Origin of the sequence: Nocardia sp. NPDC052254, from assembly GCF_040679495.1 — a bacterium.
In the GTDB taxonomy this organism is placed as follows: domain Bacteria; phylum Actinomycetota; class Actinomycetes; order Mycobacteriales; family Mycobacteriaceae; genus Nocardia.
In genome coordinates this window covers 87,163-135,313 of the sequence record NZ_JBFAUW010000013.1, presented here as the reverse complement: position 1 = coordinate 135,313, position 48,151 = coordinate 87,163, and the positions used below count along the sequence as shown (strand labels likewise).

The window sequence follows — 48,151 nt, the reverse complement described above, 5'->3', positions numbered from 1 at the left end:
GCCGCTGCGCAAGCGACGAAGGAGCAAGCAGCGGCACCCGAACGGCGAGACTCAGGGGCCGCCAACCCCGCCGGAGCGAAGCGAAGGCCAAAAATACAGCCAACACCTTTCCTGGCCAGTGCACCCCGGGCGTTCCTGGCCAGTGCACCCCCCGCCGTCCCCGGCAAGACACCAGCACACACCCCTCACACAGAGACAACTTCATCCACACATGCAGTACCCACCGCCTTTTCGGGGGTACTCACTGTTACCGGGCATAAGCTGCAAGAAGGTTGCTGCACCAAAGGTCTTTGCCGGCCGCAGCTCGAAAGGGAGTCCTGCTCATGGTCAACGTCACCGACGGTTTCGGATCGAGCATCCTGGGTTACCCGCGGATCGGTCCGCACCGGGAGCTCAAACGCGCACTGGAGTCCTATTGGCACGGCTCGATCTCGCGCGAGGACCTGCTCGCGGTCGGGCGCGATATTCAGGACACCCAGTTCTCCGAGCTGGCGGCGACCGGACTGACCCAGGTACCCGGTAACACCTTCTCCTTCTACGACCACATCCTCGACAACGCTTTGCTTTTCGGCGCGGTGCCGAAGCGGTTCGACCCCTATCGCGAGGATCTGCATCCGCTCGACTTCTATTTCCTGATGGCGCGCGGCCGGCCGGATCTGCCGCCGCTCGAGCTGGTTCGCCTGTTCGGCACCAATTACCACTACCGGCAGCCCGAACTCGACGCCGATACCGCATTCTCGCTGCATCCCGAGGCCCTGCTCGAGGAATTCGATCGGGCGATGGCGCGCGGAATCGAATTGCGGCCGGTGGTGCTGGGCCCGCTGTCGCTGCTGTTGTTGTCGAAGGCCGGCCAGGTACCGGGTGAAACCGAATTCGACAAACTCACGCTGCTCGACGAATTGCTGCCGGTCTACGAACAGCTGCTCGAGATTCTCGCCAAGCGCGGTTCCACCTGCGTGCAGTTCGACGAACCCTGCTTCACCAGCGAGCGCACCCCGGCGGAACTGGCCGCGTTCGAACGCGCCTATCAGCGGTTGTCGACCGCGGCGCTGCGTCCGCGCATCCTCGTCACCGGCCAGTACGGCGATTTCGGTGAGGCCGTGCGAATTCTGGCCGGTACGGCGGTGGAGGCGATCGGCCTGGATCTGGCCAGCTACCGGATCCGGCCCGAGGAACTGGCCGCGATTCCCGGCATCAGGCGCAAGCGGCTCTACGCGGGCGTGATCAGCGGTACCAACGTCTGGCGTGCGGATCGGCCGGTCACTCTCGACTACCTCAACGCGCTGTCGCAGGTGTGCCCGGACATGGTGGTCTCGACCGGCACGACATTGCTGCACGTGCCCTACGACCTGCTGGTCGAATACGATATCGATGGTCATGTCGCCGACCGCCTCGCGTTCGCGAAACAGAAGGTGCTCGAGGTGGTCTCGCTGGCCAAGGCGCTCACCGAGGCACATCGGGGCGGCGGTGACATCGCGGCGAAGTGGGCCAAGCGTCCCACCGCGGTGCATTTCAAACAGAAGCACGCGGTGCGGCAGCGGGTGTACGCCGTCACGCCGCGGATGCGCGAGCGTGAACCCTACGCCGTGCGTGCCCAGGCCCAGCGCGAACGCCTGAATCTGCCGCTGGTTCCGGCCACCACGCTGGGGTCCTTCCCGCAGACCGAGGCGGTGCGCCAGGCTCGCTACGAACTCGGTGAGGGCCGGCTGTCGTATGCGGAGTACCGCAAGCGCATCGAGGCCGAGATCGAATCCACCATCCGGATCCAGGAGGACATCGGCCTGGATGTGTTCGTGCACGGTGAGCACGAGCGCAACGACATGATCCAGTACTTCGCCGAACTGCTCGACGGCTTCGCCACCACGCATTTCGGCTGGGTGCAGGTCTACGGTTCGCGCTGTGTGCGGCCCCCGATCATCTACGGTGACGTCTCCCGGCCGAAGCCCATGTCGGTGGAGTGGACCACCTATGCCCAGTCGCTCACCGACAAACCGGTGAAAGGCATTGTGACCGGGCCCGTCACGATGGTCGCCCGGTCGTTCGTCCGGCAGGACCAGCCGTTGTACGAGACGGCCGACCAGGTGGCGCTGGCGATCCGCGACGAACTGGCCGATCTGGAGAAGGCCGGTGTGGCGATCATCCAGGTCGACGAGCCCGCGGTGCGGGAACTGCTGCCGCTGCGTCCGGACGGGCGCACCGAATATCTGCGCTGGGCGGTCAACGCGTTCCGGCTGGCGACGTCGGGGGTGCGGCCCGATACCCAGATCCACACCCACATCGCCTACTCGGGCCGCGCCGAAATCGTCCGCGCCATCGAGGAACTCGACGCCGACGTCACGGCGATCGTCGCCACTCGCTCGCTGGAATGGGTGCTCAACGCGCTGGCCGAGGATGTCGAGGAGGGGCACGGCCTGAGTCACGGGGTGGGTCCCGGTGTCTACGAGAGTCGTTCGGCGCGCATTCCCGATATCGACGAGATCGACGAATTGCTCACCGCCGCAGCCGAAGCCGTCACTCCACAGCGCTTGTGGGCGAATCCCGACGGTGGTCTGAAGACGCGGCACTATTGGCAGCTGGATCCGTCGTTGCGCAACATGGTTGCCGCTGCCCGTCGCGTCCGGCGCCGGGCCGCGCAATCCGGCTGACCGACCGGAGAAACACTCCGGATGAGGGGACGTACATCACGATGTACGTCCCCTCATCCGTCGCAACCACCGCATTGCTCTGCAATTCGACGGAATTGAAAGTTCAACTCGGATGTGAAATTCGAACGGCCACTGAATAGTGGTTGACAGGTATGTTGCCGTGCGGTCGAGGCCGGGGGCGCGGCCGTGACTCCGAGGGGGCGGCGAGGCGAATGGCGCCGAGAACATGCTGGTCGATCGGAGTGGATCGGCGGCGCGGGAGCGCGGCGAGGGTAGCCGGGGTGGCCGGACCTGTTAGCGGTGGGAATACTTACGCAACCTAACCACATACGATTTGACACCGGAGATCGAATGATCCGGCGGTTGCCGGGGCATTGTTGGCGAAGGTGAAAAATGCGTGAAAATTTCCGGGGGATTTCGACTGACGGGGTGTGGAATTCTGTTGCGGGAAGGCGGGCTTCGCTGATCGCCGCCGCTGCCTGTGCTGCCGTGGCGGTGGGGTTCGCGCCTGCCACGGCGGCGACCGGTGCGGCGGGGACGTGCACGGAGGTATCGGTACCCGTAGCGCTCGCGGAAGGTGAGGCGCCCGACAATACGGTCGCCGCCACCTGGTGCACACCGCGGAACGGGGGAACCGGCGAACAACAGGCCGACGTTCTGGTGGCGGGCGCGACCTACGGCCGCGAATACTGGGATTCGTCGTTCGAGCCGCAGACGTACTCCTACGTGGACGACACCTTGGCGGCCGGACGCGCGACCTTCAACTTCGATCGGCTCGGGACCGGGGCGAGCAGCCGTCCCGCCAGCGCGCGGGTGACGGTGGCCAATGACGCCTTCGTCCTGCACCAGTTGATCGATTGGGTGCACCGTCAGGGATACGCCCACATCAACGCGGTCGGGCATTCGCTGGGCTCGGTGACGCTGATCAACGAGGCATCGCGGTGGCACGATCTCGAGCGGGTCGTTCTCACCGGCGTCATCCACCTGCCCGGCGTCGGTCTCAGCTCCATCGCGTTCTTCGGCGGGCTGTACCCGGCGATGCTCGACCCCATGTGGGCGGGAAAGCTCGGTGACCCCGGGTATCTCACGACCATGCCCGGTAAGCGCGGGGCCGCCTTCTACGCGCCCGACACCTCGGATCCGGCCGTCATCGACCACGACGAACGCACCAAGACCCTGACCACCGTCGGTGAGGTGGGCGAGTCCGCGGCCTCGTTGCTGAGTCCGGTCACGGTGAATCCGAGCCGCGCGATCACCGCTCGCGTACTGGTCGCCATGGGCTCGGAAGACAACATCTTCTGCAATCTGCTCATCAGCTGCCGGGACGCGGAGACGATCCGGGCCAGTGAGGCTCCCTACTACAGCGGGGCAGCCGATTTCGACGCCCTGGTGGTGCCCGGCGCCGCTCACAACCTGACATTGCATCGGAGTGCGCCGCAGGCATTCCAGGCGATCGATCACTGGATCGGTACCGGAAACACCATCGGCTGAAGGTAGAAGCAAATGCAAGTCATCGAACGCGACGCCCTGGCCGAGATCACGTCCGTGGTGGTAGACGACGTCGTCCACGACATCGGGCTGCTCAAGGACTTTCACCGGCACCCCGTCCTGCAGGAATTCGTTCCGGAACTCGCCCGGCTGTCGCTGAGCTGGGTGCGCCTGCGGCCGGGCGAGGAATTGTCGGTGCACCAGCACCCGACCAAGAGCATGATCATCATCGCGGAGGGGACCGGGCGCACCCAGGGCGATGTCACCACCGATATCCGGGCCGGTGACATCGTGGTGGTTCCGCCGGGCGCACGCCACGGTTTCGTCGGCAGCGGGGCGGAGGGCTTCTGGGCCCTGTCGATCCAATTCGAAGGGGCCGGACTGTACGAGAACCCCGACGACGCCCGGGTGAACTTCGCCGGTGAACGACCGGAGCTGGCAGCCGTGCGCGCGGCGAACGAGCAGTACATGTGCGCGTACGAGAACAACACACTGGTCCGGATGATTCGTGAGATGGACGCGCAGCCGCCTGGCGTCCGGGAAAGCATGCTGGACCATCTGCAGCAGTGGTCGAATGCCTTCCAGCGGGTGATCGCGGCTCGGGTCGTCGGTGAATCCGACGGCCCGGCACGGGTTCTCGCCGATGAGCATCTGGCCGAAGAGATCGGCCACCACCGGCTGCTCGCCGATATCCGCGAGGATCGCGACGCACACTGGGATCCGGTGATCGCCGCCGTATCGTCCTGGTTCGTCGACCGGATGTCCACCGGGCCCAGTGTGGAGCGAACCGTGCTGGCACATCTGGTGCTCGAGGGCAGCGGGATGGTCTTCCATGCTGCCGGAGTCCACGCGTTCACCTCGAGCCGGTACTTCCAATTGCACGACGGCGCCGATGCCGAACATCTCGAAATGGGTTATCGGGCATTGGCCGAAGATCGGGATTGGTCGGTCGAGACGGTGCGATCCGCGCTGGGGCAGGGCTGGCAGATGATGGAACTGCTGTCGGATCGGATTGCCGATCGAGCGCAGAGCGCGGCGCCGGCCGGCCATGTGCGGTGAGGCTCCGGCGCCGGATTTCGCGGACCTGGAACGCCGGATCCTGACCGCGATATTCGAGCGCGACAAGGCCGGGATGGCCGAGTTGATGCATTCCGGCGGTTACGGTTTCGATGCCACCATGGGCTTGGTCGGTCAGCGCGCGCTGATCGACGGTATCGACGCGCTGGCCGACGGCGCCGGCTACGCCGCCGACGAGATCCGGGTGGTTCCCGCCGGAGCGGACGTGACCGCGCTGACCTACCGGTTGCGGCAGTGGGGTGAATTCGGCGGCACCCCACTGCCGCCGGTCGTGTTCTGCAGCAGTGTCTGGCGCCGGGATGCGGCCGGGTGGCAGGCCGTGTTCCACCACGAGACCCCCGCCGCTCCGGCCTGACCGAAGAAAGCCTTCGCAGATGCCAGATATCGCGAACCCGCTGCCGGCGCTCACCGCGTCACCGCCCGCCGGCAGCGCCGGGGATCCGTGGCGACAGGCGTGGTGCCGGCTCTACGACACCTCCACCGGCGTGGTGCCGTTGGGCCGGATCATGCACTGGCGCAGTGTGATCGCAGCGCTGGGCGTGGGCCCCGTACTCGGCGGCGACGCCGCCATGGTGACACGTGGATACTTCTACCAGCCGCACACCGCCTGCCCCGCTCCCGCCGAAGTGCGTTTCGATCGGTCTGTCGCGGAATCGGTGTCGGCGTCGTGGCTGATGTATCCGGTGGTCCGAGCGGGTGAGTCGGCCGTTCTCGCCGATGCCGGGTACGCCTCGCTGCCCTGGTTTCTCGAGGCCGAATTCGTCCGCTCCGACGATGTCGATCACGATCTGCGAGATCTGCTGGGCGGGACCAGGTTCCGGGAGTTACGCCGGTTGGGCCGGCGCGCGGACGAGCATTTCGCGTGGGAGGTCCGCGCGGGGACGGAGATCGACGCCGACGCCTTGGCGGACTTCGACCGGCTGCATCGGCTGAATCTGACGAAATATGGGCACGGGACCAACCATTTCGCCCTGCCGATTCTGCGAGATCTGACCGAATCCGTTGTGCGTGAGCACATCCGGCTCTTCCGCTATCGGCGTCCGGGTGGTGAATCGGTGCAGGCCGTGCTGGCGATGCACCGTCCCGAGTCGGCGACGCTGGATCTGCTGGTGCAGGGGATCGATCATGCGGTCGTGTCGTCGTCGCACAATCTGTACGCGGCGGCGATCCATCGCATCTACCGGTGGGGTGCCGAGCGGGGCGTCCGCCGATTCGGTCTCGGACGTGGCGCCGAACAGGCCAAGCTCGGATTGGGCGCCAACCGGTTTCATATCGTGGCCAACCATCTGATGCGGGTGGACGGCGGGTCCGAGGCGGCGCTGCCGCCGCTGCGCGAAGCCGCGTGCGCGGCCATCGGGCAATCGCTGAATATTGTGAAAGATGCTGTGATGCAAAGTAATCGATCGGCCTCGGTGCAGCTGCCGGATGGTGTGCGATGAGCGGGCTGACGACCCTCGGCGCGGTCGGTGCGGTCTGGCTCGACGGCGCCCTGGTCGAGCCCGGCGAGGCCACCTTGTCGGTGCTGAGCTTCGGCCTGCACAACGCGTTCTGCGTATTCGAGGGCATTCGGGTGCACAGTGGCCGGCCCTTCGCGGTGGCGATGCACGCGCAGCGACTGTGCGATTCGGCGCACGAGATCGGCATGTCGCTGCCCTGGACCGCACCGCAGATCGTGGCAGCCGTCGACACCGCCGTCGCCGCCGCCGGGTTCACGCAGGCCTATGTTCGCCCGGTGGCATGGCTCGGTGACGAGCGAATCGGCATCGATGGCTCGGGCACCACCGTTCATCTGGCGATCGGTGTCGTCCGCTGGCCCGAATCGCCGGCGTCCCGGCCGCCGCTCCGGCTCGGGCTGTCGCGCTGGACGCGGCCCGCGCCGACGATGGCGCCGGTCGGAGCGAAAACGTCCGCCAGCTATCTGGTGGGATCGCTGGCACTGTCGCAGGCGCGCGCGGACGGCTACGACGACGCGCTGCTGCTCGACCACCGCGGCTACCTCGCCGAAGCCACCGGGGCGAACATCTTCCTGGTGCGCGGGGGTGAGCTCGTCACTCCGATCGCCGATACCTTCCTGGACGGAATCACCCGCCGCACGGTGCTCCGGCTCGCCGCGGATGCCGGGCTGCCGGTCCGGGTCGAGCGGGTGACACTCGACGATCTCGCCGCCGCCGACGAGGTGTTCCTCACCGGAACGGCATCGGGCGTCGCGGCGGTCGGACATGCCGCCGGCACCGATTATCCGGCGGATCGGCCGGTGACCGAACTCCTGCGCGGGCGCTACCTGGACCTGGTCCATGCCCACCGCACCCGTACCGGCTCCGAGGAGGCGTCATGTACACGATCGGCATAGTCGGCACCGGGATCTCGGCATTGCACCTGGCGCTGATGCTCCAGCAGCACGGTGTGGCCACCACCGTCTACGCGGACAAGACACCGGAGCAACTGCGCGCGGGCCGATTGCCCAACAATGTGTGCCGGTTCGGCCGCACCCGTGAGCGTGAACGTGCACTGGGCGTCGACCACTGGCATTTCCCCGACTTCGAAATGGGCTGTGCCCACGTGCGGGTTCGCGACGATCCCGCGATCTCGTTCCGCGGGGACCTCACCAGGCCCGCCAGCTACGTCGACTTCCGTCTCTATCTCCCACGCCTGCTCGAGGACTACCGCCGCCGGGGCGGCACCGTGGTCGATGTCGCCGGTGCGGCCTCTGCCCTGGTACGTCACCAGCGCGACCACGACCTCATGGTGGTCGCCACCGGTGGCCGCGGCCTCGGTGAGATGTTCGCCCGCGTGCCGGACCGCTCCGCCGACCGTCCGCCCCGCTACCTGCTGGCCGGTCTGTTCCACGGTGTCGCGCACACCGATCCGATCGGCATGCACCTGGAGATCGTTCCGGGGGTGGGCGAAATCTTCCAGACCCCGGTGCATTCGCTCGTGGGACAGGTCGCGGGTATCACCTTCGAGGCGATACCCGGCGGTCCGTGGGCCGATCGCGTGCGCCGCAACTACTACGACGATCCGGACGCGTGCGCGGCGACCGTCCGAGATCTGGTGCACGGGACCGAGATCGCGGATCGCATCGACCCCGACGCGTTCGCGCTGACCAGACCGCTCGATCTGTTGCAGGGGTCGGTCGTCCCGACCGTGCGGGTGCCCTGGGCGCGCCTGGATTCGGGCCGTTTCGCGGTCGCGATCGGAGATGCCGCGGTGCTCAACGATCCCGTGACCGGTCAGGGCGGCAACCTGGCCTCGGCCGCGGCATGGGAACTCGGCCGCGCCATCGTCTCGGAATCGGTGTTCGACGAGCGGTTCTGCCGTGACTGGGCGGATCGGCTGTGGACCATGGCGCGCGATGTCACGGAATGGACCGGGTCCGCGCTCGGCCCGCCACCGCAGCAGGTGTTCGACGTGTTTCGCGCGGCTGCTCGCAACCAGGCGGTCGCCGACGCCTATCTCGACAATTTCGACGACCCGCGCGCGATGTGGTCGGCGATGGCCACGCCCGAACGCGCATCCGCCTTTCTGGCTCGTGCCGGCGGCGGGCTCGCCGCGTGTGTGCCCGATCGGGCGGTGGTCGATCGGGAACTCCGGCTGCTCGACGCTCTCCACCATCGTGACCCGAATGCCCTGTATCCGTTCGCCGCCCGCGATGGCATGCTGGTCGATCCGCACGGCAGCCACCGGCCCGAGGACTGGCAGCGAGCGGTCGCCGCGGTCGGCGGCGCCGGTCGGCCCACCGGGATGTCGGTGGTCGAATTGGCCGAATCCGCGCTGTTGGTGACCTACCGGCAGACGGGGATGCACTGCTCCACGGTCTGGCGGCGTGACACCGCAGGTACCTGGGCGGTCGCCGTCCATCATCGCTCGCCCACACCACAGGAGTCGTTGTGACAATTGATCCGGCAGCCCTGCGCGGTGCCGTCCTCGAGCCCGGTCAGGCCGAATACGATGCGGCGCGGCGGATATGGAAGGGGCTCGATCGCCGGCCGGCGCGCATCATCCGCTGTGCCGATACCGCTGATCTGCGTACCGCCGTCGAATACGCCGCACAGCAACAGCTTCCGCTCGCCCTCGTGGGGGCCGGCCACGATGTCGCCGCCCGCTCCATGCCCGATGGTGCGCTGGTGGCCTCGACCGCGCTGCTCGATCGAATCGAGATCGATGCCGACCGTCGCACCGCACGGGTGCAACCGGGCGTTCGCTGGGGCGAACTGGTCGCAGCGGCGGCGCCGTACGGGCTGGCCACGACCGGCGCCTCGGTCGCGACCGTGGGCGTCGCCGGATTCGCTCTGCATGGCGGGCTCGGCTGGCTCATGCGCAGTCTCGGCACCGCCTGTGACAACATCCTCGAACTCGACGTCGTCACCGCCGACGGGGTGTCGCGGCAGGTGAACGCGCACAGCGAGCCCGAACTCTTCTGGGCGATGCGGGGCGCCGGATCCAATTTCGGCGCCGTCACCTCGCTGACCTTGCGACTGCACCCGATCACCCGGGTGGTGGCGGGGATGCGGATGTATCCGGCGGCGCAGGCGCCGGCCCTGTTCGAGGCGTATCGCAGGATCACCGAACGAGCCGGCGACGACCTCGTCACGCACTTCTACTACAACGGCAGTCCCGACGGCGCGCACAGCACGGGGATCGGCCTGTGCTACAGCGGCGATCCGGCACTTCTCGGCGCCGTTCTCGCCCCGCTGGCGGAGCTCGGTGCGCCGACCCACGATTCCGTGCGGGAGATGGGAATCGACGAATTGCAGGCGGTACACGACGCCAGCACACCCCGCGGTGCGCGGTATCACCTGCGCGCACACTATCTCTCGGAGTTGAACGACGAGGTCCGTGCGACGATTCTCGACCGCTGCCGCACGGTCACCGCGCCGTTCACACAGGTGTTCGTGGAGCACATGGGCGGCGCCGTCGGCCGGGTACCGCTGGGCGAGACGGCATTCGGCGGTCGCCGTGCCGGATATTCGTTCCTCGTGATCAACGGCTGGGATCGTCCCGGCGAGGAGGCGGACCGGATCGCCTGGACCCGCGATTTCGGCGACGCGGTGCGACCACACGCCGCGCCCGGCGCCTATGTCAACTATCTCGACGACGACGAGGACCACCGGATCCCCGGCGCGTACGGCGACGCGTTCACCCGGTTGCGCGGAGTGAAACGCCGCTACGACCCGGACAACATGTTCCGTTTCAATCGCAATATCGCTCCGGAGGACGACAGTGCAGCTCGGTGACAAGGTCGCGATCGTCACGGGGGCCTCGCGTGGGATCGGCGCCGCGACGGCTGTCGAGCTGGCCGCCCGCGGCGCCACCGTGGTGCTCGACTACCAGAACGCGCAGCACCGCACCGAAGCCGAGGAGGTGGCGGCGCGGATCACCGGCACCGCTGGGCGAGTGCGACTGGTACAGGCCGATATCCGCGACGACGACGAGCGCCGGGCGATGATCGCCGGTGTGGCCGAACAGGAAGGCCGGCTCGACATCCTGGTCAACAATGCCGCGATCTACACCCCGCGGCGTACCGAGGACATCGACGCGGCCCATCTCACCGAACACCTGAACAACAACGTCACCGGCGGCGTCCTCACCACGGTCGCCGCGGCCGAACTGCTCTGCCGTGGCGGCCGCGTCATCTACATCTCGTCCGGACTCGCCCGGCGGATGGCCGCGACGAGTACCGCGTACGCGGCGTCGAAGGCCGCGATCGAGGCCGCGACCCGGTGCCAGGCGGCCGAATTCGGTGCACGCCGGATCACCGTCAATGCCGTGGCGCCCGGCATCGTCGACACCGCGCAGCTCGACGGCAGTCTGCCCGCAGGTCCGGGGCGGGATGCGCTGATCGCCGCGACCGCGCTCGGCCGGCTCGGGCAGCCCGCCGATATCGCACGGGTCGTCGCGTTTCTGGCCTCCGATGACGCCGGCTGGATCACCGGGCAGGTGCTCGATGTCGATGGCGGCCTGCAGTGAGTGATCGTCGGTAAGCTCTCCCACAGCTGGAATTTCGAGATCAGGAGAAACCGCCCATGGGAATGTTCGATCAGTTCAAGGATGTTGCCGGCAAGGCGGCCGATATGGCAGCCAAGAATGCCGACAAACTCGACCCGATGATCGACAAGGTCGGCGACCTGGTCGACAAGCAGACCGGCGGCAAGTTCGAGAAGCAGGTCGACGCCGCGCAGCAGGCCGCCAAGAAGGCGCTGCACGAGCAGAACGGCAAGTAGGCCGCCATGCGGAGGGCATGGTCGGCGCGCAGTTCGATGATGACCTCCGCATTCGCCGTGCGGTCGGCCGCCGCCGGTATCGGGGTCGCCCTGTGCGCGATGGCCTCGGTGGTGGTGCCCGGTACGGCCGCGGCGCAGGGCCCCGACTGCCCCGCCGCGGCGGTGTATCCCGTATTGCCCGGTTCGACACCCCTGGACTCCGCGGAGAACCTCGGGTATGACGCGGATGGCAACCTGTGGGTGTCGCGGGTGTTCCGAAATATGGTGCAGCGATACGACTCCGCGGGCCGGATCACCGCCGAGGTCGCGGTGGACGCGCCCGGCGCCGTCCGGGCGGGCCCCGACGGGCAGCTGTATGTCGTGTACGGCGATTCCGCGGCGGGCCTGCTGCCCGGTGCGCACGACAGCGGTGTGGTCCGCTTCGATCCGCGTGCCGATCATCCGGTTCCGCAGCGATTCGTCTCCGGCCTCGGAATGGCCAACGGCGCGGCCTTCGATTCCGCGGGCAATCTCCAGGTGGCCGATACCGCGCGCGGGGTGGTGCGGGTGCGGGCAGATGGATCGATCGATGCCGACTGGTCCGGCCACACCGCTCTGCCCGGTGTCAATGGCATTGTGGTACAAGGTGATTCGGTGTACACCACGCTGTTCGCGAGCGCGACCGGGCGGATCGTCCGCATCCCGATCGACGCACCGTCGGCACAGACGACGGTCGCCGCCGTGACCCTCGGCTCGGTCGGGGTCACGGCGCTTCCCGACGATCTCGCTGCCGGTTCCGACGGCATGCTCTACAACGCCACCACGACCGGCAAGCTGGTTCGCGTCGATCCCGCGGGGCGCGCGGGCCTCTGCACCGTCGCCGATCTCGGTGTTCCGGTCACCGCCGTCACCGCCGTTCCGGGTGACGATCGGAGTCTGCTGGTGAGTTCCGCCCTGGGTGGTGTGCTCCGAATCGTCTTGGCGCCGAGGTAACCTCCCCGTCGCGGGACGGTGGGCTCACAGCAGCGGCGCGATGGCGCGCAGGCCGTCGACGACCTTGTCCGCGGAAGGTGCGATCTTCGGATCCAGCAGCCATTGCACCAGCAAGCCGTCCAGGAGTGTCCAGAGCAGCGCGCCGATCTCGTCGTCGGCATCGGTGTCGTTGTCGGGCAGCAGCATTCGGGTGAGTGCCGCCTTGCCCTCGAGTTGCTTCTCCGAGATGTCCGCCTGCACATCGCCGGAATGCAAGGCCTGCGCCAGACTTTCGATATTGGCGGCCCACAGGGCGCGGTCGTCGGTGAAGGTCACGATCAGCCGCCGCAGGAATGTGATCAGCCGATCGGCGGGCTGTCGCTCGCTGCTGCTCTCGATCGCGTCCAGGATCTGCTGTACCGCGCCCGCGGTGGCCTCGATCATGGCCTGCTGCATCAGCGCGTCGCGCGTGCCGAAGTGGTAGTTGATCGCGGCGAGATTGCTGCCCGAGGCCGCGACGATATCGCGCACCGTGGTCCGGGCGTAGCCGCGTTCGGCCAGGCAGTGTGTGGCGGCGGTCAGGAGATCTTCACGTGTTCCCACGTCAGCAGGGTAGCAAGGGCGTGCTGACGCCTGTTTCAAACAAATGTTTGTGACAAATGTTTGAAACGCTTGTATGGTCTTCGGGGTGATCTCCTATTCGTCCGAGAGGTGCCACATGGTCACGCAACGTCCGATATCCCCCTTCGAATCCGGCTACTTCCGCGAACACGCGCACTTCGGCGCGGTCCCGGTGGGCGGTATGGCGCTGTTCATCGGATCGACCGTCGAGGGTGTGCTCGACGCCGATCTGGTGCGGCTCGTGCTCGCCGAACTCGCTGCCGAGAACCCACTGCTCAGCTGCCATCGAGTCGACGACGACGTCCCGATGCTGCGCCACGTCCCCGAATACCGCCCGGTCCTCACCGAAATCCGGGGCGGTGAGATCGAATATCTGGATTTCGTCAATCGGCCGCAGGACTGGGAGCAGGGTCTGTTCTCCGCGCGCTTGTTCACCGATGGCGCCGAGAGCCGGCTCATTCTGGTCATCCATCACGGAATCGCGGATGGCCGTTCGGCTTTCGCGCTGCTGGATCGGATGTGGCAGCGCTACAGCGCGCATGTGCGCGGTGCGCCGCTGCCGGTGGCCGCGAATGCCGAACTACCGCAGGCGATCGACGAGCGATACGCGGCGATCGTCTCCGATTCCGAGATCGCCGAACTGCTCGACGGAATGGGCGCCATCATGGGCGAGCCGCCCGCCCGGCTGCCCCGCGACGGCACCGCCGGATCGGATCGTGGACTGTTCGTCGCCGAGCGGATCGAACTGTCCGCCGAGCAGACGGCGGCTTTCACTGCGGCAGCGCGGAATTCGGGGGCGGGAGTGAACGGACTGCTGAGCGGATGTGCCGTGCTCGCCGTGCGCGCCGAGATCGGCGGTACCGCGGCGCTGCCCATGGTGTGCGGCTATGCCGCCGATCTGCGCGCGGGCCTGGAGCCGGTGCTGTCGGACGAGACGATGCTCAATTGCGCGTCGGGCTGGGGCACCCTGCTCGCGGTGGGCGAATCCGCCGATCCCGCCGACCTGGGCCGCGTCGTGCGCGAGGATGTGGGCGCGGCACTGCGCAGGCGCGACCCGGCTCGATTGGCCCTGGCCGGCAGGCATATTCGTGATGAGGCCACGGCCGCGATGCTCGCCGAGCAGCCGAGTATCGCGCTGTCGAACATCGGCCGGATACCCGAACATCCGATGCCGCCCGGTATCCGGCTGGTGCGCGACAACCTGCTGGCCATGGGGCCGGGCATGCCGCCCAAACTCACCGTTTTCACGCTGGGGGATCGGCTGACCGTTCAGGTGGAATACGACACCGCCGATCACAGCCGCACCCAGATGGGCCGGGTGCGGCGTGAGCTGTCGGAGCTGTTGCGCCGCAACGCATCCGGGCAGGAGCGGGCGGCCGGGAAATTCACATCGTGGCGGCGTCGATGACGAAGCGGTAGCGTACGTCGCTGGCGACGACACGCTCATAGGCCTCATCGATCCGGTCCGCGGAGATGACCTCGATTTCGGCACCGATACCGTGCTCGGCGCAGAAATTCAGCATTTCCTGCGTCTGCGGGATACCGCCGATATTGGAACCGGCCAGGGAACGCCGATTACCGGTGAGGGTGAACGGCCGCACCGCCAGCGCATTGTCCGGAAGGCCGAGGATCACCATGGTGCCGTCGAGTTTCAGCAGCCGCATATAGGTGTCGATGGGCAGATCCGCCGAGACGGTGTTGATGATCAGGTCGAATCGGTTACGCAGTTCCCGGAAGATCTGACGGTCGTCGGTGGCGTGGTAGTGATGGGCGCCGAAGCGGCGGCCATCCTCCTGCTTGCCGAGCGAGTGACTCAGCACCGTCACCTCGGCGCCCATCGCGGCGGCGATCTTCACCCCGACATGACCGAGACCACCCATCCCGATGATCGCCACCTGCTTACCGGGGCCCGCGTTCCAGTGCCGCAGGGGCGAGAACAGCGTGATTCCGGCGCACAGCAGCGGCGCGGCCTCGTCCAGCCCGATGCCCTCCGGAATGCCGACCACGAAGCCCTCGGTCACCACGATCCGCGTGGAGTATCCACCGAGGGTGTGACCGCCCGCCTGCAGTTCCTCGCCGACGGTGCCGTTGTAGGTCATGGTGGCGCCGCGGGTGCAGTACTGCTGCTCGCCGGCCAGACAGGGCTCGCACTCGCCACAGGAATCCACCATGCAGCCCACGCCGACGCGGTCACCGACCCGGTGCCGGGTCACCTCCGAGCCCACGGCGGCGACCAGGCCGGCTATCTCGTGGCCCGGCACGCACGGGTACCTGGTGCCGTGCCACTCGTTGCGGGCGGTGTGGATATCGGAGTGACAGATACCGGCGTACTTGATGTCGATCAGCACGTCGTGCGGGCCGAGCTCACGGCGTTCGATCGTGGTCTTGGCGAATCCGGCATCGGGCGCGGATACGGAATACGCGGCAGCTGTGGTCATGCGTCCATGCCTACCCCCGCATGAATCCGTGCGCAAACCAGCCGGTATGACTCGCCGACCGGATGTGCTCGGCGGCCTCCCGCCGATATCGGATGCTGATCCGGTGGCGATCCTGCTGGCGTTGGTGTCGATGTGCTCCACGCTGGTGGGCGGGCTGGTCGCCGCCCGGATGGGCGACCGCAAACGCCTCGTCCTCGGCCTGGCCGCGGGCATCATGCTCGGAGTCGTCGCCTTCGATCTGATCCCGGACGCGCTGGCCGAATCCGCCCGGGTCGTCGCCGGAGTCCCCGGTGTGCTGGTGGCCGCGGTGATCGGCTTCTTCACGATTCACATCATCGAACGCGAGATGGCCATCCACATCGGCCACGAACAGGATTTCGGCCGGCACACCCATGATTTCCAGGCGGTCGGCCTGGTGGCCACCGGAGGCCTGATCTTCCACAGCTTGCTGGACGGGCTCAGTATCGGTGTGGGTTTCCAGGCCGGCTCCGCGCTCGGTATCTCGGTGGCGATCGCGGTGATCTCGCATGATTTCGCCGACGGATTCAACGCATTCACCATCCCCACGCTGTACGGCAATGCCCGGCGGCGCGCGCTGACGCTGCTGGCCCTCGACGCGGTGGCACCGGTGGTGGGCGCGATCATCGGCACGGTGATCCGGGTGCCCCCGCATGCTGCCGGACTGTACCTGGGATACTTTGCGGGATTCCTGCTCTACCTGGCGACGAGCGACATTCTGCCCGAGGCGCATTCGGGAAAGCCGTCGCGCACGGTGCTGTTCTGCACGATCGCCGGGACGGCGGCGATGTTCGTGGTGGCGGCATTACAGGAGTGACTCCGGGCGCCGCGTGGATTTGGTACACATAAAAGCACAAACTCCGCCCGCCCTCCGGGCATGCACAATCGGGAGTGGCGATGGACAACCGGCAATCTTCGGGCCGAAATTCCCGCCCGGCCCGTGGCGGGTGGCCCTCCGTCGTCGTGTTCGTCCTGATCATGTCCCTGGTCGGGACGGTATTCCTGGGTTATCGGGGTGATCTGCCGCGCTGGGCCGTTCCATCCGGATATACCTCGTCGACCCTGTTCGGACCGCCGCTGGCGCCGCTGGACGTGGCCGCGGTGGCCGCAGCGGTGGAACCGGAACTGGTGAACATCAATGTCGCCACCCGGCCCAGCGGGATGGGTGCGGCCGGATCGGGCATCGTGCTCGGCGCCGATGGCGAGATCCTCACCAGTCACCACGTGGTGAAGGGCGCCGCGACGATCAGTGTCGGCGATCTCGGCAACGGCGCGCACTATCCGGCCACCGTGCTCGGCTACGACTCGGATGAGGACATCGCGCTGCTGTCGCTGACCGGTGCGGATGCGCTGCGGGTGGCCCGGATCGGGAGTTCGGCGGGTGTGCAGATCGGGGATCAGATCCTGGCCATCGGCAATGCGGGCGGTACCGGTTCACCGACCGCGACTCCGGGCACGGTCACCGCGCTGAATTCCTCCATCGTCGCGCGCGACGCCGCGGATCTGTCGCGCAAGGCGCTGATCGGCATGATCGAGGTGGCGGCACCGGTCGTCTCGGGACAATCCGGCGGAGCGCTGGTGGACCGGACGGGCGCGGTGATCGGCGTCGTCACCGCGGCATCCGGTGAACTCGCCCGTTCGGAGGGACATGCCAGCGGGTATGCGGTGCCGATCGACCGGGCGCTCGATGTCGTGCGGCAGATCCGCACGGGGATTCCCACCGATACCGTGCACATCGGCCCGACCGCGACCCTCGGCGTGCTGGCCTCCGATGCCAAACCCACCGGAGCCCGCGTCGATGTGGCCGTCTACGGTCTGCCAGCCTTCGCCGCCGGAGTGAATTCGGGTGAGGTGATCGTCGCGGTCGACGGACGGTCGGTCACCTCGGCGCAGACACTCGGGGCGGCGCTCAACGTGCGCCGCCCCGATGAGGTCGTCCACCTGGATCTGGTCGAGCCGGACGGTACCCGCCGCGGCCTCGCGGTGCCCCTGGTCGCCGGCCCGCCGAACTGAGCGGCGAGCCCGCGGCACCGATCAGACCAGCGACAGCCAGTAATCCTGGAATTTCAGGAACACCAGCAGCAGCACCACGGCGTAGAACACGACCACGAAGGTCCACCGCCACTGCGCGATGATTCCCATGATCCCGCGCGCCCCGCCCCACAGCTGATCGGTCACCACCGCCAGGCAGATCGGGGTGATCGTCCACACCACCATGCAGTACGGGCACAGCGCGCCGATGCGATACAGGCTCTGGAAGATCAGCCAGAAGATGAAGCCCATCCCCACGATCAGACCGGCCCACAGCCCGGTCCAGAACCAGCGTGGCAGTGCGACACCGGCGACGGCGAGCACGGCGATGGTGACCGCCACCGAGAAACCCGCGATGCCCATGATCGGATTCGGGAATCCGAAGACCGACGCCTGGTCGGAGGCCATCACCGAACCGCAGGACACGTACGGATTGATACTGCAGGCCGGTTTGTAGGACGGATCCTTCAGCAGTTTGAAATCGTCGATCGTCAGCGTGACCGCCGCCAGCCAGCCCAGCAGGGTTCCGACCAGCAGCAGCCACGCCGCGCGGGGTCTTGCCGTGATCACTTGGCCGCGGCCTCGATCGCGGCGCGCATGCCATCGGGCTGCATGAGAACCTGCGAGCTGGTGACCTGCTTGTCGTTCACGTAGACGGTCGGCGTGGACTTGATACCGCTGTTCAGCACGTCCTTGGTGGTCTTCTGGACGTAGGCGTCGTACTTGTCGGACGTGATGCACTCGGCCACGGCCGGATCGGTGTATCCCGCGGCCTGGGCGATCTGCACCAGTTTGTCGTCCGGCAGACCGCTACCACCCTCGGGCGGCTGCTGCTCGTACATGGTGGTCAGCCACGGCAGGAATTTGGTCGGATCCGCGGTCGCGGTGCAGTAGGCGGCATTGGCGCCGCGCGAGGAGTAGCGGGTACCACCCGACGACTGATCCAGGAACGCGATGATGTTGTAGCGCACACTCGCGGTTCCGGCGTTCACCGCATCCTCGATGGCCTTGCCATTGGCGCTCTCGAACATCTTGCAGGCCGGGCACTGCAGGTCGGCGACGACGCGGATGTCGGCCTTCGCGCCGGGCTTGCCGATCTTGATCTCACCCTTGTCGGTGATGGATCCGGTGACCGCGTCCGGGGAGGCGGGCTGCGCCGTGACCGACGGTGTCGGGCCTGCGACGTCGTTCTTGTGGGACTGCTTGACCGCGATGCTGATGCCGATGGCCGCGATCAACGCGATCAATACGACCGCGACGCCCACCTGGATCAGGATCGTGCGGGTGCGATCTCCGCCCCGCATCGCGTTCAGCGAGTTCTTCCCACGCGGATTCTTGCTCACCTCGGAGTTCACCACGCCTTTCCTGTGTGTCGTGTGGACGAGCGACGTCGACGCCGTCTGCGATGGTACGGGCCGCCGGTGGCGACGTCGCGGCGCCGCCGAGTCACAGTGGCCCGCCACACGGTGCCGGGTTCGGCACATTCGGTCCCACATGATTCCCGGTGAACCTGAGAGATCCCCGAGATTCGGCCGATCACTCCGTTTCGGAACCCAGGGGCCCGGCCGGTCAGCTCGCCGCGAGCCGTGCCTTTTCGGCCTCGATGTCGAAATGCGGTTTCGGCCAGTCCAGCTCCATGTTCCGCAATGCCTCGATGAGTAGTTCGGTGATGGCCAGCCGGGCGTACCACTTGCGATCGGCGGGAACGACGTACCAGGGCGCGTAGTCGGTATCGGTGCGATCCAGGACATCCTGATAGGCCTGCTGATATTGCGGCCACTGCGACCGATCGTCGATATCGCTCGGATCGTATTTCCAATATTTGTCGGGACGTTCGAGTCGCTGGGTGAGCCGGCGCTTCTGCTCGTCCAGCGAGACGAACATCGCGACCTTGACGATCGTGGTGCCGGCATCGGCGACTTCGCGTTCGAAATCGTTGATCTCGTCGTAGCGTCGCTCCCATACCGCCCGCTCCACCAGGTTGTGTACCCGGGCCACCAGGACGTCCTCGTAATGGGAGCGGTCGAAGACGCCGATCTGGCCGGCGCCGGGCAAGCGCCGATGGATCCGCCACAGGAAGTCGTGTGCGCGCTCCTCCTCGGTCGGTACGCCGAAGGCGGCATGTCGTACGCCCTGCGGGTCGACGGCCCCGATCACGTGGCGCACCACACCACCCTTGCCGGCGGTGTCCATGCCCTGCAGGACGAGCAGCAGATTCCGGCGATCGCCGGAGCGACCGCCCGCGAACAACATCTCCTGTAGCTCCGACAGCACCCGGCCGCGTTCGGCGAGCAGCTGTTCGCCGGTCTTCTTGTCCTCGGTGAACCCGGGGGTACCGCCCGGGTCGAAGGAATCGAGCCGCACGCCGCCGGCTCGCAGTATGGTGCCGGCCGATTCGGTCCACGGAGATTTCGCCATAACCGTCGAGTATGGTCGGCGGCCGGCCCGAGGTGGCCGACCGCGCAGCGTGTCAGGTGATTCCGGCCAGGCGGATGAGCTGGGTGGCGAATTCGGCATCGTCGACCGGGGTGAGAACCAGTTCGGCGGCGGTGGTGAGCAGGTATCGGCCGTCACCGCTGATGTCGAGCCAGGTGCGATGCCGGGTCGGCGGGGACATCGGATTGTCGGGTGCGACGGTGACGGTGATGAAGCCGCGCGAATCGACGGGTGCACGCAATTTCCGCCGGAACCGGGCCGCCGCCGGATCCTGCGGTGCGGTGATGTCGCCACCGGGCCGGGCATCGGCGCTGGTGTCCAGTACCGCCTGCTGCGGTTCCCGCATGGCCGGCGACTGCCCGGCCGGTGCCGACCCGATCGCCGCGACCAGCCGCTCCCCGAGGCCCCGGGCATGGCACACCAGAACGGTGACCGCTTCCGGGCGGGCGATCAGCACTGCGGCGTGCCGATGCACCACCGCCGCGAAGGCGAGAATCCGTTCCGCGTCCTCGGTGCCGGAGCGCTGTCCGGACACGGTGATGGTGGTGGCGTCCGGCCGGGTGCACAACACCAGCGCGGCCGTCAGATCGGGATCGGTATTGCGTGCGTAGCGGCTGCGTAAACCCAGTGCGGCATATTCGGATTCGGTGCGCACGCTCGATTCGGGCAGCATGTTCACCGGATAGGGCCGGCGGTCGAGATCGGTTTCGGTGGCCCAGACGTGGGCGAACTCGTCGGGGGTCAGCACCCACTTCACAACCGGCGACCCCCACCCGAATCCGGTTGTGGCGCAGGTGCGAAGCGAGGTATCCGATCGCCCGAGGCGGCCAGGGTGGAGTTGTAGCGGAAGGTCATGATGTCGCGAGTGTCGGCCAGGGCCGCCGCCGCCGCGATATCGTGCGCCATCCGGCGAACCCCACCGTGCACCGCCTCGGCGACCGAGTCCGACAGCGGCAGGTAGTCCCGGGGTTCCGGCAGTGCGTCCCGGATGGCCTGTGCCGCTTCGGCATCGGCCTCCAGGACCCGCCGCAGCAGTGCGCATGTCTCGGCGGTGGTCGCGCCGGTGGCGATGAACGTCTCGGTCATCGGTTCGGCTGCGGCGCGGGCCCGGCCGGACCAGTGCGCGAATTCGCCGCGGCAGGTGTCGGCGAAGGTGCGGAATGCCGCCCCGACCGCCTCGGCTTGGTACTGCCACGCCGAGGCGACCTCACCGAGCGCGGTCGGATCCAGTGCCTCGTGCACCAGATTCCAGAGCTGGTCGTGGCTGTGGGCCCCGTACATCTCGCGATCGGGTACGTAGGGCGGATCGTACGCAGAGTCATCCGCCACGAGCGACTCCCGGATCGGGCCGGATCAAGGCCAGTGCTGCCCGGTTGGCGGCCTCGGCCTCGTCGAATTGCCTGCCGGCGGCCAGATATGCGGCCTTGAGCAACAGCGCGGTCTGCTGATACGAGGTGACGGTGTCGAGGAATTCGTTGCCCTTGGCGGAGAATCCACGCGCCAGCGCCTGTCCGGAGGTGAGTTCGCCGAAGCCGCGTACGGACGTCAGCTGGGTGCCGTTGTCGCGTGCCGCCCGCAGCTCCTCGACCAGCCGATCACAGGCCGCCGCGAGATTGCGTGCGGTGTCCTCCGCGATCGCGAACTCCGGAGCTGTTCCGGAACTCGTTGCCGCTGTGTACAACTCGCGTGCGGCCCGCTGGCCGGTATCCGGAATCGGCACGTCGATGATCCCTTTCCGCCCGACGGGTTTCCCCGATCGGACTCTACCGGAGCCCGCATGCGGCAGCGCAGCGCGAAAGATTGTGAATTTCCACATCGAATCCGGTGGTTCACCGGGGCGCCGGGAGCGTAATTCGCTGGGGCCGAGAAGCTTTCACTCGTGGGCGCGGGTGGCGCCGACGTACTGCATGAGCCCGTGCACCTGCTGGTCGATATCGGTCAATCCGTGCTCGGCGAGCAGCTTCGGAAAGGTGTCGAGGTCGAATACCCGCAGCCCGCCCGCGCCGCCGACCAGCCGCGACACCTGTCCCAGCACACCCTCCGGGGTGTGGCTGGTACTGATCGCGATCCGGCCGCCCGGCGCCAGCACCCTGATCATCTCGGCGGCCGCGAGCAGCGGGTCCGGAATCAGGTACAGCGCGCCGAAACAGCACACGGCATCGAAACTTCCATCGGCGAAGGGCAGCCGGCGGGCATCACCGCGCACATATCCGACTCGGGACCCCGCGTTGTCGACGACGGCCCGGCGCAGCATCGGCACCGAGAAATCGATGCCCACCGCATATCCGGAACCGACATGCGCACTGAGGTGATGAGTGAAATTACCGGGCCCGCAGGCGATGTCGAGCACCCGGTCGCCGGGGCGCAGACGCAGTGCCCGGACCGCGTACCGGCGATCGGCGGTCATGGTCCGGCCGGTGGCCAACCAGAAACTGGTCGGCCGCCATGCCCGCTCGTAGAGCAGCGCGAAGGCCGGATTGTTCATCGTGCGCCGTGCCAGATTCACCACGTCATCCCGCCCGTTCGACCTCGATCGTCAGACCCGCCTCCCGCAGTCGCGCGGTGAGCGGATCGCCCATCGCCGCGGCGGGTGTGAGAATGCCCGCGAGCTCGGACAATTCGTCGAAGGCCAGGCAGAGTCCGGCCTGGCCGAGCATGACCGCGGTGGCCTTGTATCCGGGATCGCCCTCGCCGGCGAAGGTGCACACGTACCTGGTGCCGGAGGTGGTGGCGGCGAAGGTCTTCATCTTGAACCAGCCGCGGTCGCGGGTCTTCTCGTCCGGGCCGGTCCCCGGTGCGGGGAGGATCCGATCCAGCAGCTTGCGGCCGACCGCGACCCGCGACAGCAGTGCCCCCGCGGTCATGGTGGCGACGATGCCGCCGGCCATACCCGCCGCGATCAACGGTGACGTCGCCGAGGAGCCGGCGCTCATCACCTCGCGATAGCGGAAGTTCTTGCCGTACGGCCAGCCCAGCAGGCCGTTGCTGCGCCGTACGACCTTGGTGTTGTGTGCCGCCATCACGAAGGTCCCCACCCAGCCGTCGAGGCTCGGATCGATGACCGAGGCGCGCGAGAGTGTCTGGTCGGATTGGCGGCCCAGCTTCGGCTCCATCGCTTTGTCCGGACTCAGCGAATAGGGATGTGACAGCACCGAACCCCTGGCCGGATCGGCGGCGACGGCCTCCATCATCGCCCGGGCGGAATCGACGGTGCCGCCGCTGACGCCGCCGTTCATCCAGGCCACCAGGGTGGTGTCGGTCAGCTCTCCGGTGTTGTCCTCGACCGTGCGGCGGTAGAGCTGGTACACGCTCAGGTCGGACGGAATCGAATCGTAGCCACAGGAATTCACGATCTTGGCGCCGGTTTCGGCGGCCCTGTCGCCGAAGCGGTCCATACATTCGCGGATGTAGAGCGACTCACCGGTCAGATCGGCGTAGTGCGTCCCGGCATTCGCGCACGCCTGGGCGACGGGCAGGCCGTAGCGCAGATACGGTCCGACGGTGGTCACCACCACCTTGGTGCGGGCCGCGAGCGCGTCTAGTGCGGCCTGATCGGAGGTGTCGGCGACCAGCAACGGCCAGATCGCGGCCGCCCCGCCGAGTTCGTCACGGACCGCGGTGAGCCGCTCCGGCGACCGTCCCGCCAGTGCGATCCGCGCCCCGTCGGGTGCGGCCTCGGCCAGATATTGCGCGGTGAGCCTGCCGACGAATCCCGTCGCGCCGAACAGTACGAGGTCGAATTCCCTGTCCGTCATGTTCATCCCATTCTGTGCGGCCGAATTGCCGTGAACATATCAACCATGTCGCATCAACCAGGCGTTGTGTGCCTTGCCGAGTTCGGTGACCGGTGCGTCGCCGTAGAGCCATTCCCGGGCGATCCGATGCCAGTTCGCGGTCGCCTCCAGTTGTCCGAGTACCCCGAAAGTGAGGAAATCCGCGCGCCGGGAGAACAGGTGTTCCGGCGGCAGATTCTGCTGTTTCATCCCGGTGTATTCACTCGCCCGGGGATCGACCGCGAGAACGAAAGCGCCGCTGGCGAGTTCGGGTGTGATGGTCAGTTCCTGGTCGATCAGCGCCCATTCACAGGCGGCGAGAACGTATTCCAGGCAGTCCTCGGGGGTGATCTCGTCCGGCGAATCGATGATGCCGTGGTCGATCATCAGCTGCCGCAGGTCCTGCGCCCGTTCCTCCGCGGCCGCGCGGATACAGGCCGCCTCGAACCGCACATGGTCGGGATCCATCCGATTGAACAGCCCGAAGTCGAGGAACGCGACCCGTCCGTCCGGTCCCAGCAGCAGGTTGCCCGGATGCGGGTCACCGCAGAACTCGTTGAACGTGAACAGCGATCCGACGTAGAAGCGGTAGATGATCTCACCGACCCGATTCCGTTCCGCGTCGGGCAGTTGCCGGATCTCCTCGAAGCCGCGGCCCGGGAAGTACTCGCTGACCAGTACGTGGGTGCTGGACAGTTCGGGCATGGTGGCCGGCACCACGATGAACGGATGGTCGGCGAACAACGACGCGACCGCGAGCTGGGTGTGGGCCTCGGCGACGTAGTCGAGTTCGCTCTCCAGATTCAGGCGCAGTTCGTCGAGAACCGCGGGTGTCACCCACGGCATCGCGGACTGCAGTACCCGCCGGAACATGGCGAGGTTCTTCAGATCGGCGCGCACGGCGACATCGATCCCCGGGTACTGCACCTTGACCGCGACCTGGCGGCCGTCGTGCAGCCGGGCTCGATAGACCTGGCCGATGGAGGCCGCCGCGATGGGTTCGGATTCGAATTCGGCGAACATCTCGTCGAGCGTGCGGCCGAAGTCGGACTCGATGACCCCGCGCATGGTGGCGAAGGAGACCTCGGGCGCGCTGTCGCGTAGTACGGCCAGCCGGCGCTGGAAGCGTTCGCGATGTTCCGGCGGTACCAGGTCCAGGTCGAGCACCGAGAGCATCTGGCCGAGCTTCATGGCCACGCCCTTCATGGTGCCCAGCACCATGACCATCTGCTCGGTGGCACGGATCATCGATTCCTCGGCCATCCGCGCGCGGACCGCCTCGGAGCGTCCGCGCATCGACCGCCGGGTCTGCTGGGATCGCAGCACGTTTCCGGCGACGGCCACGCCCAATTTCGTCCCCCGGGCCAGCCGCGATGTCGGCAGCTCTTTCGCCATTGATGACCTCCGTCGGTGCCGGCACACACGGCAGGTACGGTCGAGGACCCCGCCCGGCCGGACTCAGCGTAACGAAGTGTCGCCGTGTGGCACAGACTCGCGAGCGAAGATCCACCCGCCGGTGGATCCGCCCAGGTCGGCCCGGCGGATCAGGCCGGGTCGGCCTCGGGAAGCTCATGCGGGACGGCGTTGAACTTCTCCGGCGAACCGCCGGCGCGGACCATGCCCTCGATGGCGCTCCAGACCATCATGGCCAGATGGTCGAGCATGCGGTCGGCCGACATCGAGCGATTGCTGATCCACCAGTCGGTGGCCAGCTGCACACCGCCGACGATCACGTAGGAGTAGAGCAGCACACCCTCGGTGTCGACGCCACGGTCGAAGGCCTTGGTCTGCACGACCACCGACACCACGTCGGCGAACAGCTTCTCGAAATCGGCGAGGCTGGATTTGTCGGTCGTGGACGGGTTTCCCATGATGAACCGGTAGACGTCGATATCGGCGTCGACGGTGTGCACATAGGCGGCCAGGGTATTGCGGACCAGCTGATATTCATCGGCGTCGTCGCTGATGGCCTCGTAGATGCGCGGCATCAGCGTGGTCTCGATGAACCGTTCCATGGTGGCGCGCGTCAAATCGGATTTATCGGAGAAGTATCGGTACAGGACGGTTTTGGAGACGCCGATCTCCGCCGCGATCTCATCCATACCGACATCGCCACCGCGGTTGCGAATGGCGGCGAGGGTGCCGTCGACGAGTTCTTCCCTGCGGTCGATCTTGTGCTGATGCCAGCGCCGCTTGCGACCGTCCACCCGGCCGGGGCGCACCGCAGCGGTGTCGACGGCAGCGCTCGCGGCACGATGTGTGGTCATGCTGGAGGGGACTCCTGGATAACGGGGGTTGGGGGACACACCCAGCTTAGGTCTTTCCGCCAGGCGATGTTCCCGGGTTCGCCGAGCCGGTCACACGGTCCGCCGCGGCGCGCCGGACGGGTTCGATGGCGGGCCGCGGTGAGCGGGGGCACGGTGGCCGAACCGATATTCCAGACCAGAATGGGAATCATGGAGCAATCTGGCGGCCGCACTCCCGTTGTGGCGGACGTGAATGCGAAGCCCGAATCCGGGCCGGAAGTGGGCAATCCCACACGCCCACCGGCCCGGGCGGCAGCCGCGTCGTCGTTCGCCGATCTGATGGATGAATCCGGCAAACAACGCGATCTGCGCAAGATGAAGATGGTCGCGACCGGCTTTCTGCTCGCTGCCACGGTGGTGTATCTGATCTGTGGCTGGCTCGGCTCGCGGGGAATCGGCAGTGGCTGGATCGGCTATGTGCGGGCAGCCTCGGAGGCGGGCATGGTCGGCGCGCTCGCGGACTGGTTCGCGGTGACCGCGCTGTTCCGTCATCCGCTGGGGCTGCCGATTCCGCACACCGCGATCATCCGCAAGAAGAAGGACCAGCTCGGTACCAGTCTGGGCGATTTCGTCCGTACCAATTTCCTGTCGCCCGACACCGTCGCGGCGAAGGTCGAATCGGCGCAGATCTCGCTACGGCTGGGTACCTGGATGGCCGATCCGGGACATGCCGCGCGGGTCTCGGAGGAAGCGTCGACGATTCTGCGGGCGGTGATCGGCGCGCTGCGGGACGGCGATGTCGAGCAGGTCATCGACCAGACCATCGTCAAGCGGATCGCCGAGCCGCAGTGGGGTCCGCCGATCGGGCGGGTGCTGGCCGAACTGCTCGCCGAGAACCGCCAGCAACCGCTGGTCGATCTGCTCGCGGAGCGAGCCCATCAGTGGGCGCTGGCCAGCCAGGAGACCATCGACCGCATCGTGATGCGCGATGCGCCGTCCTGGGCGCCCAAATTCGCCAATGTCCTGCTGTCGGAGAAGATCTACCGGGAATTGGTGGAATTCACCTGGAAGATTCGCTCGCAGCCCGATCACGAGGTGCGATTGGCGGCCGATCGTTTTCTCGAGGATTTCGCCCGCGATCTGCAGTACGACGAGGCCATGATCGCGAAGGCCGAGCGGGTGAAGGCAGAGATCATGGGCCGCGAGGAAATCACCGGAATGGCGCAGGCGACCTGGCGTGCCGCCAAACGCATGATTCTCGAATCGGCCGATGATCCCGGCAGTACATTGCGTCGCAAGATCACCGAGAATGTGCAACAGCTCGGACAGCGTCTGGTCGACGAACCGGAACTCAGAAAACAAGTGGACGCTTGGGTCGAACGCGGTGTGCGATATCTGGTCGCCAACTATGGTTCCGAGATCGCCACGCTGATCAGCGATACGGTTGCCCGGTGGGATGCCGACGAGGCGAGTCGCAAGATCGAATTGCAGGCGGGCCGCGATCTGCAATTCATCCGAATCAACGGAACTGTGGTGGGATCGCTTGCCGGACTGGCGATTTACGCCGTATCACATTTACTCTTCCCAGGTTTTTGACACCGGGTGCCCAATATTTGCCCGAGTGGTGCTAGCAAGGGTGCTTGCAAGAGTTAGCACCCTCATTTAGAATCGTCCTACAACCGCCGGAAGGTGAGCAGTGTGATGGCACAGGAACCAGAGGTTTCCGACCGGAGTGCCGGGGAAAATCCAGAGACGTCTGGGCTTCCCGGAGACCGGGTGGGCCGCGTAGCCAACGCGGCACACGACATCGGAGGCTTCATCCGGGCGCAGCGCGAGGCCGCTCAGGTCTCACTGCGTCAGCTCGCACAACTGGCGGGGGTGAGCAATCCGTACCTGAGTCAGATCGAGCGCGGATTGCGTAACCCGTCCGCCGAGGTGCTGACGCAGATCGCCAAGGGTCTGCGGGTCTCCTCGGAGGTCTTGTACGTCCGGGCCGGCTACCTCGAACAGAGGGCGTCGAGCCCGATCCGGGACGCATTGCTGGCCGATACCGAGATCTCGGAGCGGCAGAAGCAGATGCTCCTGGAAATCTACGAATCGTTCCGTCGCGAAAACGCGGGGAGCGATATCGGAGGGAACGTCTCGGAATCCGTTCAGGGGGAATCCGAGGGGGGCGTTCCCGGGGGGAACAGGGGCGGTGCTCCCGACCGGGGCAGCGTTTCCGAGCCCGAGGCACCCACGGGATCCGATGAGCACGAGTCCAGTGCGCTCCAGTTCAACGGACGAGGGGCCGCGAGCTTCAGGGACAACGAGGTTCCGCAGGGGGGTCCGCAACAAGAGGTTCCGCCACGCCAGGAGAACGAACAACCATGACTCAGCCCAACGTCACTGTCACCAAGCCGATCTACGCGACCGTCGGAGCCGGTGACGCGCTCTACGCGGCGGTCAACGACATCGTCGACCGCGTCCGCGACCGCGCCGTCACCGTCGATGTGAACACCCGTGTCGAAGAGGCCCGCGAGCGGCTGTCGAATCTGCCCGCCGATGTGCAGGACCAGATCGAGACGCTGCGTGGTCGCCTGTCCGGCCTGCCTTCCGAACTGCCGGACGATCTCGCCGAGCTGCGCGAGCGGTTCACCTCGGACGAGCTGCGCAAGCTGGTCGACCAGTACTACCACCAGCTGGTGGATCTGTACGCGGATCTGGCCGTGCGCGGTGAGGAAACCGTCGACCGGCTGCGGACGAACCCGGGCTTCGACGAGCGCTTCGACAAGGTCGAGGGCATCTACAGCGATGTCGTCACCCGCGCCGAGGATGTACTGACCAAGGTCTCCGATCAGGCCCGCGGCCTGCTGGGCAAGACCGCCGATCCGGCCGACGAGCAGGATGTCGCGGTCGTCGACGCCGAGGTTGTCACGGTCACCACCGAGACCGCCGCGGAACCGGCCGCCGCGCAGGTCGACGAAGAGCCCGTCGCCCCGGTCAAGAAGGCTCCCGCGAAGAAGGCTCCCGCCAAGAAGGCGCCGGTCAAGACGACCGCCGCCAAGAAGACCACTCCGGCCAAGAAGTAACTCGGCCGCAGTAGAGAACCGGCCGAGGGGTAATCCGGATCCGTTCGCGGAACCGGGTATACCGGACACCGCAACGCCCGTATGCGAATGCCGCATGCGGGCGTTGCTCCTATCATGGGTGCTGTGTACCAGCTGACTAGTGCAATCCTGTGGCTGCTCTGGCTTGCCGCTATGGCCATGACCATTTTCGCGCTGGTACATGCCATTCGCCAGCGCTCCGACGCCTTCACCGCGGTCGACAAGCTCACCAAGCCGATCTGGGTGTCCATCCTCGTGGTGGCCCTGCTCTTCCTGCTGCTGGCCCGGACGCCGGTGGGATTGCTCGGCATCGCGGCGGTGATCGCGACCGGCATCTATCTGGCCGACGTGCGGCCCAAGGTGGACGAAATCCAACGAGGTCCGCGCTGGTAGTGCGGCTCGCCGCCTGCTTGCACTAGCAAGCACCCACTCCTTCGGGTTACTGTATCGATCAGTAACACACAAAGGAGTGTTCCGATGCAGGCAACGTTGCCCAGCATGGTGGCCGCGATCGCGGGCGGGGTCCGCGGACTGCTGTCCGCCCATCGCGCCGCACTGCGTGCCCGGTCCTACGACCTGCCCGCGCTGAACGCGCCCGCGGTGCCGTGTGAGGTCGGTACGGTGACTGCGTCCGATGGTGCTCGGTTGCGGGTGCACAGCTACGGCCCGGCCGACGGCGACGTGATCGTGCTCGCGCACGGCTGGACCTGCTGTATCGAGTATTGGAATCCGCAGATCAACGCCTTCGCCGGCGATTTCCGCGTGATCGCCTACGACCAGCGTGGGCACGGGGGCAGTGAATTCGGTTCCGCCGCGCTGACCACCGATCTGCTGGCCGACGACTTCGAGGCCGTGCTGAACGCGACGCTGCGCCCTGGACAGCGGGCGGTTCTCGTGGGCCACAGCCTGGGTGGAATGACCGTTCAGGCCTGGGCCGGCCGGTATCCGGAACAGGTTGCCCGCCGCGCGCACGCCGTCGTTCTGGTCAATACCGCCGCCGGGGATCTCATCGCGGAGACCACGGTGGTACCGGGGTGCAATCGCGGTTCGGTCGCGCTGCCGTTCGCGATCGGGCGGCTGGGGCTGGGTCTGCCGCTGGTCTTCCCGCCGATCGGACCGGTGAAGTGGATCTTCCGGCGGCAGATCATGAGTCTCGCCTCGACGGGTGAGGTCGTCGATTACGCGCTGGCCATCGTGCGCTCGTGTCCCGCGTCGGTGCGTTCGCGGTTCGGTTTCCTGCTGGCCGATCTGGCCCTGCAGGCCTGTCCGAGTTGCCTGACGGTGCCGACCACGGTGATCGCCGGATCGGCCGACGACATGACGCCGCCGGTGCATTCCGAGCGGATGGCCGAGGTGCTGCGTTCGGTGGGTGCCTTGCGCAAGGTCGCCCTGTTGCCCAGTGGTCACCTCGGCAATGTCGAGGCGGCCGCGGAGTTCAACGATGAACTCGCCGAGGTGCTCGCCGAGACCTACGCGCGCGGTTACGCGGTCGGCGAAGCCAGTGCCTGAGATCAGGGAGTCGCCGGCCCGGATCTGCGGGCCCGGTCGCATCGACCCGTAGCGCTGGTCGTTCGCGCGCCGATATATGCGGTAGTGGAACGGGTTCGGGAGTGAAGATTTTCCACTGCTTGCGCTAGCAAGCACCCTTGCTAGCGGGGTAGTGTGCGGTTGGACACAAAGGAGTGCTCATGCTGGTGAACCTGCCCGAGAACGTCGCCGATCTGTGGACCGGCCCAGGGGCTCTGACCGGCGGTTTCCGTGCGAAACTGCGTTCGCGCACATACGGCACGGCCGAACTGAATGCCGCGCCCGATCCCGAGGTCCGCACCGTCACCACCGCGGACGGAGCGGAGCTGCGGGTGCACAGCTACGGCCCGGCCGATGGGGATGTCATCGTGTTCATCCATGGCTGGTCCTGCTGTCTCGAGTACTGGAATCCACAGATCAACGCCTTCGCGCGGGAGCACCGCGTCGTCGCCTTCGATCAGCGCGGTCACGGCGCCAGCACCCTGGGATCACGTCGGTTCGAGGCCGAACAACTGGCCGACGATCTGTCCGATGTGCTGGACGCGGTCCTGCCCGCGGGGCGCAAGGCGGTGCTGGTCGGACACAGTATGGGTGGCATCACCATTCAGGCCTGGGCGAAATTCCACCCCGATCAGGTGACCCGTCGGGCGAGTGCTGCCCTGCTGCTCACCACCACGGCGGGCGATATCGCCGCCGAGACGCGGGTACTACCCCTGTTCAACGACATCGTGCCCGCGCCGGCCTGGCTGGGCCGAGCGCTGTTCGGGCAGCCCGTCCCCTTCCCGCCCGGTTCGCCCGTGCGGGCAATCTTCAAGGCGCGCTTGCTGAATCGGCACGCCACCGCCGATCAGGTCGATTTCGGGCTTTCGATCGCGCGGTCCTGCCGGCCGTTGGTGCGGGCCAAATTCGCACTGGCACTGATCGAACTCGAGATCCACGGCGCCGCGGCGAGTTTGTGCGTGCCGACCGCCGTGGTCGCGGGCGCGTACGACAATCTGTTGCCGGAGAGCATGTCTCGCAAGATCGCCGACGAACTCGCGGCGGCCGGCAATCTGGCGCGCTTCTCGGTGCTGGCCACCGGACATCTGGCGAATATCGAGGCCAGTGCGCAATTCAATGCCGAACTTCGCAATCTCATCGACGTCGCACGGCACGGTCGCCACGCTGTCGCGGGCTGACGTCGCCGCGATGGGCACGGCGACACGGTGTTCGATCGTGTTGTCCGCCAAGGCCGGTCGAGGGCGCCCGGTCTTGGCCCACCCAGCGATACGCCGGGGCCCGCGCCCCCGCTAGGAGAACACCACCGTGCGGCGGCCGTGCACCAGTACCCGGCCCTCGAGATGCCAGCGCAGTCCGCGCGCCAGCACCACCCGCTCGATATCGCGGCCCTGGCGGACCAGATCACGTGCGGTGTCTGCGTGGTCGATACGGATGACGTCCTGTTCGATGATCGGCCCGGCATCCAGATCCGCGGTGACGTAGTGGCAGGTCGCGCCGATCAGCTTCACCCCGCGCGCATGGGCCTGGTGATACGGCCGTGCGCCCACGAACGAGGGCAGGAAGCTGTGGTGGATATTGATCGCCCGCCCGGACCAGTGCGCACACAGTTCGGGCGGTAACACCTGCATGAAACGGGCCAGCACCACCGCGTGCGGATCGTAGGAGTCGGTCAGCTGGCGGACCTGCTCGAAGGCCGGGCCGCGTTCGGCGGGATCGGCGGGGAAGGGCACGTGGTGGAAGGTGATCCCGTGCGCGCGGGTCATCTCTCCGAGATCGGGATGATTGCCGATCACGGCCTCGATGGTCGCCGGCAGTTCCCCGCTGGCCGCGCGGCCGAGCAGATCGTGCAGGCAGTGCCCGTCCCGGCTGACCAGCACCACCGCCCGCAGGCGCTGTCCGGAATCCAGCAGTTGCCATTCGGTCTGCGGGCCCAGTTCGTCCGCGAGGACGGCGAATCGTGTGCGCAACTCCTCGACGTCGAAGGGCACGGTCGATGCCGCGACCGCCTGCCGGGTGAAGAACCAGCCGGAATCGGGGTCGGAGTGGTAACCGGCCTCCACGATCGAGCCGCCGAGGTCGGCGATGAACGAGGTGATGCGGGCGATGATGCCCGGTCGGTCGGGGCAGCCCAGGCTCAGGACGAAACGACGATCATCGGCTGACACGGTGCCACTCATGGCGACGATCCTCGCAGGTTGTACCGCGTTCGATACAGCCACCCGGGCGGCGGCGCGCCGCACCGGCGCGGGCCGATCCGATTCGCCCGGCGCGAGCGCGGGAACCGGTACCGCGCTGTGCCAGACTGTGTGCTCATGGCTGCCCCCGCATCGCTGTCTCGTGCCCAGGTCGCATCGATGATCGATCACACCCTGCTCGCCCCGGAAGCCACACCGGACGATGTCGCGGCCACCGTCGCGACGGCTCGCGAACTGGGGGTGTACGCGGTGTGCCTGTCACCGTCGGTGCTGCCGGTGACGGCACCGGGACTGGTGGTGGCCACGGTGGCGGGCTTCCCGTCCGGGAAACATCATTCGCTGGTGAAGGGCGCCGAGGCTCGGTTCGCGGTGGAGCAGGGGGCCGCGGAGGTCGACATGGTCATCGATGTCGGTGCGGCCGTGGCCGGTGACTACAACGCGGTGCTGGCCGATATCGTCACCGTGCGCGAGGCCGTCGAGGATCGCGTGGTGCTGAAGGTGATCATGGAGTCGGCGGCACTGTCGGATGAGGCGATCGTCGAGGTGTGCCGGGTCGCCGAACGCGCCGGGGCCGATTTCGTCAAGACCTCCACCGGATTTCACCCCGCGGGCGGCGCCGAGGTGCGGGCCGTGCGGCTGATGGCCGACACCGTCGGCGGTCGGCTCGGTATCAAGGCCAGCGGCGGCATCCGCACCGCGGAGGCCGCCGCCGAACTGATCGCCGCCGGTGCCACCCGATTGGGCCTGTCCCGCTCGGCGGAGGTACTCGCCGGTTTTCCCGCCTGAGTGATCAGCAGCGGATGTCTTCGCCGTTGCCGCCGCCCTGCAGGGTGGCCGGGCCACCACGCAGCGACACCGCGATGCCGTTGTCGGTGACCTTCACGGAGGTCGGCTGCATTCCCATCGGGTAGGTCTGCAGGCTCTGGGTCATCGACTGCACGATGTTGTCGACCAGATCCGTGGGCAACCCCAGGCCCAGTAGTGATGCCGACTGGGTGGTGACCTCGATCTTGCCGTTCACGATGTGCGGCTGCACCTGCAGATCGGCCAGCCCGCCGAGCACCTTCACATCGAGGGTGCCCTTCGTGGGATCGGATTCCACCCCGGACACCAGGCCGGTCAGGGTCTGGGCGATACCGTCATTGCTCCAGGTCGCGTCGGCGGAACTGCTGCCGATCTTCGAACCGCCGCGACCACCGTCGATCATCTCGACATCGTTGACGCGGGCATGGACCTTCATGTCGACGGCGGGGCCGAATTTCGTATCGTCACTGTCCACGGTGATGTACTGGACCTTGTGGTCCACCGCGGTGAGTAGCAACGGTTTCGGGCCGAAGCCGACGTCGACCTTGGAGCCGAGCTCCTTCTCCATCTGCGAAGCGATGCACTGTTTGCTCTTGTGCCGCATATAGGTTTCGGCGCCCGCCGCCGTGCCGACCACTGCCAGCAGAACGACGAGTCCGACGATGAGCGCGATCTTTCGCCCGCGGTGGGGGCGCGGCGCACCCGCGGGCGCGGGCGTGGGTGCGGCCGCGGTATCGGCTGGATTCGAACTCATGGCATCGATTCTTCCCGAGCTTTCTGAGCCCGCTCTGTGGAGCCGTTGAGGCTTGTCGTGCAGAGGCGGCCCCGATTGTGACATACGGCACATCAGCCGGGCGTACCCTGGGTCCATGTCCGCGCACGGCGCAGGGGGTCCCGAAGGGGCGGAATCGTCCGGGAATTCCGAGCAAGGCTGGTGGGTGCTACGGCAATTGGCCGATCGGCACGCCGGGTACTTCACCACGCGTCTGGTGCTTCGGGCCGGTTGTGAACACCGGGTGCGCGATGCGCTCGCCGACGGGTCGGTGATCCGCGCGGGCCTCGGCATCCTGCGGATGGCCAACTGGCCCGACGGTCCGCTCGACGAATACGCGATGTGGTCGGCCTGGTTCGACGGCGCGGCCGCGTTCTCCCATCACAGTGCCGCGGAACTGCACGGTCTCGGCCGGTTGCGGCCTCGATTCCTGCACCTGTCGGCACGCACGGGCCGGCCGCCGAGCGCACCGAGACTGGTGGTGCTGCGCCGCGATCTGCAGGGCACGGATGTGGAGTCGGCGGGTCCGTTCCTGGTGACCACTCCGGTGCGAACCGTTCTCGATCTCGCCGAAACCGGGATCGGGCAGGGCGCGCTGGACGAGGTGGTCGCCGACGCGGTCGCGATCGATCGGTGCATTCCCGCCGAAATCGGTTCGGCCAGCAGGCATCTGCCACCGCGCGCTGCGGCGCGCGTGCGCCGGGCCCTCGCCGCGGTGTGACTACCGAGCCGGTGCGGGCCGTACGCGGTCCCAGGGAACGGTCAGCACGCAGTCGCGCATCCGGCGCCGATACACTCGCACCGGAAAGCCCTGCTCGCGCAACAGTTCCGCCGCCGCTCGCCAGCGCGTCCGCGGTCCGTACACCGCCATCGGCGCGGCATGGGACCAGGCACGGTCGGCGGCGGCGAGCAGGGTGTGGATGGGTTCGCCGCGAATATTGCGGTGGATCAACGCCTTCGGCAGCCGTTCGGCGATATCGGAGGGCTTGTCCACGGTGAACGGATCCCACGCCAGGGTCAGCGAGATCGGGCCGTCACGATCGAGCAGGATCCAGGCGCAGCGCCGGCCCAGCTCGTCGCAGGTTCCCTCGAGCAGCAGACCGCCGGGTGCGAGGCCGCGGAGGATCGTCGCCCAGGCCGATGCGACCTGTGCCTCGTCGTATTGACGCAGCACATTGAAAGCCCGGACCAGTACCGGTCGCAGCCCCGCGAGTTCGAAGCCGCCCCGGGCGAACCGCACCCCGTCGCGATCGGGCACCACCCGCTCCGGATCGATCTCCAGCCCGACCACCCGGACATCGGCACGCACCCGCCGCAGGCGGGTGGCGAGTTCGAGGGTGGTCACCGGCCGCGCGCCGTAGCCGAGATCCACGATCAGCGGATCGGCGGCCGCGCGCAGCCGCTCGACCACCACGGGCTCGTGCGTCAGCCAGCGATCGCTGCGGCGCAGCCGGTTGACCCCGGTCGTGCCCCGGGTGACGGTGCCGAGCGGTTTCCGGGCGCCGAGTGATTCGGTTGGGTCGGGCCCGCCACCGGCCGCCCGGGGTTCCGGCACGATCGTCGCCGTCTTCTCAGGCGGCCGGGTGCTGCTCGTCCAGCCACTGCTGGGTGAACTCCGCCTCGGCGCGGAACAGGTCGACGAGGTTTATCAGCATCATCTGCTCGAGTTTGGGACCGAGCATGGGGATGAACACCTTCGCCAGCGGCGAGGTCCGCAGCGTGGCGCCGGTATCGGTCGCGAACAACCGCATGGTGCCGGTGAGGGTGCCGGGCCCGGCCGGGACCGACGCGCTGAACTCACCGGAGACCTCGGGACCGTAGGGGCCGTAGGTCTCCTTGCGGGTGATCACCAGGTCCTTGCGCATCACGGTCTGCGCGATGTCGGGCAGCATGTCGCGCGGCAGGATGTGCCGGACCTCGAGTTCGATGCCGTTGCTGTCGGCCTGCAGGGTGACCACTTCGTTCGGGGAGTGCTTGCGCATCTCCTCCATCCGCGCATCCCAATATTCGCGGCTGGACAACGCGCTGTACACCTCTTTCGTGGTGTGCAGCGGATAGCGAGCGGAGTAGTCGAGTCGGCGGGCCATGGGGCACTAGATTACTGGTCCCCGGCCGCGGCGGTCGCGATGCCCGGGGGCGCCGCGGCCCTCGCCGGATCAGTGATTCGAGATCCAGGTGTTGGTGAATTCGGTCTCCGCGGCGAGCAGTTCGAGCAGCTTCTCGGCCACCACGGCCTCGATCTTCCTGCCGAACAGGGGAACCGAGACCTCCACCGAGCCGTCGACCACGGCCTGTGAACTCCTGAGGTCACCTGTCATGGTCACCGTGCCGCGGACCTTCGCGGGCGCATCCTCGACGTAGGCCTCGAAGATGCCCGAGAGACCCTCGTAGGTCTCGGTACGCGGAATGATCAGATCCCCCGGGCGCACCGAGGTGATCGCGGCCGGCAGTTCCGCGGCCGGAATGGTCTGCACCATCTCCACCCGCAGCCGATCCCCGTCGGTGGCGAAGGAGCCCAGTCGCGCGCCGGGCCCGCCGACCTCCGCGATGCGCGCCTTCCAGTACTGCTCGTCGGCGAGCGCAGCGCGCACCGCATCGGCGGGGTGCGCGTAGTGAGCTGTGTACGCCAGGGGTGTCGCCATGGTCAGACAGGCTACCGTCTGTCGATGTGCAAACATCTCGAGTGGTGGCATTCGACAACGTGCGTGAGTTGCTGAGCGCGACCGGTGCGCGGGTACGCGAATCCGTACCGCTGGCGGAGCTGACCACGCTGCGGGTCGGCGGCCCCGCGACGGTCGCCGAATGCGCCACCACCGAGGCCTTGGTCGCCACCGTGCGCACGCTCGACGCCGCGGGTGTTCCGGTACTGCTGATCGCGGGCGGATCCAATCTGCTGATCGCCGACCGCGGCTTCGACGGTGTGGTCGTGCGCATCGCCACCTCCGCGGTGGAACTCGGATCCGACCTGGTGAGCGCCGAGGCGGGCGCCGACTGGGACGGTGTGGTCGCCGCGGCGGTCGCGGCCGGGCTCGGCGGGCTGGAATGTCTGTCCGGAATTCCGGGTTCGGCCGGTGCGACGCCGGTACAGAATGTGGGCGCCTACGGCGTCGAGGTGGCGCAGGTGCTGCGCCGGGTCCGGCTGCTGGACCGCACCACCGGTGAAATCCGCTGGGCCGCACCGCAGGAGCTGGGATTCGGCTATCGCACCTCGATCCTGAAACACTCCGATCGCGCCGTGGTGCTGGCGGTGGAGTTCACGGTGAATCCGGACGGAGCCAGTGCGCCGCTGCGCTACGGCGAGCTGGCGCGCGGCTTCGGCGCGGCCGAGGGGGAGACCCGTCCGGCTGCCGAGGTCCGCGAGGCCGTGCTGCGCCTGCGCGCGGGCAAGGGCATGGTGCTGGACGCCGCGGACCATGACACCTGGAGTGCGGGGTCCTTCTTCACCAATCCGGTCGTCGACCACGAGCGGGCGCCACAGGTGATCGAGACGATCCGGGCCGATGTGGGAGATATCACTATTCCGACTTATCCGGCGGATGACGGTGTCAAGTTCTCCGCGGGCTGGCTGATCGAGCGCGCCGGATTCGCCAAGGGATTCCCAGGTCCGGAGTCCGTGGTCCGGTTGTCCACGAAACATACGCTGGCCCTGACCAACAGGGGTGCGGCCACCGCGGCGGACTTGGCCGAGCTGGCTCGCACCGTCCGGGACGGGGTCGCGCGACGCTTCGGAATCCGCCTGGAACCCGAACCGGTGACGGTGGGGCTGGACCTCTGATACGTGGCGGTCGCCACTGTCGGATCGGCAGGTCCTGTCGGAGCCTCGCGGTAGATTCGCGGAAGTGAACATTCGAGGACTTCTGGGCCGCCGCGCCATCCTGGTCGGCGCCGGTCAGCTCGCGGTCGCCGCGGTGGTGGCCGGATGTTCCAGCGGCGGCACGGGCGGTTCGGGCGGGGCCAAGGAATCGGGTCCGGTGGCGAAGGTGAGCTTCGAGCCGGCCGGTGGTACCGAAGACGTCAGCCCGGTGGCACCGGTATCGGTGACGGTGGCGGCCGGTCGCATCGGCCAGGTCGCATTGACCAATCCCGAGGGGAAGCAGGTCAAGGGCACCCTGTCGCCGGACGGAACCAGCTACAAGGTCGCCGAGCCGCTCGGCTACGGCGTCGAATACACCTGGTCGGGCACCGCGACCGGTACCGACGGCAAATCCGTGCCGATCGACGGAAAGATCACCACCCTGGCGCCCAAACAGGTGGTCCCCGCCACGGTGAATGTCGGCGACGGCCAGGAGGTCGGCATCGCGGCGCCGATCATTCTGCAGTTCAAGAAGCATGTCGAGAACAAAGAGGCCGTCGAGAAGGCACTCACGGTCACGAGCACGCCGGAGACCGAGGGCGGCTGGGCCTGGCTGCCGGACGAGAACGGCGGCTCCCGCGCCCACTGGCGCCCGCGTGAGTACTGGGCTCCCGGCACCGCGGTGACCTTCTCCGCCAAGCTGTACGGGCTCGAACTGGGGCCCGGGGATTACGGCAATTCCGATCTGTCCTCCCAGTTCACCATCGGCCGCAGTCAGATCGTGAAGGGGTACGCCCCCAGTCACCGCGTCCAGGTGATCCGCGACGGTTCGACCCTGTTCGATTTCGCGTGCAGTTACGGCGAGGGCAACGAGGCCCGCAATGTGACCCGCTCGGGCATCCACGTGGTGACCGAGAAGTACGAGGATTTCATGATGTCGAATCCGCCGTTCTACACCAACGTTCGCGAGCGCTGGGCCGTCCGCATCTCCAACAACGGCGAATTCATCCACGCGAATCCGGAATCGGCCGGGGCGCAGGGGAACACCAACGTCACCAATGGCTGTATCAACCTCAGTACCAGTGACGCGCAGACATATTTCCCGACGGCTCTGTACGGAGACCCGGTCGAGGTCACCGGTACCTCCATCGCACTGTCGGCCGCCGACGGCGATCTCTACGACTGGACCATCGACTGGGACACCTGGAAGACCCTGTCGGCGATCCAGGGGGAGCCGGCGCCGGTGGTTTCGGCGACACCGGTCGCTCCCGGCCCGGTACGCAGCGGCAGCTGACTCGCTCGCGAGGATCTGATCGAGCGTTGCCCTCGGGAGGGCAGCCGAATCCGCCCGAGTCAGCTCCGGCGTGCGAAACGACCGGCTTCTGCCTGGTCGCGCGGTTTGACCACGATGGTGTCGAGGTTGACGTGCGGCGGGCGGCTGGCGACGAATCCGATGATCTCGGCGATATCGCCGGCCAGCAGCGGGTCGATCCCCGCATAGACCTTGGCGGCCCGTTCGGCATCACCTTCGAAGCGGACCAGCGAGAACTCGGTCTCGACCGCGCCCGGGGCGATCTCGGTGAGCCGCACCGGTTTGCCCAGCAGCTCCCCGCGCAGAGTCCGATGCAGCACCGCCTGGGCGTGTTTGGCCGAGGTGTAGCCGGAGCCGTTGTCGTAGGCCTGGAAGGCGGCCACCGAGGTGATCGTGACGATCAGACCGTCGCCGGAGTCGATCAGTTTCGGCAGCAGCGCCTTGGTGATGCGCAGGGTGCCCAGGACGTTGGTCTCCCACATCCACCGCCAGTCGTCGAGATCGGCCTCGGCGACCGGGGCCAGCCCTTTCGCCCCGCCGGCATTGTTCACCAGTACGTCGGCCCGCTCGACCGCGTCGGTGAATCGTTGTACCGAATCCTCGTCGGTGACATCCAATTCGATTGCGGTACCACCGATCTCGTCGGCCAGCCGCTGCAGCCGATCCACCCGGCGCGCCCCCACGTACACGTGGTACCCCTGTTTCGCGAGCTCACGGGCGGTGGCTTCGCCGATCCCCGAGCTCGCTCCGGTGACGACGGCGTGACGAGTGCTCATGGCCTCGAGCCTAGCGGCTGGCCCGGTGCCGGAAGTTAACGGGCGTTAGCCTGGCGGGTATGGCGATTCGGGAAGTGGTCAGCGCGGACGGAACCAAGATCGTGTATCGGGTCTCCGGACCCGAACAGGGCCGTCCGCTGGTGTTGTTGCACGGCTGGGCGGGAACTCTGCGGTGCTGGGGTACGGCCGCTGACCTGCTGGCGCAGCGCTTCCGGGTGATCGCCGTGGATCTGCGCGGACACGGCTATTCCGATGCGCCCGAGGCAGGCTACGACGATCCGGCGAACTGGGCCGCCGATGTCGCGGCGGTGCTGGCCGGCGAGGACATCACGGCGGATGCGGTGCTGCTGGGATGGTCCTACGGCGGCATCGTGCTCAGCGACTATCTGACGGTTCACGGCACCGGTGCGCTGGCCGGGGTGGTGTACTGCGGTTCGCAGTCCGGTATCGGCCGCGGTGTGGACGGTTCGCAGCCCGGTCCCGCGATGCAGAAGGCGATCCCCGATGTTTTCGAGGAGAGCGCCGGACGCGCCATGCGCGGTTTCGCCGCCTTCGGCAATGCCAACACCGGCCCCGGCCGGGACAAGGGTGCGGATGCCCAGCGTCTGTTCGGCGGCAGTCTCACCACCCCGCCCCGAGTCCGCAAGGCGCTGTTCTATCGGACCAGCGACAACACCGAAACCCTGAAAACCCTGGACATCCCCGTCTTCGTCATGCACGGAGTCGCCGACCCGGTGGTCCCCGTGGAAAACGGTCGACACATCGCCGACAACGCCCCGGACGCCCGCACGTCGTTCTGGGACGACGCCCAGCACGGCTTGTTCATCGAGGACCCGGCCCGCTTCGCGACCGAGCTGACCGAGTTCATCGGCACCCTGAGCTGAAGCCCGGACCGGCCCGTCGACCGGGGAACCGACCCGCCACCCCCTCGGGCCGGTCGGCCGGCTGACACCGTATTGCCGGCCGCGGGTGCTCGCGGTGGCCACGTCGGTGCCCCGATTACCCGCGACTGTGCACAGATGTGGACAACTCAGCCTGGAGCCTGGAGCCCGGAGCCTGGAGCCCTGGCCCCCAGAAGCCCCGAAGTAATAGCTCTTCGAGGCCGTGTACCGGAGGAGGGAAAAATCGAGGCACAGAGGGCCGAAACCCTGCCGCAGCGAAGCGGAGGCCGACGACACTGTGACAGCTCTCACTTAGGTACCAAGGGCATGACGCCCTCCCGGCCCGGGCGTGCACACTGGAGTGTGTGAGTTATCGCCCGGATCAACGTCCGCATCGGATCGCGGTGTTGTCGGTGCACACCTCCCCACTCGCGCAGCCCGGTACCGGCGACGCGGGCGGGATGAATGTCTACGTGCTGCAATCGGCGGTTCAGCTGGCGCGCCGGGGCGTGGAGGTGGAGATCTTCACGCGGGCGACGTCCTCGAACGACGAACCGGTGGTCGAGGCGGCGCCGGGAGTGCTCGTGCGCCATGTCGTGGCCGGACCGTTCGAGGGGCTGGACAAGCATGAGCTGCCGACACAACTGTGCCCGTTCGCGGCGGAGGTGCTGCGGCAGGAGGCCCGGCAGTTGCCCGGGTACTACGACCTGATCCACTCACACTATTGGCTGTCGGGGCAGGTCGGCTGGCTGGCCCGGGATCGCTGGCGGGTGCCGCTGGTGCACACCGCGCACACGCTCGCCGCGGTGAAGAACGCCTTCCTGGCCGATGGCGATACGCCGGAGCCGCTGTCGCGGGTGGTGGGTGAGAAACAGATCATCGCCGAATCGGATCGGCTGGTCGCCAATACCGCCGAGGAGGCCCGGCAGCTGGTCGAGTTGTACGGTGCCGAGCCGGAGCGCATCGACGTGGTGCCCCCGGGCGCGGATCTGTCCCGCTATCACCCGGGTGATCGGGTGGCCGCCCGCGCGGAGCTGGGCATCGCCCAGGACGAGCAGGTGGTGGCCTTCGTCGGCCGCATCCAGCCGTTGAAGGCGCCGGATGTGCTGATCCACGCGGCCGCGGAGGTGCTGCGCGCCGAACCCGATCGCGCGTTGCGGATCCTGATCGTCGGCGGCCCGTCGGGCACCGGCCTGGACCGTCCCGACGCCCTGATCGAATTGGCCGCCACCCTCGGCATTTCCGAGCGGGTCACCTTCCTCCCACCGCAACCGCCGCATCGGCTGGTCCAGGTGTATCGGGCGGCGGACATGGTCGCGGTGCCGAGTTACAACGAGTCGTTCGGCCTGGTGGCGATCGAGGCTCAGGCCAGCGGTACCCCCGTCCTCGCCGCCGATGTGGGCGGTTTGAGTACCGCTGTGCGTGATGGTGTTTCGGGCGCGCTGGTGCCCGGGCACCGCGCCGGCGAGTGGGGTGCCGCGCTACGCGCTCTGCTCGACGATCCGGCCGGTCTGCGGCGGATGGGCGCTGCCGCGGTGGAGCATGCGGCGGGGTTCTCCTGGGAGCACACCGCCGATGGTCTGCTCGACTGTTATGCCGAGGCGTTGGCCGGGCACCGGGGTGCGCGGCCGCGGAGTACGTTGCTCACCGAAGGTAATCAGGCCAGGTCGCGGGCGCTGTGGCGGCGCCGGATGGGAGTGGTACGACGGTGAGTGGCACTGTGGCGCAGACCGCGCAGCTGATCGAGGACACCGTCCGCGAGCGGGAGATCGAATACACCCGCGAGGGCGATGACACCTTTGTCGTGGTGCTGCCCGGTGAGCGCAAGCTGAAGACCACCATCATGCTCACCGTCGGCAAGCACGGTGTCCGCTTCGAGTGCTTCGTCTGCCGCAAACCGGACGAGAATTTCGAGGGGGTGTACAAATACCTGCTGCGCCGCAATCGCCGCCTCTACGGTGTGGCCTATACCCTGGACCGTGTCGGCGACATCTATCTCGTCGGCCGGATCGCCACCCACGCCGTCACCGCCGATGAGCTCGATCGCATCTTCGGCCAGATCCTGGAGGCCGTCGACGGCGACTTCAACGTCCTGCTGGAGCTCGGCTTCGCGGAATCCATTCGGCGCGAATGGAAATGGCGGGTTTCGCGCGGTGAGTCGCTGAAGAATCTGCGTGCCTTCGAACATCTGGTGGAGTCCGAGGAATCCTGAGCGGGCAGACGGTGTCGTCCCTGATCGGCCGGGACGCCGGCGCGCTCCGTACGGTGAGGGCGCAGGCTGGATCGAACCGGTTCGCTGCGGTCATGTCTCATCGTGGTTTCGGGCCGTACCGTTCGTCGATGCCGGTGCGGTAGCGCGCGGCGCCCGGATCGTGTGTGGAGGAGGCGGTTGCCGTATGGGTGTGCTGGCGTTGGATATCGGCGCGACGAAGTTCGCCGCGGCGGTCCTGTCGACGGGATCGACGACACCGTCCGAGCTCGCGGTTGTTTCGGAGTCGGCGGGTTCGGTCGCCGCCACTGCCGCCTTCGCCGGCGACACGGCGGCTTCGGATACTTCCGCCGAGCAGCCCGGGCGCGCAGCCGATTTCCCGCTCCGGCACCTGCACCGGGTCGATGTGCCCGCGAGTGGTGTGTGGGAGGCGTGTCGTGAGCTGTTACGGCGCGTGGTCGATGCCGCGACCGCCGACGAATCCTGTGCGGGTGAGCGATTCGCGGTGACATCGGTCGGTATCGCCTCCGCCGGTCCGGTGGACGTGCGCGCGGGAACCGCCGCGCCGTTGAACATCCCGGAATGGCGCGACGGTTTCGGCGTCGTCGACGCGGTGCGAGAGTTGTTCCCGCACGCGGAGATTCACTTCGCGATCGATGGGGCCGCACTGGTCCTGGCCGAGTATCGCCTCGGGGGCCTGCGCGGCGTCCGGTCCGGTCTGGCGATGACGGTTTCCTCCGGCATCGGTGGCGGCATCATCGATGGCGGCCGAGTGCTGTTCGGCCGCACCGGTAATGCGGGCCATGTCGGTCACATCGTCGTGCCGGGCTGGGATGTGCCGTGCGCGTGTGGTGGTGTCGGCTGTGTGGAGGCCGTCGCGAGCGGGATGTCCTCGGTGCGATGGGCCCGCGCGCAGGGCTGGGCCGGAACCACGGGGACGGAGCTGGCGCGCGATGCGAACGCCGGTGACGTGCGCGCGGCCGCTGCCCTGGCGCGCGCGGGAACGGCACTGGGGCAAGCGATCTCCTCTGCCGCGGCGACGCTGGATCTGGACCGGGTGGTGATCGGTGGCGGTTTCGCCGAATCCGGTCCGCTCCTGTGGGATCCGCTTCGCGCGGCGGTGTCCCGGCACGCGCGCCTGACCTTCACCCGGTCGTTGCAGGTCACGAAATCCGCCATCACCGACGGTGCCACCCTGGTCGGTGCGGCGCTTCTCGCGGCCGAATCCAGCCGGTGAAACGGCCCGGCGCTACTTCCCGTCGATACCGCGCACATGGGCGACGAGGGCATTGGCGTGCCCGTGGCCGAGTCCGTGTTCACCTTTGAGCCAGGCCACGAGTTCCATGTGCTTGGTCAGCTCGGATCCTCGGATGACCTCGAACCACTCTTCGACCGGGCGTCCATACTTCTTCTCGATGGACGGGAAGTAGGAGGCGGGGCCCTTGACCTCACCGACCTGGCCGACCTGGCTCTGGCTACTGCTCTGTTGTGCGCTCATGCTCATGTGGACGGTGCCTGTTCGCGGTATTCATCCCTGACGGAAGTGATGCGCATCACACCGGATGTCCGTTTCTGGGGCGCCATCCGGCCGGTGGATCCGCACCGACCAACCCGTCCACGGCTTCGCGCAGCAGATCGGCATGTCCGGTGTGCCGGCCGTATTCCTCGATCAGATCGCAGACCAGTCTGCGCAGGCTCAGGTGGCGCCCGTCGATCCAGGACAGATGGACCAGCTGGTCGAGGCCGCCCGCGGCCAGGGCGGCATCGAGCCGTACTCCGGATCGATGAACGGCGCTGTCCCACAGGGTATAGAGCTGTTCTGGTGTGTCGTGGGCCGCGGAGGTGAAGGTGAACTCCCAGTCCTGGTCGCAGCTCCAGCCCATGGCCTCCCACGGCGCACCCATCGGGGTTCCGTTCAATTTGGTCGTGAACATGCAATCCTCGGCGGCCGCAAGATGTTTGAGCAGGCCGCCGAGGGTGAGTGTGGAACTGCCCATCCGGGCCCGCAATCCGGCCTCGCCGAGATCGTCGGCTTTCCAGCGAAAGGTTGTGCGCAGCCGGTTGAGCGCACCGAGAAGATGTTCGACCTCGCTACCGGCCAGCGGTGGCTCCCATGGGTAATGGGTGTGGCTCATGGAACAACCGTAGGACCGATCGCGGGTCCTGCCACGGGATTCGGTGAGGTTGGCGGCGGTGTGATCCGGCCGCGGGGCGATGTGTTCGCTCGTCCTGCGGCGGCCGCGAATTCTATTCGCTTGCGGCCGAGTCGAATTCCCGCCGGGCGGCCTCGATTTCGGCATCGTGGTCGGTGGCCCACTGGGCCAGTGCGGTGACCACGGTGCGGAGGCTGTCGCCCAGTGGGGTCAGCTGATATTCGATGCGCGGCGGGAATTCCGCGTAGGCGGTGCGGCTGAGTAAGCCGTCGCGTTCGAGGTGGCGCAGGGTGAGGGTGAGCATGCGCTGGGAGATTCCGGGCACGCGCCGATGCAGACTGCCGAACCGCAGTGGTCCGGACACGGCGAGGATTCCGATCACCAGCACCGACCATTTGTCACCGACCCGATCGAGAGTCCGGCGGATGGTGCGGCCGTTGTCGGGCCAGGCCGCGCACGGATGTATCGGGCCTTCGATCGTCGTGACCTGCGTTTCTGACATGAAAGTGCCTTTTGTGGACCGGCGCACGCATCGTTAGCGTGGCATTACATACAAATAGTAACCATCAGGAGAAACCATGTCGTCCACCATTGCCGTCGTCGGTGCCGGGCCCGGTCTGGGGCGCGCGATCGCCCGCCGATTCGGGGCCGCGGGCCATCCGGTCGCACTGATCGCTCGCAACGAGGCGAAACTCGACTCGATCGCCACATCCCTGCGCGAGGAGGGAATCACCGCGGGCGTCTTCCCCGCCGACGTCACCGACGAATCGGCCCTGACCGCGGCGCTCGGCACCGCAGCCGACCGGCTCGGCCGCATCGGCGTCATGTCCTACAGCCCCGGTGCCACCTGGGATCACACGTCAGGCCGGTTTCCGAACCCCGCCGACCTCGGTTTCACCAGTGCCCTGGACACCACCCCGGTCTCGGCTCGTGCCCAGTTCGACCTGCTCGTCTCCGGTGCGCTCACCGCATCCCGGACGGTCCTTCCCGCCATGCGTGCCGCACATGACGGCGCACTGCTGTTCACCACCGGCATGTCCGCGATCGTTCCCATGGCCATGATGGGCAACGCGGGCATCGCCCTGGCCGGACTCCGCAACTGGGCCACCGCAATTCGCGACGATCTCGCCGCCGACGGTGTCTACGTGGGCCACCTCTCGATCGGTCTCCCCATCGCCCCCGGTGCGGGCGACGGCGACCCGGACGCCATCGCCGACCGCTGGTACGACCTGGCCCGCAACCGCGACACCTTCGAAACCGCCCTCGGCTTCCAGCCGGTGTGAGCCCCGGACGGTCAGCCGACCACACCCCAATGCAGCACCCGGGAGGTGAACAGCACCAGCCCGAGTGACACCGTGGCCACCACGACCAGTCCGACCACCGCCACGGCCAGTGGCCGCCATCCCGAACGCCCCAGTTCCCGGAAGTCGGTGTTGAGGCCGACCCCGGCGAAGGTGAGCAGGAAGGCCCACTTCGACAGGTTGGCGAGGTTCGCGAGCTGCGCCTTGTCGATCCAGTGCGCGGTGGCCAGGGCCGAAACCGCCAGGAAGCCGAGCACGAATTTCGGGAACTTCGCCCAGACGAACGCCGCCTTGGCGCGAACTCCGGGTGCGATCGAGTCGGCCTCGCCACGTGCGGCCCAAAAGAGGCCGAAGCCGAGCACCACGAAGCCGATCAGCGCGTTGCGGGTCGACTTCACCAGAACCGCGAGCTTGCCGGCCTCCTCGGAATAGGCGTAGCCGGTGGCGGTGGTCTCGGCGGTGTTGTCCACGGCGAGCCCGGACCACAGACCGAATTCGTGGTCGGTCAGGCCCAGCCCGTGGCCGATGGCGGGCAGGGTGAACAACGAGACCGCGCCGAGAGTGAGAATGGCGGCGATCGCGTAACTCACCTCCGAATTCCGGGCCCGGATGGCGCCCTTCGCGGCCACGATCGCGGAGACCCCGCAGATCGAAGTCCCCACGGCCAGTAGTGAACCCAGCTTTCCGGTCAGGCCCAGCAGGTGCGCGACGGTGAGGATTATCGCCCCCGCCACCGTCATGTCGATCAGTATCAGCACGAAGCTGGTGCCGCCCAATTTCGCGACATCACCCAGTACGAACCGGGAGCCCAGCGCCACGATGCCGGCTTTCAGCCAGAATTCGTAGGTGCCGATACCGGGCTTGAATATCCGTGGCACGCCGACGGTATTGGCGATGAGCAGCCCGAAAACGATGGCCCACAGGACATATTCGATATCAGGAAACCGCCAGTGGTGATCGTGTACCAGATCGTTCACCCAGATCTGGGTGTATTTGCCGAGCAGGCCGACCGCGATCAGCAACGCGATACCCGGCAGATATGCCGCGATATCGCGAAGTGTGCCGGAGTCCTTTGCGGGAGTGGTTGTTTCGACGCTCATCGGATCACCACGGAATCTTCGGCAGGACATCGCCCAGGGCGAGTGTCACGAACAGGCCCGCGACGATCACCGCCCACCAATCGACGCCGACGCGCCGCAGCGCCGAGGATACGGATACAGGTTCACTCATTCGCCGACTCCCTCGTCACGGCCGATCGCGATGCGTTCCCGCGATCAGCCGTCATCATGAGGTTCGCCGTGCCGCCGGGAAAGTAATGGAATCAGCGAGATTCGGTATCCCCTACTCGATCGCACAGCGACCACCCGGCCGCGTCGACGCCGGTCGGTTGCCGG

50 protein-coding genes and 2 pseudogenes are annotated in these 48,151 nt (G+C 67.3%); 29 read left to right on the top strand and 23 right to left on the bottom strand.

Going from position 1 to position 48,151, the window contains the following annotated elements:
* The first annotated feature begins 323 nt into the window (after positions 1–323).
* The 11 genes from metE to AB0L57_RS26975 all read left to right on the top strand — a co-directional run bounded on the left by metE (position 324) and on the right by AB0L57_RS26975 (position 12,403).
* Positions 324–2,645: a 5-methyltetrahydropteroyltriglutamate--homocysteine S-methyltransferase gene (metE, locus tag AB0L57_RS27025; RefSeq protein ID WP_364967677.1), complete on the top strand. Its 2,322-nt coding sequence runs from the start codon at positions 324–326 to the stop codon at positions 2,643–2,645.
* 393 nt (positions 2,646–3,038) lie between these two features.
* On the top strand, positions 3,039–4,136 hold the full coding sequence (locus AB0L57_RS27020; protein WP_364967674.1) for an alpha/beta hydrolase: 1,098 nt from the start codon (positions 3,039–3,041) through the stop codon (positions 4,134–4,136).
* 12 nt (positions 4,137–4,148) lie between these two features.
* Positions 4,149–5,192 carry a cupin domain-containing protein gene (locus AB0L57_RS27015; protein ID WP_364967672.1) on the top strand — a complete coding sequence of 348 codons (1,044 nt, stop codon included), beginning with the start codon at positions 4,149–4,151 and terminating at the stop codon, positions 5,190–5,192.
* Positions 5,182–5,565 carry a nuclear transport factor 2 family protein gene (locus AB0L57_RS27010; protein ID WP_364967669.1) on the top strand — a complete coding sequence of 128 codons (384 nt, stop codon included), beginning with the start codon at positions 5,182–5,184 and terminating at the stop codon, positions 5,563–5,565. Before AB0L57_RS27015 ends, AB0L57_RS27010 begins: the two co-directional genes overlap by 11 nt.
* A gap of 19 nt (positions 5,566–5,584) precedes the next feature.
* Complete coding sequence (locus tag AB0L57_RS27005) at positions 5,585–6,649, top strand: GNAT family N-acetyltransferase (RefSeq protein WP_364967667.1); 1,065 nt, start codon at positions 5,585–5,587, stop codon at positions 6,647–6,649.
* Positions 6,646–7,560 carry an aminotransferase class IV gene (locus AB0L57_RS27000; protein WP_364967664.1) on the top strand — a complete coding sequence of 305 codons (915 nt, stop codon included), beginning with the start codon at positions 6,646–6,648 and terminating at the stop codon, positions 7,558–7,560. Before AB0L57_RS27005 ends, AB0L57_RS27000 begins: the two co-directional genes overlap by 4 nt.
* Positions 7,542–9,101: a styrene monooxygenase/indole monooxygenase family protein gene (locus tag AB0L57_RS26995; protein WP_364967662.1), complete on the top strand. Its 1,560-nt coding sequence runs from the start codon at positions 7,542–7,544 to the stop codon at positions 9,099–9,101. Before AB0L57_RS27000 ends, AB0L57_RS26995 begins: the two co-directional genes overlap by 19 nt.
* Positions 9,098–10,444, top strand: a complete 1,347-nt coding sequence (locus tag AB0L57_RS26990) for an FAD-binding oxidoreductase (RefSeq protein WP_364967659.1) — start codon at positions 9,098–9,100, stop codon at positions 10,442–10,444. The genes AB0L57_RS26995 and AB0L57_RS26990 overlap by 4 nt, the downstream gene beginning before the upstream one ends.
* Entirely contained in the window at positions 10,431–11,177 is a 747-nt protein-coding gene (locus AB0L57_RS26985) for an SDR family oxidoreductase (protein WP_364967657.1), read from the top strand. Before AB0L57_RS26990 ends, AB0L57_RS26985 begins: the two co-directional genes overlap by 14 nt.
* A 56-nt stretch (positions 11,178–11,233) precedes the next feature.
* The gene (locus AB0L57_RS26980) at positions 11,234–11,431 is read left to right on the top strand and encodes an antitoxin (RefSeq protein WP_364967654.1); all 198 of its coding nucleotides are present in this window, start codon (positions 11,234–11,236) and stop codon (positions 11,429–11,431) included.
* A gap of 6 nt (positions 11,432–11,437) precedes the next feature.
* A complete protein-coding gene (locus AB0L57_RS26975) occupies positions 11,438–12,403 on the top strand; it encodes a hypothetical protein (RefSeq protein ID WP_364967651.1) in 966 nt (321 codons plus the stop codon).
* 24 nt (positions 12,404–12,427) lie between these two features.
* Here AB0L57_RS26975 and AB0L57_RS26970 read toward each other — a convergent pair whose 3' ends face one another.
* Positions 12,428–12,985, bottom strand: coding sequence for a TetR/AcrR family transcriptional regulator (locus AB0L57_RS26970; protein WP_364967649.1), 558 nt, complete (start codon positions 12,983–12,985; stop codon positions 12,428–12,430).
* Positions 12,986–13,100: 115 nt separating this feature from the next.
* Here AB0L57_RS26970 and AB0L57_RS26965 point away from each other — a divergent pair, with 115 nt between their 5' ends.
* On the top strand, positions 13,101–14,411 hold the full coding sequence (locus AB0L57_RS26965; RefSeq protein ID WP_364967647.1) for a hypothetical protein: 1,311 nt from the start codon (positions 13,101–13,103) through the stop codon (positions 14,409–14,411).
* Here the strand turns inward: AB0L57_RS26965 and AB0L57_RS26960 are convergent.
* Complete coding sequence (locus tag AB0L57_RS26960) at positions 14,389–15,441, bottom strand: NAD(P)-dependent alcohol dehydrogenase (RefSeq protein WP_364967645.1); 1,053 nt, start codon at positions 15,439–15,441, stop codon at positions 14,389–14,391. The two genes, AB0L57_RS26965 and AB0L57_RS26960, sit on opposite strands and share 23 nt — an antisense overlap.
* Before the next feature lie 46 nt (positions 15,442–15,487).
* On the opposite strand from AB0L57_RS26960, the gene AB0L57_RS26955 reads away from it, so the two are divergent.
* Positions 15,488–16,276 (top strand): ZIP family metal transporter, encoded by a 789-nt coding sequence (locus AB0L57_RS26955; protein WP_364967643.1) that lies wholly within the window; start codon positions 15,488–15,490, stop codon positions 16,274–16,276.
* 80 nt (positions 16,277–16,356) lie between these two features.
* Positions 16,357–17,472: a trypsin-like peptidase domain-containing protein gene (locus AB0L57_RS26950; RefSeq protein ID WP_364967640.1), complete on the top strand. Its 1,116-nt coding sequence runs from the start codon at positions 16,357–16,359 to the stop codon at positions 17,470–17,472.
* Positions 17,473–17,493: 21 nt separating this feature from the next.
* Here the strand turns inward: AB0L57_RS26950 and AB0L57_RS26945 are convergent, their stop codons facing one another.
* From AB0L57_RS26945 to AB0L57_RS26900, 10 genes are all read right to left on the bottom strand, one after another.
* Positions 17,494–18,060, bottom strand: a complete 567-nt coding sequence (locus tag AB0L57_RS26945; protein WP_364967638.1) for a vitamin K epoxide reductase family protein — start codon at positions 18,058–18,060, stop codon at positions 17,494–17,496.
* On the bottom strand, positions 18,057–18,845 hold the full coding sequence (locus tag AB0L57_RS26940) for a thioredoxin domain-containing protein (RefSeq protein WP_364967636.1): 789 nt from the start codon (positions 18,843–18,845) through the stop codon (positions 18,057–18,059). The genes AB0L57_RS26945 and AB0L57_RS26940 overlap by 4 nt, the downstream gene beginning before the upstream one ends.
* Before the next feature lie 214 nt (positions 18,846–19,059).
* Positions 19,060–19,908 (bottom strand): polyphosphate kinase 2 family protein, encoded by an 849-nt coding sequence (locus tag AB0L57_RS26935; RefSeq protein ID WP_364967634.1) that lies wholly within the window; start codon positions 19,906–19,908, stop codon positions 19,060–19,062.
* Between the two features lie 52 nt (positions 19,909–19,960).
* On the bottom strand, positions 19,961–20,683 hold the full coding sequence (locus tag AB0L57_RS26930; protein WP_364967631.1) for an ESX secretion-associated protein EspG: 723 nt from the start codon (positions 20,681–20,683) through the stop codon (positions 19,961–19,963).
* The gene (locus AB0L57_RS26925) at positions 20,680–21,255 is read right to left on the bottom strand and encodes a hypothetical protein (protein WP_364967628.1); all 576 of its coding nucleotides are present in this window, start codon (positions 21,253–21,255) and stop codon (positions 20,680–20,682) included. The genes AB0L57_RS26930 and AB0L57_RS26925 overlap by 4 nt, the downstream gene beginning before the upstream one ends.
* A complete protein-coding gene (locus AB0L57_RS26920; RefSeq protein WP_364967625.1) occupies positions 21,245–21,646 on the bottom strand; it encodes a hypothetical protein in 402 nt (133 codons plus the stop codon). The genes AB0L57_RS26925 and AB0L57_RS26920 overlap by 11 nt, the downstream gene beginning before the upstream one ends.
* A gap of 153 nt (positions 21,647–21,799) precedes the next feature.
* Positions 21,800–22,432, bottom strand: coding sequence for a methyltransferase domain-containing protein (locus tag AB0L57_RS26915; protein WP_364967622.1), 633 nt, complete (start codon positions 22,430–22,432; stop codon positions 21,800–21,802).
* Positions 22,433–22,436: 4 nt separating this feature from the next.
* Positions 22,437–23,681, bottom strand: coding sequence for a saccharopine dehydrogenase NADP-binding domain-containing protein (locus tag AB0L57_RS26910; protein ID WP_364967619.1), 1,245 nt, complete (start codon positions 23,679–23,681; stop codon positions 22,437–22,439).
* A gap of 39 nt (positions 23,682–23,720) precedes the next feature.
* Positions 23,721–25,094 carry an AarF/ABC1/UbiB kinase family protein gene (locus AB0L57_RS26905; protein WP_364967616.1) on the bottom strand — a complete coding sequence of 458 codons (1,374 nt, stop codon included), beginning with the start codon at positions 25,092–25,094 and terminating at the stop codon, positions 23,721–23,723.
* A gap of 149 nt (positions 25,095–25,243) precedes the next feature.
* Positions 25,244–25,966 carry a TetR/AcrR family transcriptional regulator gene (locus AB0L57_RS26900; RefSeq protein WP_364967614.1) on the bottom strand — a complete coding sequence of 241 codons (723 nt, stop codon included), beginning with the start codon at positions 25,964–25,966 and terminating at the stop codon, positions 25,244–25,246.
* A gap of 318 nt (positions 25,967–26,284) precedes the next feature.
* Here AB0L57_RS26900 and AB0L57_RS26895 point away from each other — a divergent pair, with 318 nt between their 5' ends.
* The 6 genes and pseudogenes from AB0L57_RS26895 (at position 26,285) to AB0L57_RS26870 (ending at position 31,739) form a co-directional block, all read left to right on the top strand.
* The gene (locus AB0L57_RS26895) at positions 26,285–27,541 is read left to right on the top strand and encodes a DUF445 family protein (RefSeq protein ID WP_364967717.1); all 1,257 of its coding nucleotides are present in this window, start codon (positions 26,285–26,287) and stop codon (positions 27,539–27,541) included.
* 105 nt (positions 27,542–27,646) lie between these two features.
* Positions 27,647–28,060 (top strand): annotated as a pseudogene (locus AB0L57_RS26890) (helix-turn-helix transcriptional regulator); the annotation flags it as partial.
* Positions 28,061–28,314: 254 nt separating this feature from the next.
* Positions 28,315–29,016 carry a heparin-binding hemagglutinin gene (locus tag AB0L57_RS26885; RefSeq protein ID WP_364967612.1) on the top strand — a complete coding sequence of 234 codons (702 nt, stop codon included), beginning with the start codon at positions 28,315–28,317 and terminating at the stop codon, positions 29,014–29,016.
* Between the two features lie 114 nt (positions 29,017–29,130).
* Positions 29,131–29,427 (top strand): DUF2516 family protein, encoded by a 297-nt coding sequence (locus AB0L57_RS26880; protein WP_364967609.1) that lies wholly within the window; start codon positions 29,131–29,133, stop codon positions 29,425–29,427.
* Between the two features lie 84 nt (positions 29,428–29,511).
* The gene (locus AB0L57_RS26875) at positions 29,512–30,543 is read left to right on the top strand and encodes an alpha/beta hydrolase (protein ID WP_364967606.1); all 1,032 of its coding nucleotides are present in this window, start codon (positions 29,512–29,514) and stop codon (positions 30,541–30,543) included.
* 179 nt (positions 30,544–30,722) lie between these two features.
* The gene (locus AB0L57_RS26870; protein WP_364967603.1) at positions 30,723–31,739 is read left to right on the top strand and encodes an alpha/beta hydrolase; all 1,017 of its coding nucleotides are present in this window, start codon (positions 30,723–30,725) and stop codon (positions 31,737–31,739) included.
* 111 nt (positions 31,740–31,850) lie between these two features.
* Here AB0L57_RS26870 and purU read toward each other — a convergent pair whose 3' ends face one another.
* Entirely contained in the window at positions 31,851–32,738 is an 888-nt protein-coding gene (gene purU / locus AB0L57_RS26865; RefSeq protein ID WP_364967600.1) for a formyltetrahydrofolate deformylase, read from the bottom strand.
* Between the two features lie 135 nt (positions 32,739–32,873).
* On the opposite strand from purU, the gene deoC reads away from it, so the two are divergent.
* Positions 32,874–33,542: a deoxyribose-phosphate aldolase gene (gene deoC, locus AB0L57_RS26860; protein WP_364967598.1), complete on the top strand. Its 669-nt coding sequence runs from the start codon at positions 32,874–32,876 to the stop codon at positions 33,540–33,542.
* 4 nt (positions 33,543–33,546) lie between these two features.
* Here deoC and AB0L57_RS26855 read toward each other — a convergent pair whose 3' ends face one another.
* Entirely contained in the window at positions 33,547–34,314 is a 768-nt protein-coding gene (locus AB0L57_RS26855) for a DUF2993 domain-containing protein (protein ID WP_364967595.1), read from the bottom strand.
* A gap of 115 nt (positions 34,315–34,429) precedes the next feature.
* Between AB0L57_RS26855 and AB0L57_RS26850 the strand changes: the two genes are divergently transcribed.
* Positions 34,430–35,053, top strand: coding sequence for a hypothetical protein (locus AB0L57_RS26850; protein ID WP_364967593.1), 624 nt, complete (start codon positions 34,430–34,432; stop codon positions 35,051–35,053).
* Here AB0L57_RS26850 and AB0L57_RS26845 read toward each other — a convergent pair whose 3' ends face one another.
* The 3 genes from AB0L57_RS26845 to AB0L57_RS26835 form a co-directional block, all read right to left on the bottom strand.
* Positions 35,054–35,887, bottom strand: a complete 834-nt coding sequence (locus AB0L57_RS26845) for a class I SAM-dependent methyltransferase (protein ID WP_364967591.1) — start codon at positions 35,885–35,887, stop codon at positions 35,054–35,056.
* Between the two features lie 16 nt (positions 35,888–35,903).
* A complete protein-coding gene (locus AB0L57_RS26840; protein WP_364967588.1) occupies positions 35,904–36,419 on the bottom strand; it encodes a DUF2505 domain-containing protein in 516 nt (171 codons plus the stop codon).
* Positions 36,420–36,488: 69 nt separating this feature from the next.
* On the bottom strand, positions 36,489–36,974 hold the full coding sequence (locus tag AB0L57_RS26835) for a DUF2505 domain-containing protein (RefSeq protein WP_364967585.1): 486 nt from the start codon (positions 36,972–36,974) through the stop codon (positions 36,489–36,491).
* A gap of 41 nt (positions 36,975–37,015) precedes the next feature.
* Between AB0L57_RS26835 and AB0L57_RS26830 the strand changes: the two genes are divergently transcribed.
* Together AB0L57_RS26830 and AB0L57_RS26825 are read left to right on the top strand one after the other, a co-directional pair.
* A complete protein-coding gene (locus tag AB0L57_RS26830; protein WP_364967714.1) occupies positions 37,016–38,107 on the top strand; it encodes a UDP-N-acetylmuramate dehydrogenase in 1,092 nt (363 codons plus the stop codon).
* A gap of 64 nt (positions 38,108–38,171) precedes the next feature.
* Entirely contained in the window at positions 38,172–39,419 is a 1,248-nt protein-coding gene (locus AB0L57_RS26825; RefSeq protein WP_364967583.1) for an Ig-like domain-containing protein, read from the top strand.
* Between the two features lie 59 nt (positions 39,420–39,478).
* Here the strand turns inward: AB0L57_RS26825 and AB0L57_RS26820 are convergent, their stop codons facing one another.
* Positions 39,479–40,213: an SDR family NAD(P)-dependent oxidoreductase gene (locus AB0L57_RS26820; RefSeq protein ID WP_364967580.1), complete on the bottom strand. Its 735-nt coding sequence runs from the start codon at positions 40,211–40,213 to the stop codon at positions 39,479–39,481.
* 59 nt (positions 40,214–40,272) lie between these two features.
* Between AB0L57_RS26820 and AB0L57_RS26815 the strand changes: the two genes are divergently transcribed.
* The 4 genes from AB0L57_RS26815 to AB0L57_RS26800 all read left to right on the top strand — a co-directional run bounded on the left by AB0L57_RS26815 (position 40,273) and on the right by AB0L57_RS26800 (position 44,540).
* Positions 40,273–41,097 (top strand): alpha/beta hydrolase, encoded by an 825-nt coding sequence (locus AB0L57_RS26815; RefSeq protein ID WP_364967578.1) that lies wholly within the window; start codon positions 40,273–40,275, stop codon positions 41,095–41,097.
* A gap of 362 nt (positions 41,098–41,459) precedes the next feature.
* Positions 41,460–42,806 (top strand): D-inositol-3-phosphate glycosyltransferase, encoded by a 1,347-nt coding sequence (gene mshA, locus AB0L57_RS26810; protein WP_364967575.1) that lies wholly within the window; start codon positions 41,460–41,462, stop codon positions 42,804–42,806.
* 8 nt (positions 42,807–42,814) lie between these two features.
* On the top strand, positions 42,815–43,306 hold the full coding sequence (locus AB0L57_RS26805; RefSeq protein WP_364967711.1) for a YbjN domain-containing protein: 492 nt from the start codon (positions 42,815–42,817) through the stop codon (positions 43,304–43,306).
* A 184-nt stretch (positions 43,307–43,490) separates the two neighbouring features.
* On the top strand, positions 43,491–44,540 hold the full coding sequence (locus AB0L57_RS26800; protein WP_364967572.1) for an ROK family protein: 1,050 nt from the start codon (positions 43,491–43,493) through the stop codon (positions 44,538–44,540).
* Positions 44,541–44,552: 12 nt separating this feature from the next.
* Here the strand turns inward: AB0L57_RS26800 and AB0L57_RS26795 are convergent, their stop codons facing one another.
* The 3 genes from AB0L57_RS26795 to AB0L57_RS26785 all read right to left on the bottom strand — a co-directional run bounded on the left by AB0L57_RS26795 (position 44,553) and on the right by AB0L57_RS26785 (position 45,958).
* On the bottom strand, positions 44,553–44,807 hold the full coding sequence (locus AB0L57_RS26795) for a DUF4287 domain-containing protein (protein WP_364967569.1): 255 nt from the start codon (positions 44,805–44,807) through the stop codon (positions 44,553–44,555).
* Between the two features lie 49 nt (positions 44,808–44,856).
* Positions 44,857–45,438, bottom strand: a complete 582-nt coding sequence (locus AB0L57_RS26790; RefSeq protein ID WP_364967566.1) for a DUF664 domain-containing protein — start codon at positions 45,436–45,438, stop codon at positions 44,857–44,859.
* A 112-nt stretch (positions 45,439–45,550) separates the two neighbouring features.
* On the bottom strand, positions 45,551–45,958 hold the full coding sequence (locus AB0L57_RS26785; RefSeq protein WP_364967563.1) for a helix-turn-helix domain-containing protein: 408 nt from the start codon (positions 45,956–45,958) through the stop codon (positions 45,551–45,553).
* A 76-nt stretch (positions 45,959–46,034) separates the two neighbouring features.
* Between AB0L57_RS26785 and AB0L57_RS26780 the strand changes: the two genes are divergently transcribed.
* Positions 46,035–46,739 carry an SDR family NAD(P)-dependent oxidoreductase gene (locus AB0L57_RS26780; protein ID WP_364967560.1) on the top strand — a complete coding sequence of 235 codons (705 nt, stop codon included), beginning with the start codon at positions 46,035–46,037 and terminating at the stop codon, positions 46,737–46,739.
* 11 nt (positions 46,740–46,750) lie between these two features.
* On the opposite strand, the pseudogene AB0L57_RS26775 reads toward AB0L57_RS26780, so the two are convergent.
* Both AB0L57_RS26775 and AB0L57_RS26770 read right to left on the bottom strand, forming a co-directional pair.
* A pseudogene (locus tag AB0L57_RS26775) lies at positions 46,751–47,797 on the bottom strand (YeiH family protein); the annotation flags it as partial.
* Positions 47,798–47,861: 64 nt separating this feature from the next.
* Positions 47,862–47,987: a hypothetical protein gene (locus AB0L57_RS26770; RefSeq protein ID WP_364967557.1), complete on the bottom strand. Its 126-nt coding sequence runs from the start codon at positions 47,985–47,987 to the stop codon at positions 47,862–47,864.
* Positions 47,988–48,151: the final 164 nt, after the last annotated feature.

Excerpts from the sequence above, each read along its gene's own strand:
- metE (WP_364967677.1), top strand. The coding sequence starts at position 324 with ATGGTCAACGTCACCGACGGTTTCGGATCGAGCATCCTGGGTTACCCG.
- AB0L57_RS27020 (WP_364967674.1), top strand. The coding sequence starts at position 3,039 with ATGCGTGAAAATTTCCGGGGGATTTCGACTGACGGGGTGTGGAATTCT.
- AB0L57_RS27015 (WP_364967672.1), top strand. The coding sequence starts at position 4,149 with ATGCAAGTCATCGAACGCGACGCCCTGGCCGAGATCACGTCCGTGGTG.
- AB0L57_RS27010 (WP_364967669.1), top strand. The coding sequence starts at position 5,182 with ATGTGCGGTGAGGCTCCGGCGCCGGATTTCGCGGACCTGGAACGCCGG.
- AB0L57_RS27005 (WP_364967667.1), top strand. The coding sequence starts at position 5,585 with ATGCCAGATATCGCGAACCCGCTGCCGGCGCTCACCGCGTCACCGCCC.
- AB0L57_RS27000 (WP_364967664.1), top strand. The coding sequence starts at position 6,646 with ATGAGCGGGCTGACGACCCTCGGCGCGGTCGGTGCGGTCTGGCTCGAC.
- AB0L57_RS26995 (WP_364967662.1), top strand. The coding sequence starts at position 7,542 with ATGTACACGATCGGCATAGTCGGCACCGGGATCTCGGCATTGCACCTG.
- AB0L57_RS26980 (WP_364967654.1), top strand. The coding sequence starts at position 11,234 with ATGGGAATGTTCGATCAGTTCAAGGATGTTGCCGGCAAGGCGGCCGAT.
- AB0L57_RS26975 (WP_364967651.1), top strand. The coding sequence starts at position 11,438 with ATGCGGAGGGCATGGTCGGCGCGCAGTTCGATGATGACCTCCGCATTC.
- AB0L57_RS26965 (WP_364967647.1), top strand. The coding sequence starts at position 13,101 with ATGGTCACGCAACGTCCGATATCCCCCTTCGAATCCGGCTACTTCCGC.
- AB0L57_RS26960 (WP_364967645.1), bottom strand. The coding sequence starts at position 15,441 with ATGACCACAGCTGCCGCGTATTCCGTATCCGCGCCCGATGCCGGATTC.
- AB0L57_RS26955 (WP_364967643.1), top strand. The coding sequence starts at position 15,488 with ATGACTCGCCGACCGGATGTGCTCGGCGGCCTCCCGCCGATATCGGAT.
- AB0L57_RS26950 (WP_364967640.1), top strand. The coding sequence starts at position 16,357 with ATGGACAACCGGCAATCTTCGGGCCGAAATTCCCGCCCGGCCCGTGGC.
- AB0L57_RS26935 (WP_364967634.1), bottom strand. The coding sequence starts at position 19,908 with ATGGCGAAATCTCCGTGGACCGAATCGGCCGGCACCATACTGCGAGCC.
- AB0L57_RS26910 (WP_364967619.1), bottom strand. The coding sequence starts at position 23,681 with ATGACGGACAGGGAATTCGACCTCGTACTGTTCGGCGCGACGGGATTC.
- AB0L57_RS26905 (WP_364967616.1), bottom strand. The coding sequence starts at position 25,094 with ATGGCGAAAGAGCTGCCGACATCGCGGCTGGCCCGGGGGACGAAATTG.
- AB0L57_RS26900 (WP_364967614.1), bottom strand. The coding sequence starts at position 25,966 with ATGACCACACATCGTGCCGCGAGCGCTGCCGTCGACACCGCTGCGGTG.
- AB0L57_RS26895 (WP_364967717.1), top strand. The coding sequence starts at position 26,285 with ATGGATGAATCCGGCAAACAACGCGATCTGCGCAAGATGAAGATGGTC.
- AB0L57_RS26885 (WP_364967612.1), top strand. The coding sequence starts at position 28,315 with ATGACTCAGCCCAACGTCACTGTCACCAAGCCGATCTACGCGACCGTC.
- AB0L57_RS26880 (WP_364967609.1), top strand. The coding sequence starts at position 29,131 with ATGGGTGCTGTGTACCAGCTGACTAGTGCAATCCTGTGGCTGCTCTGG.
- AB0L57_RS26875 (WP_364967606.1), top strand. The coding sequence starts at position 29,512 with ATGCAGGCAACGTTGCCCAGCATGGTGGCCGCGATCGCGGGCGGGGTC.
- AB0L57_RS26870 (WP_364967603.1), top strand. The coding sequence starts at position 30,723 with ATGCTGGTGAACCTGCCCGAGAACGTCGCCGATCTGTGGACCGGCCCA.
- purU (WP_364967600.1), bottom strand. The coding sequence starts at position 32,738 with ATGAGTGGCACCGTGTCAGCCGATGATCGTCGTTTCGTCCTGAGCCTG.
- deoC (WP_364967598.1), top strand. The coding sequence starts at position 32,874 with ATGGCTGCCCCCGCATCGCTGTCTCGTGCCCAGGTCGCATCGATGATC.
- AB0L57_RS26855 (WP_364967595.1), bottom strand. The coding sequence starts at position 34,314 with ATGAGTTCGAATCCAGCCGATACCGCGGCCGCACCCACGCCCGCGCCC.
- AB0L57_RS26850 (WP_364967593.1), top strand. The coding sequence starts at position 34,430 with ATGTCCGCGCACGGCGCAGGGGGTCCCGAAGGGGCGGAATCGTCCGGG.
- AB0L57_RS26840 (WP_364967588.1), bottom strand. The coding sequence starts at position 36,419 with ATGGCCCGCCGACTCGACTACTCCGCTCGCTATCCGCTGCACACCACG.
- AB0L57_RS26835 (WP_364967585.1), bottom strand. The coding sequence starts at position 36,974 with ATGGCGACACCCCTGGCGTACACAGCTCACTACGCGCACCCCGCCGAT.
- AB0L57_RS26820 (WP_364967580.1), bottom strand. The coding sequence starts at position 40,213 with ATGAGCACTCGTCACGCCGTCGTCACCGGAGCGAGCTCGGGGATCGGC.
- AB0L57_RS26815 (WP_364967578.1), top strand. The coding sequence starts at position 40,273 with ATGGCGATTCGGGAAGTGGTCAGCGCGGACGGAACCAAGATCGTGTAT.
- AB0L57_RS26800 (WP_364967572.1), top strand. The coding sequence starts at position 43,491 with ATGGGTGTGCTGGCGTTGGATATCGGCGCGACGAAGTTCGCCGCGGCG.
- AB0L57_RS26795 (WP_364967569.1), bottom strand. The coding sequence starts at position 44,807 with ATGAGCATGAGCGCACAACAGAGCAGTAGCCAGAGCCAGGTCGGCCAG.
- AB0L57_RS26790 (WP_364967566.1), bottom strand. The coding sequence starts at position 45,438 with ATGAGCCACACCCATTACCCATGGGAGCCACCGCTGGCCGGTAGCGAG.
- AB0L57_RS26785 (WP_364967563.1), bottom strand. The coding sequence starts at position 45,958 with ATGTCAGAAACGCAGGTCACGACGATCGAAGGCCCGATACATCCGTGC.
- AB0L57_RS26780 (WP_364967560.1), top strand. The coding sequence starts at position 46,035 with ATGTCGTCCACCATTGCCGTCGTCGGTGCCGGGCCCGGTCTGGGGCGC.
- AB0L57_RS26770 (WP_364967557.1), bottom strand. The coding sequence starts at position 47,987 with ATGAGTGAACCTGTATCCGTATCCTCGGCGCTGCGGCGCGTCGGCGTC.